This is a genomic window from Kitasatospora sp. NPDC053057 (assembly GCF_044546945.1).
Taxonomy (GTDB): Bacteria; Actinomycetota; Actinomycetes; order Streptomycetales; family Streptomycetaceae; genus Kitasatospora.
This window is the reverse complement of record NZ_JBITZP010000038.1, coordinates 1-56,467: the sequence shown is the minus strand read 5'-3', so window position 1 is coordinate 56,467 and position 56,467 is coordinate 1. Positions and strand designations below refer to the sequence as shown.

At 73.9% G+C, this 56,467-nt stretch carries 49 protein-coding genes (1 of these 49 cut by a window edge); 24 read left to right on the top strand and 25 right to left on the bottom strand.

Annotated features, from left to right (window positions below; all coding sequences use genetic code 11):
• From ACIG5E_RS30620 to mscL, 4 genes are all read right to left on the bottom strand, one after another.
• Positions 1-2,017, bottom strand: partial view of a right-handed parallel beta-helix repeat-containing protein gene (locus ACIG5E_RS30620; RefSeq protein ID WP_396538878.1) — the 5' portion only. Its footprint begins 464 nt before the window's first position; 2,017 of the gene's 2,481 nt are visible here — the first part of the coding sequence; it begins with the start codon at positions 2,015-2,017; its stop codon lies beyond the left edge, outside the window.
• Between the two features lie 275 nt (positions 2,018-2,292).
• Positions 2,293-3,168, bottom strand: coding sequence for an MOSC domain-containing protein (locus tag ACIG5E_RS30615; protein ID WP_396538876.1), 876 nt, complete (start codon positions 3,166-3,168; stop codon positions 2,293-2,295).
• Between the two features lie 248 nt (positions 3,169-3,416).
• The gene (locus ACIG5E_RS30610; protein WP_396538874.1) at positions 3,417-4,214 is read right to left on the bottom strand and encodes a DUF6643 family protein; all 798 of its coding nucleotides are present in this window, start codon (positions 4,212-4,214) and stop codon (positions 3,417-3,419) included.
• Positions 4,215-4,602: 388 nt separating this feature from the next.
• Positions 4,603-5,052, bottom strand: a complete 450-nt coding sequence (gene mscL, locus ACIG5E_RS30605; protein ID WP_396538872.1) for a large conductance mechanosensitive channel protein MscL — start codon at positions 5,050-5,052, stop codon at positions 4,603-4,605.
• Between the two features lie 443 nt (positions 5,053-5,495).
• Between mscL and ACIG5E_RS30600 the strand changes: the two genes are divergently transcribed.
• From ACIG5E_RS30600 to ACIG5E_RS30590, 3 genes are all read left to right on the top strand, one after another.
• Positions 5,496-6,698: a glycosyltransferase family 4 protein gene (locus tag ACIG5E_RS30600; RefSeq protein WP_396538870.1), complete on the top strand. Its 1,203-nt coding sequence runs from the start codon at positions 5,496-5,498 to the stop codon at positions 6,696-6,698.
• Between the two features lie 126 nt (positions 6,699-6,824).
• The gene (locus tag ACIG5E_RS30595) at positions 6,825-7,499 is read left to right on the top strand and encodes a thiol:disulfide interchange protein DsbA/DsbL (protein WP_396538868.1); all 675 of its coding nucleotides are present in this window, start codon (positions 6,825-6,827) and stop codon (positions 7,497-7,499) included.
• Between the two features lie 80 nt (positions 7,500-7,579).
• On the top strand, positions 7,580-8,455 hold the full coding sequence (locus tag ACIG5E_RS30590) for an alpha/beta fold hydrolase (protein WP_396538866.1): 876 nt from the start codon (positions 7,580-7,582) through the stop codon (positions 8,453-8,455).
• An 18-nt stretch (positions 8,456-8,473) separates the two neighbouring features.
• Here the strand turns inward: ACIG5E_RS30590 and ACIG5E_RS30585 are convergent, their stop codons facing one another.
• Positions 8,474-9,220, bottom strand: a complete 747-nt coding sequence (locus ACIG5E_RS30585; RefSeq protein ID WP_396538864.1) for an SAM-dependent methyltransferase — start codon at positions 9,218-9,220, stop codon at positions 8,474-8,476.
• Positions 9,221-9,312: 92 nt separating this feature from the next.
• The gene (locus ACIG5E_RS30580) at positions 9,313-10,461 is read right to left on the bottom strand and encodes a glycosyltransferase (protein WP_396538862.1); all 1,149 of its coding nucleotides are present in this window, start codon (positions 10,459-10,461) and stop codon (positions 9,313-9,315) included.
• Positions 10,462-10,518: 57 nt separating this feature from the next.
• Here ACIG5E_RS30580 and ACIG5E_RS30575 point away from each other — a divergent pair, with 57 nt between their 5' ends.
• Positions 10,519-11,289: a glutamate racemase gene (locus ACIG5E_RS30575; RefSeq protein WP_396538860.1), complete on the top strand. Its 771-nt coding sequence runs from the start codon at positions 10,519-10,521 to the stop codon at positions 11,287-11,289.
• Positions 11,290-11,590: 301 nt separating this feature from the next.
• On the opposite strand, the gene ACIG5E_RS30570 is transcribed toward ACIG5E_RS30575, so the two are convergent.
• Positions 11,591-12,745, bottom strand: a complete 1,155-nt coding sequence (locus tag ACIG5E_RS30570; RefSeq protein ID WP_396538858.1) for a polysaccharide deacetylase family protein — start codon at positions 12,743-12,745, stop codon at positions 11,591-11,593.
• 400 nt (positions 12,746-13,145) lie between these two features.
• On the opposite strand from ACIG5E_RS30570, the gene ACIG5E_RS30565 reads away from it, so the two are divergent.
• Both ACIG5E_RS30565 and ACIG5E_RS30560 read left to right on the top strand, forming a co-directional pair.
• Positions 13,146-13,415, top strand: coding sequence for a hypothetical protein (locus ACIG5E_RS30565; protein WP_396538856.1), 270 nt, complete (start codon positions 13,146-13,148; stop codon positions 13,413-13,415).
• A gap of 211 nt (positions 13,416-13,626) precedes the next feature.
• Positions 13,627-14,115 carry an NUDIX hydrolase gene (locus ACIG5E_RS30560; protein WP_396538854.1) on the top strand — a complete coding sequence of 163 codons (489 nt, stop codon included), beginning with the start codon at positions 13,627-13,629 and terminating at the stop codon, positions 14,113-14,115.
• A gap of 12 nt (positions 14,116-14,127) precedes the next feature.
• Here the strand turns inward: ACIG5E_RS30560 and ACIG5E_RS30555 are convergent, their stop codons facing one another.
• Positions 14,128-14,673: a PTS-dependent dihydroxyacetone kinase phosphotransferase subunit DhaM gene (locus ACIG5E_RS30555; RefSeq protein ID WP_396538852.1), complete on the bottom strand. Its 546-nt coding sequence runs from the start codon at positions 14,671-14,673 to the stop codon at positions 14,128-14,130.
• Between the two features lie 451 nt (positions 14,674-15,124).
• Between ACIG5E_RS30555 and ACIG5E_RS30550 the strand changes: the two genes are divergently transcribed.
• From ACIG5E_RS30550 to ACIG5E_RS30535, 4 genes are all read left to right on the top strand, one after another.
• On the top strand, positions 15,125-15,358 hold the full coding sequence (locus tag ACIG5E_RS30550; protein WP_396538918.1) for a DUF397 domain-containing protein: 234 nt from the start codon (positions 15,125-15,127) through the stop codon (positions 15,356-15,358).
• Positions 15,359-16,167: 809 nt separating this feature from the next.
• A complete protein-coding gene (locus ACIG5E_RS30545) occupies positions 16,168-16,662 on the top strand; it encodes a hypothetical protein (RefSeq protein WP_030288620.1) in 495 nt (164 codons plus the stop codon).
• Between the two features lie 66 nt (positions 16,663-16,728).
• Positions 16,729-16,812 carry a putative leader peptide gene (locus ACIG5E_RS30540; protein ID WP_355211871.1) on the top strand — a complete coding sequence of 28 codons (84 nt, stop codon included), beginning with the start codon at positions 16,729-16,731 and terminating at the stop codon, positions 16,810-16,812.
• A 170-nt stretch (positions 16,813-16,982) separates the two neighbouring features.
• Positions 16,983-18,290 carry an acyl-CoA dehydrogenase family protein gene (locus ACIG5E_RS30535; RefSeq protein WP_396538850.1) on the top strand — a complete coding sequence of 436 codons (1,308 nt, stop codon included), beginning with the start codon at positions 16,983-16,985 and terminating at the stop codon, positions 18,288-18,290.
• 59 nt (positions 18,291-18,349) lie between these two features.
• Here the strand turns inward: ACIG5E_RS30535 and ACIG5E_RS30530 are convergent, their stop codons facing one another.
• Positions 18,350-19,564, bottom strand: coding sequence for a phosphotransferase (locus ACIG5E_RS30530; RefSeq protein WP_396538848.1), 1,215 nt, complete (start codon positions 19,562-19,564; stop codon positions 18,350-18,352).
• Between the two features lie 473 nt (positions 19,565-20,037).
• Here ACIG5E_RS30530 and ACIG5E_RS30525 point away from each other — a divergent pair, with 473 nt between their 5' ends.
• Positions 20,038-21,519, top strand: coding sequence for a hypothetical protein (locus ACIG5E_RS30525; protein ID WP_396538846.1), 1,482 nt, complete (start codon positions 20,038-20,040; stop codon positions 21,517-21,519).
• A gap of 89 nt (positions 21,520-21,608) precedes the next feature.
• Here ACIG5E_RS30525 and ACIG5E_RS30520 read toward each other — a convergent pair whose 3' ends face one another.
• Positions 21,609-22,133 (bottom strand): hypothetical protein, encoded by a 525-nt coding sequence (locus ACIG5E_RS30520; protein WP_396538844.1) that lies wholly within the window; start codon positions 22,131-22,133, stop codon positions 21,609-21,611.
• Positions 22,134-22,418: 285 nt separating this feature from the next.
• Between ACIG5E_RS30520 and ACIG5E_RS30515 the strand changes: the two genes are divergently transcribed.
• Positions 22,419-23,912: a HEAT repeat domain-containing protein gene (locus tag ACIG5E_RS30515; protein ID WP_396538842.1), complete on the top strand. Its 1,494-nt coding sequence runs from the start codon at positions 22,419-22,421 to the stop codon at positions 23,910-23,912.
• 173 nt (positions 23,913-24,085) lie between these two features.
• Here the strand turns inward: ACIG5E_RS30515 and ACIG5E_RS30510 are convergent, their stop codons facing one another.
• Together ACIG5E_RS30510 and ACIG5E_RS30505 are read right to left on the bottom strand one after the other, a co-directional pair.
• Positions 24,086-24,802, bottom strand: coding sequence for a class I SAM-dependent methyltransferase (locus ACIG5E_RS30510; protein WP_396538840.1), 717 nt, complete (start codon positions 24,800-24,802; stop codon positions 24,086-24,088).
• A 95-nt stretch (positions 24,803-24,897) separates the two neighbouring features.
• Positions 24,898-25,422: a PadR family transcriptional regulator gene (locus tag ACIG5E_RS30505; RefSeq protein WP_396538838.1), complete on the bottom strand. Its 525-nt coding sequence runs from the start codon at positions 25,420-25,422 to the stop codon at positions 24,898-24,900.
• Positions 25,423-25,533: 111 nt separating this feature from the next.
• On the opposite strand from ACIG5E_RS30505, the gene ACIG5E_RS30500 reads away from it, so the two are divergent.
• Together ACIG5E_RS30500 and ACIG5E_RS30495 are read left to right on the top strand one after the other, a co-directional pair.
• The gene (locus tag ACIG5E_RS30500) at positions 25,534-26,301 is read left to right on the top strand and encodes an alpha/beta fold hydrolase (RefSeq protein ID WP_396538836.1); all 768 of its coding nucleotides are present in this window, start codon (positions 25,534-25,536) and stop codon (positions 26,299-26,301) included.
• 44 nt (positions 26,302-26,345) lie between these two features.
• The gene (locus tag ACIG5E_RS30495; RefSeq protein WP_396538834.1) at positions 26,346-27,272 is read left to right on the top strand and encodes an aminoglycoside phosphotransferase family protein; all 927 of its coding nucleotides are present in this window, start codon (positions 26,346-26,348) and stop codon (positions 27,270-27,272) included.
• Between the two features lie 85 nt (positions 27,273-27,357).
• On the opposite strand, the gene ACIG5E_RS30490 is transcribed toward ACIG5E_RS30495, so the two are convergent.
• Positions 27,358-28,134: a LamB/YcsF family protein gene (locus tag ACIG5E_RS30490; protein WP_396538832.1), complete on the bottom strand. Its 777-nt coding sequence runs from the start codon at positions 28,132-28,134 to the stop codon at positions 27,358-27,360.
• Between the two features lie 142 nt (positions 28,135-28,276).
• On the bottom strand, positions 28,277-28,801 hold the full coding sequence (locus ACIG5E_RS30485; RefSeq protein ID WP_396538830.1) for a hypothetical protein: 525 nt from the start codon (positions 28,799-28,801) through the stop codon (positions 28,277-28,279).
• A 304-nt stretch (positions 28,802-29,105) separates the two neighbouring features.
• On the opposite strand from ACIG5E_RS30485, the gene ACIG5E_RS30480 reads away from it, so the two are divergent.
• The 4 genes from ACIG5E_RS30480 to ACIG5E_RS30465 all read left to right on the top strand — a co-directional run bounded on the left by ACIG5E_RS30480 (position 29,106) and on the right by ACIG5E_RS30465 (position 36,985).
• A complete protein-coding gene (locus ACIG5E_RS30480; RefSeq protein ID WP_396538828.1) occupies positions 29,106-30,650 on the top strand; it encodes a hypothetical protein in 1,545 nt (514 codons plus the stop codon).
• A 76-nt stretch (positions 30,651-30,726) separates the two neighbouring features.
• Positions 30,727-31,602: a hypothetical protein gene (locus tag ACIG5E_RS30475; protein WP_396538826.1), complete on the top strand. Its 876-nt coding sequence runs from the start codon at positions 30,727-30,729 to the stop codon at positions 31,600-31,602.
• Positions 31,603-31,644: 42 nt separating this feature from the next.
• A complete protein-coding gene (locus ACIG5E_RS30470; protein ID WP_396538824.1) occupies positions 31,645-36,210 on the top strand; it encodes a hypothetical protein in 4,566 nt (1,521 codons plus the stop codon).
• Between the two features lie 19 nt (positions 36,211-36,229).
• The gene (locus ACIG5E_RS30465; RefSeq protein WP_396538822.1) at positions 36,230-36,985 is read left to right on the top strand and encodes a metallophosphoesterase; all 756 of its coding nucleotides are present in this window, start codon (positions 36,230-36,232) and stop codon (positions 36,983-36,985) included.
• Between the two features lie 8 nt (positions 36,986-36,993).
• Here the strand turns inward: ACIG5E_RS30465 and ACIG5E_RS30460 are convergent, their stop codons facing one another.
• From ACIG5E_RS30460 to ACIG5E_RS30450, 3 genes are all read right to left on the bottom strand, one after another.
• Positions 36,994-37,908, bottom strand: a complete 915-nt coding sequence (locus tag ACIG5E_RS30460) for a hypothetical protein (protein WP_396538820.1) — start codon at positions 37,906-37,908, stop codon at positions 36,994-36,996.
• A gap of 68 nt (positions 37,909-37,976) precedes the next feature.
• A complete protein-coding gene (locus ACIG5E_RS30455; RefSeq protein ID WP_396538818.1) occupies positions 37,977-38,372 on the bottom strand; it encodes a hypothetical protein in 396 nt (131 codons plus the stop codon).
• A 158-nt stretch (positions 38,373-38,530) separates the two neighbouring features.
• Positions 38,531-39,226, bottom strand: a complete 696-nt coding sequence (locus ACIG5E_RS30450; protein WP_396538816.1) for a FadR/GntR family transcriptional regulator — start codon at positions 39,224-39,226, stop codon at positions 38,531-38,533.
• A 179-nt stretch (positions 39,227-39,405) separates the two neighbouring features.
• Between ACIG5E_RS30450 and ACIG5E_RS30445 the strand changes: the two genes are divergently transcribed.
• Together ACIG5E_RS30445 and ACIG5E_RS30440 are read left to right on the top strand one after the other, a co-directional pair.
• A complete protein-coding gene (locus ACIG5E_RS30445) occupies positions 39,406-39,960 on the top strand; it encodes a gluconokinase (RefSeq protein ID WP_396538814.1) in 555 nt (184 codons plus the stop codon).
• Complete coding sequence (locus ACIG5E_RS30440; protein WP_396538812.1) at positions 39,957-41,354, top strand: gluconate:H+ symporter; 1,398 nt, start codon at positions 39,957-39,959, stop codon at positions 41,352-41,354. Before ACIG5E_RS30445 ends, ACIG5E_RS30440 begins: the two co-directional genes overlap by 4 nt.
• A 70-nt stretch (positions 41,355-41,424) precedes the next feature.
• Here the strand turns inward: ACIG5E_RS30440 and ACIG5E_RS30435 are convergent, their stop codons facing one another.
• On the bottom strand, positions 41,425-42,048 hold the full coding sequence (locus tag ACIG5E_RS30435; RefSeq protein WP_396538810.1) for a TetR/AcrR family transcriptional regulator: 624 nt from the start codon (positions 42,046-42,048) through the stop codon (positions 41,425-41,427).
• Positions 42,049-42,199: 151 nt separating this feature from the next.
• Between ACIG5E_RS30435 and ACIG5E_RS30430 the strand changes: the two genes are divergently transcribed.
• On the top strand, positions 42,200-43,420 hold the full coding sequence (locus ACIG5E_RS30430) for an amidohydrolase family protein (RefSeq protein WP_396538808.1): 1,221 nt from the start codon (positions 42,200-42,202) through the stop codon (positions 43,418-43,420).
• A gap of 130 nt (positions 43,421-43,550) precedes the next feature.
• Here ACIG5E_RS30430 and ACIG5E_RS30425 read toward each other — a convergent pair whose 3' ends face one another.
• The 5 genes from ACIG5E_RS30425 to mmuM all read right to left on the bottom strand — a co-directional run bounded on the left by ACIG5E_RS30425 (position 43,551) and on the right by mmuM (position 49,832).
• Positions 43,551-45,146 carry an FAD-dependent oxidoreductase gene (locus ACIG5E_RS30425; protein ID WP_396538806.1) on the bottom strand — a complete coding sequence of 532 codons (1,596 nt, stop codon included), beginning with the start codon at positions 45,144-45,146 and terminating at the stop codon, positions 43,551-43,553.
• A 174-nt stretch (positions 45,147-45,320) separates the two neighbouring features.
• Positions 45,321-46,841: a glycerol kinase GlpK gene (gene glpK, locus ACIG5E_RS30420; RefSeq protein WP_279092764.1), complete on the bottom strand. Its 1,521-nt coding sequence runs from the start codon at positions 46,839-46,841 to the stop codon at positions 45,321-45,323.
• 126 nt (positions 46,842-46,967) lie between these two features.
• Positions 46,968-47,675: an MIP/aquaporin family protein gene (locus ACIG5E_RS30415; RefSeq protein ID WP_396538804.1), complete on the bottom strand. Its 708-nt coding sequence runs from the start codon at positions 47,673-47,675 to the stop codon at positions 46,968-46,970.
• Positions 47,676-47,975: 300 nt separating this feature from the next.
• Positions 47,976-48,740 carry an IclR family transcriptional regulator gene (locus ACIG5E_RS30410; RefSeq protein WP_396538802.1) on the bottom strand — a complete coding sequence of 255 codons (765 nt, stop codon included), beginning with the start codon at positions 48,738-48,740 and terminating at the stop codon, positions 47,976-47,978.
• Between the two features lie 147 nt (positions 48,741-48,887).
• Complete coding sequence (gene mmuM / locus ACIG5E_RS30405; RefSeq protein ID WP_396538800.1) at positions 48,888-49,832, bottom strand: homocysteine S-methyltransferase; 945 nt, start codon at positions 49,830-49,832, stop codon at positions 48,888-48,890.
• A 162-nt stretch (positions 49,833-49,994) separates the two neighbouring features.
• On the opposite strand from mmuM, the gene ACIG5E_RS30400 reads away from it, so the two are divergent.
• From ACIG5E_RS30400 to ACIG5E_RS30390, 3 genes are read left to right on the top strand one after another with little or no spacing between them, the layout of a single operon-like run.
• Positions 49,995-50,954 (top strand): NUDIX hydrolase, encoded by a 960-nt coding sequence (locus ACIG5E_RS30400; protein WP_396538798.1) that lies wholly within the window; start codon positions 49,995-49,997, stop codon positions 50,952-50,954.
• Positions 50,955-50,976: 22 nt separating this feature from the next.
• Complete coding sequence (locus ACIG5E_RS30395; protein ID WP_396538796.1) at positions 50,977-51,525, top strand: NUDIX domain-containing protein; 549 nt, start codon at positions 50,977-50,979, stop codon at positions 51,523-51,525.
• 45 nt (positions 51,526-51,570) lie between these two features.
• Positions 51,571-53,673, top strand: coding sequence for an acetoacetate--CoA ligase (locus ACIG5E_RS30390; RefSeq protein ID WP_396538794.1), 2,103 nt, complete (start codon positions 51,571-51,573; stop codon positions 53,671-53,673).
• A 75-nt stretch (positions 53,674-53,748) separates the two neighbouring features.
• Here the strand turns inward: ACIG5E_RS30390 and ptsP are convergent, their stop codons facing one another.
• The gene (gene ptsP / locus ACIG5E_RS30385) at positions 53,749-55,419 is read right to left on the bottom strand and encodes a phosphoenolpyruvate--protein phosphotransferase (protein ID WP_396538792.1); all 1,671 of its coding nucleotides are present in this window, start codon (positions 55,417-55,419) and stop codon (positions 53,749-53,751) included.
• A gap of 103 nt (positions 55,420-55,522) precedes the next feature.
• Positions 55,523-55,972, bottom strand: coding sequence for a PTS glucose transporter subunit IIA (locus ACIG5E_RS30380; protein WP_396538790.1), 450 nt, complete (start codon positions 55,970-55,972; stop codon positions 55,523-55,525).
• Positions 55,973-56,467 lie beyond the last annotated feature (495 nt).

The window sequence follows — 56,467 nt, the reverse complement described above, 5'->3', positions numbered from 1 at the left end:
CGTCGATGAAGAGCACCCCGCCGCGCGCCCGGTCGAAGGCGGCGGCGGTGCGGATCGCGGTGGACCCGATGTGCTCGCCGACCAGGTCGACCCGGGCCACCTCGACCAGGTGCCCGCGCTGGAGCACCCCGAGGGAGGCGAGGATCTCGCCGTAGAGCCGGGCGACGGTGGTCTTGCCGGTGCCCGGGGCGCCGGTGAAGACCAGGTGGCGGCGCAGCGAGGGTGCCTTGAGCCCGGCCTGGCGGCGGCGCCGGCCGACCGAGATCAGGTCGATCAGGGTGCGCACCTCCTGCTTCACCGTGGCCAGTCCGACCAGCGAGTCCAGCTCGGCGAGCGCCTCGTCGGCCGGCCGGCAGTTCGGGATCGGCCCGATCGCGGCGGTCGCGGCCGAAGCCGCCGAAGCCGCCGATGTCCCCGAGACAGCAGAGGCCGCCGAGGGCATCGACGCGGCGGTCAACGCGGGCGTGGCGGCGGCCAGTTGGGAGGCCCGAGGGTTCGGCAACTCCGGCAGTCCGGAGGTCTTCGCGCCCGCGGGGGCGGCCGGTGCCACGTCGTCCGAGGTGCACCCCTCGGCGACCGGTCCCGGTTCGGAGAATTCGAATCCGGCCCGCTCGTTCTGCTCCGCCCGGCACCGGATGAGCTGGGTGCGGCACCCGTCGATGATGTGGAAGCCGAAGCCCTTGCCGTGCGAGACCCGGCAGTCCTCGAAGGTGCCCCGCCCCTGCGCCGAGACGTACACCCCGGCGTCGGTGCTCGCCCGCACGGTGCATTCGCGCAGCACCGGGTCGGCGCCCTTGGTGACGATCACCCCGGTGGCGACGTCGGAGATCTCGCAGTCGGTGAGCAGCCCGCCGCTGCCGTGGTCGCGGAACCAGAGCCCGGTCCCGGCCTCCTGTACCCGGCAGGAGGCCAGCGTGACGGTGGCTCCGCCGCTGACCGAGACCGCCGAGCTGCGGATCCGGCTGAACGAGCAGCCCTGGGCGACGGCGGCGGAGTCGCGGTCGAGGACGAACAGCGCGTCCGGCAGGTCGTGCAGCGAGCAGTCGGTGAGGGTGACCTTGGCGCCGTCGCTGACCCACAGCGCCGGGTACTCGCCGGTGGAGCCGTGGATCTGGCAGGACTCGGCGACCGCCTCGGTGCCCTGGTCCCAGACCGACAGCGCCCCGCGTCCGAAGTCCCGCACGGTGCTGTGGACGAGGCTGAGCCTGGCGCGTCCGCGCAGGTCGGCGCCGTTCTCCGGCAGGTCGTGCACCCGGCAGCCGGTGAGCACCAGTTCGGCCTCGCCGTCCAGGGTCAGGCCGTTGCCGGTGACCCGGTGGATGTCGCAGTCGACCAGCCGTCCGCCCGCCTGCGCCTCGGCCTGCACGCCGCTGCCGCGGATCTCGTAGATCTCGCAGCCGGTGAGCTCGGCAGCGCTGTCCGGGTCGGAGAGCAGCACCCCGGCGCCGGAGGTGTGGTGCACCCGGCAGCGGTCCAGTGCGGCGGTCGCCCCGCCGAGGACGGCGAGCCCGGCCTGGCCGGCCGCGGCGACCTCGCAGTCCTCGAAGGCGGCGGCGGTTCCCTCGCCGCGCAGCCGCAGCCCGAGCCCGCCCGGGTTGGCGACCACGCAGCCGCGCAGGGTCGGCCGGGCACCGTCGCTGATCTCGATGCCGGTGGCGGAGCGGGTCTCGACCCGGCAGCCGCTGAACGCGGGCGTCGCCTGCGGTCCGGTGACCAGGACGGCCGGGGTGGAGCTGTCCCCGCCCTCGACCACCAGATCCTTCACGGTCGCGGCGGCGGTGACGGTGATCGCCACCCCGGAGGCCGGTTCGATCCGGACGGTGCCCGGGCCCTGGGCCGGGACGATCGTCACCGGCTTGTCCAGCAGGACGTTCTCCCGGAAGGTGCCCGGCCGGACGGTCACGGTGTCGCCCGGCTCGGCGGCCGCCAGGGCCTCCGCGAGCGTGTCGTACTCGCCCGCGCGGCGACGCCAGCGGGATGCGCTGTCCTGAGTGACCCGGACCCTGTGCTCAGCCATGACGGTCTGTCGTCCCCACCTTCGTCGTGCCGGCGATCAACGGGCCGTGGGCGCGGGGTGCGCGGGCCGTCCGCCCACCGTAGCGCGCCCCGGCGGTGGTCCGTCCGCCCGTCCCGGCCCGCCGGGACGGGTGATCCGGCGGCCCGTCGCCGCGCGGACACCGGGGGCGCCCACCGCGGCCACAGGTTCCGACCACTTGTTTCAACGAGCGCGCACAGCCGGAGTTCCGTACAAGGCGGGCCGCACGCGGAACTCCGGCCAGGGGCGGTGGTGGCTCAGCGCCCGTCGGCGGGCCAGTGTGCGCCGTCCTCCAGCACCTGGACGTCGTCGCCGAGGCGCAGCGTGCCCAGCACGTCGCCCTCGACGCCGGCCGGCCGCTCGGGGATCAGGTTCTGCCCGAACGCGGCCTTGCGCAACAGCTTGTGGTGCCGGGCCAGGGTGCGCAGCGGCTCGGGGCCGCGCCGCTCACCGCTCTCCTGGTCGGTGGTGGTGACCACGCAGCGGCCGCAGGGCTTGACCACCCTGAAGGTGAGCGCGCCGATCCGGATCCGGCGCCAGCCGTCCTCGGCCCAGGGCTCGGAGCCGCCGACCACCACGTTGGGGCGGAAGCGCTCCATCGGCAGGGTCTCGTGGCCGTCCGGGTGCTCGGCGGCGATCAGCTCGTTGAGCCGGTCCAGCGAGGCGGTGGTGGTGAGCAGCAGCGGGAAGCCGTCGGCCATCGAGACGGTCTCGCCGGGCTCGCCGTACTCCGGGTCGACGGGCCGGGCGCGCGGGTCGTCCAGGTGCACCAGGCGGTAGTCGCCGAGGTGTTCGGCGATCCACAGGTGCGCCTCCTTGGCGGCCTCGACGGCGCGGAAGCGGGTGCCCCAGACCTCGACCTCGGCGACCGGGTCCCCGGTGGTGACGGCGGGGGCGGCGACCTCGATCCGGGAGCCGTCGGGGGCGGTCAGCGCGAGTGCACCGTCGGGCAGCGGGCGGACCCGGATCTGCCCGAGCGCGGCGTTCTCGCGCTGGCTGACGAAGCGTCCGGTGGGATCGGCGAGCATCCAGCGGCGGTCTCCGGCCAGACCCCAGGGGTGGACCGCGGCGGTGTCGGGGCTCAGACGGTACATCGACTTGACGGGGTAGACATGGAGTCCGGTGAGGTGCATTCCCCCATCCTGCCAGCAGCGATGCGGCCGGACGCACGGCCCCGGGAGGCGCTTCGGCCGCTGCGGCCCCGGATGCGCTTCGAGCACCGGGGGCCCGTATGCGCACGGACCGCCCGGTACGCCGTGGGGGGCGTTCCGGGCGGTCCGTGGATGACCCGTTTCTCCGTTCGCCCGGCGTTCAGGGGTCGCCGGGTGGTGCTCAGGTGGTGCGGGTGCGGGCCGGTGGGGTCGGCCCTTGGTGGCAGTGCTCAGTAGCCCTGGCCCTGCGGCTGGTAGCCGCCCTGCTGGTAGCCGCCGGGCTCGGCGTACGGGCCCGGGCGCTGCGGCTGCATCGGGCGGACCGGTGCGACCGGCGCCATGGCCGGGCGCAGCTGGGCGCCGCCGAAGCCCTGGTCGCTGCCCTGGCCCTGGAAGCCGGGGCCGGCCGGGTTCGGACCGCCGAAGGACTGCTGGCCGCCGAAGCTCTGCGGACCGCCCTGCGGGAGGCCGCCGGGCTGGCCCTGGCCGAAACCGGCCGGTCCGCCGGTCGGCTGCGCGCCGAAGGTCTGCTGGCCGCCCTGGCCGATGAAGGTGTTCTGGCCGCCGAAGCTCTGGCCGCCGGTCGGCTGGTAGCCGCCGCTGGCGGTCTGGGCGAAGGCCGGGGCGGCGGGCTGCGGCCGCTGGTACGGCTGGGGGGCGCCGTAACCGGGGACGGGCGGCTGCGGGGCGGAGGCGTACGCCGGCGCGGACTGCGCTGGGATGTACGCCGTGGCCGGGCCGGCGGAGGGGCCGCTGCTCGGGCCGGGGCCCAGGGCGAGGCGGGCGGGCGGCAGCGCGGGGAGGTTGCTGCCGGCGCTCTCGTACCCGTTGCCGTACCGGTTCTCGTAGGACTGGCCGAGGCCGGATCCGTACCCGGAGGACAGGGCCGGCGGCAGGGCGGCCGGCACGTTGATGGGTGCGATCTGGGGGACGCCGCGCTCAGCCACGAGGCTGTCGTAGATCGGCGTGCCGGAGGAGAAGGACGGAGAGGGGTAGCCGACTCCGTCGTAGGAGCGGGGCGAGGTCATGGGGCATACGGTAAGCCCACAATGCGCCTGCTGAGGAGAGCGGGAGGGGGAGCAGTTCGAGTGTTTACACAGTCTTCGCTCGCACAAAGGTTTCGAAAGTAGGAAGAACGGACATAACGACGCCCAGTTCCGGACAACCCTGGCACCCCGTCAGTGATCGAACAGCGCCCGGACGCAGCGTCCGGAAGGCCGCGCGGTTACCGGCCGGTTGACGGCCGGGGCCCCATGGAGAAACTTTTGCGGATGGGGCGTGCGCCCGGCGCATTCGAGCCCCCGCCGACGGTGTGGCGGGGGCTCGTGAATGTTTCGGGCATAAATTTCCCGTCAGTGCCCAGAGCGGGCGATCCGGACGTCCTGCGAGAGCGTTCCGGAAGTCGCCTTCGGGGCGTCAGTGCGACTGCAGTGCCTGGGACTGCGCCGGCAGGCCGGGCCGGGCGGCGACCTCGGTGGTGCAGAACGAGCAGCGGGTCGCGGCGGCCGGGATCGCGCTCAGGCACTCCGGGCAGTCCACCTTGACGGCCGGCGCGGGCTTGGACCTCTCGAAGCGGTCCTGCAGCTTGCCGACCGGTACCACCACGGCGAAGTAAATGACCGCGCTGACCAGCACGAACCCGATCACGGCGTTGACGAAGAGGCCGTACGGGAACTTGGCGCCGCCCACCTCGAAGGTCTTCTGGGTGAAGTCGCCGACCGCACCGGTGGCGACCCCGACCAGCGGAGTGAGGAAGGCGCTGACGAACCCGGTGACGACGGCGGTGAAGGCCGCGCCGATCACGATGCCGACCGCGAGGTCCACCACGTTTCCGCGCAGCAGGAAGCTGCGGAATCCCTTGAACACCGGGTGACTCCAAATCCGAGCGGGGAAGGGGGAGACGGGGCAGTAGAAGGGGCGCCCCGGCCGGACATCCTGCCGAGCGGTCGGGGTCGAGGTCCAACCCGCGTTCACCCGATCCGCGTAACCGGCCGACGGTACGGGCGGGCCCCGGCGCCGGCCCGTACCCGACGCGCCCGGGTGGTGCGCGGGCCCTCCGCGTACCGGTCCATCGGCGTCGCGCGGCTCGTTCCCCACCCGATGGTGTGAGCCGGTACTCGACGCGGCGTACGAGGGGCGGAGGGCGGCACCGCGGAGCGGCGGGGGCGAGACGGGGCGCACGGCGGTCGCAACCGGCGCACGACGGCGGGTCTTCAGCGCACACCGGGTGTACGGGCGCGGGCACGCGGGCCACCGCCAGGTTGCGCGAAGGGGCTGTACCGGACGGAGCGCTGTGCCAAGGTCGGTCCATGCCCGACCATACGGCGGCCGACTCGGCCGGAGCCCGCCCGCGTGTCCTGCACCTGATCAGCGACGAACGCCGGGGCGGCGCCCAGAACTTCGCCCGTGACCTCCACCGGGAACTGCGCCGCCGGGGCCAGGCCTCCGCGCTGTGCGCCCTCGCCCCGCACCCGGCTGTGCCGTCCGCGCGGCCGGGTGCGGCCGCGTCGGGGGTGTGCACCGCGGGGACGGCCGTTCCGGGGACCTGCCGCGAGGGCTGTCCCGACACCGCCCGGCTGCGGGCCGCCGCCGTCCTCGGCCCCGGCCGCCTGCGCCCCAGCACCCTGCGGGCGCTGCGCTCCGCCGCCCGCGCCGCCGATGTCGTGCTCGCCCACGGCTCCGACACCCTGGCCACCTGCGCCCTCGCCCTGGCCGGCACCCGCACCCCCTTCGTCTACGTCTCCGTCGGCCACCCCCGCTACTGGACCGCCAACCGGCTGCGCAGACTGCGCGGCGGCGCCCTGATGCACCGCGCCGCCGCCGTCACCACGCTCACCGACGAGGCGCGCGAGGTGCTGGAGGAGCAGTTCGGGCTGCCCGAGGGCAAGGTCCGGGTGATCCCCAACTCCCGTGCGGCCGAAAGCTATCCGCCCGCCGACGGCCGGGCCGACCGGCGCGCAGCCCGGCACGCCCTGGGCCTGCCGGCGGACGTCCTGCTGGTCGCCTGGATCGGCGCGATATCCCCCGAGAAGCGGCTCGACCTCGCCCTCGACGTGCTCGACCGGCTGCCCGACGTCCGGATGGCCGTCGCCGGGGACGGGCCGCTGCTGGAGGCGCTGGCCCGGCACCCGGCCGCCGCCCGCGCCCACTTCCTCGGCCCGCTGCCCGACCCGGCGCCGCTCTACCGGGCCGCCGACGCGCTGTTGCTCACCAGCGACAGCGAGGGAGTGCCCGGCGCGCTGATCGAAGCGGCCCTGGCCGGGGTGCCGGCCGTGGCCACCGACGTCGGCTGGGTGCGCGAGGTGGTCCGGGACGGTGCCACCGGAGCGCTGGTCGCCCCGGGCGACCCGCTCGCGCTGGCCGAGGCGCTGGCCAAGGTGTTGGCCTGCAACCGTGCGGGCCTCGGCGCGGCCGCCCGGGCGCACGCGCTGGAGCACTTCGAGCTGGGCGCGGTGGTGGACGACTGGCAGCGGCTGGTCGCCGAGGTGTGGACGGCCGATCCCGCGAACTGACGGACGCCGCCCAGTACGCCGACGGCGTCTCCGATGCGGGCCCAGCTACGCCCGTCCGGGTGAATCCGGGCCCGCCGTTCCGCACCGACTCGTCGGTAACGGGCCGTCACCAGCAAACTGCCCGGTGTGAACTCGAAGTCGCTGCTGCGGTCCACCGCCCTGCTCGCCGTCGCCGCCGGGATCGCCGCATCCCCCGTCCAGGCCGGTGCGCTGTCCCATCAACCCCCGTCCGAGGGCGCCCAGTTCGTCAGGATCGACCGACCGCAACCGGTGCGTGAGAGTGCCCGCACCGAGGCCGTCGAGTTCTTCTGGTACGACTGCAGCCACTCTCAGGCGCTGGAGCAGCCGCTGCAGGCCTGGATCGAGAAGCACCGCGCCGACGTCGCGCTGCGCCGGGTCCCGGCGATCTGGCAGGGCAGCCCGGACGAGGGCGTGCAGCGTGCCCACGCGCGCCTGTACTACACGCTCGAGCGCCTCGGCCTGGTCGAGCGGCTGCAGACCAGCGCCTTCCGCTCGATCCACACCGACCGCGCCGACCTCACCACCGAGGCCGCCGCCACCGACTGGGCCGTGCGCCACGGCGTCGACGCCCTGCGCTTCGGCGCCGTCTACCGCTCCGCCGAGGTCGGGCAGTCGGTGGACGACGCGGCCGCCCAGTTCGTCCGCTACGGCATCAACGAGCTGCCGACCGTGGTCGTCCAGGGCGAGTACCGCACCTCCCCGACCAAGGCCGGCGGCGTGGAGGCGATGCCCGAGGTGCTGGACTACCTGGTGCAGCGGGAGCAGCTGCAGAAGCGCTGAACCACCACTGCGGGATGACGGCTGGTCAGCTCGCTCGAACACCCCTTGCCTAACCATTAAAATGCTGTTTAATGGTTAACATGAGCGAGCTGACGATCCCACACGTCCACCACCGCCACGTCGACCTCGACGGCCTGCGCGTCTTCTACCGCGAGACCGGCCCGGCAGACGCCCCCGTCCTCCTGCTGCTGCACGGCTTCCCCTCCGCCTCGCACCAGTACGCCCGGCTGCTCGACGCGCTCGGCACCCGCTACCGGCTGATAGCCCCCGACTACCCGGGCTTCGGCAACAGCGACAGCCCGGCGCCCGACGCCTTCCCGTACCGCTTCGACACCCTCGCCGACGTGATCGAGCGCTTCTGCCTCGCCCTCGGCCTGGACCGCTTCGCGCTGTACGTCTTCGACTTCGGCGCACCCGTCGGCCTGCGCCTGGCCACCCGCCGGCCGGAGTGGATCACCGGCCTGGTGGTCCAGAACGGCAACGCCTACGAGGAGGGACTCTCCGATCAGGCAAGGGAGTTCATCGCCCATCGGCGCGGCGTCCCCGGCGCCGAGGAGGCCGCCCGGTCGATCCTCACCCTGGACATCACCCGCAGCCAGTACGAGGGCGGCACCGGTGACCCCAGCCTGGTCGCCCCCGACGGCTGGACCCTCGACCAGCACTTCCTCGACCTGCCCGGCCGCAAGGACATCCAGGTCGAACTGGCCCTCGACTACTTCTCCAACGTCGAGCTCTACCCGGACTGGCAGGACTGGCTGCGCGCCAACCAGCCGCCCACGCTGGTGGTCTGGGGCCGGAACGACCCGTTCTTCACCGAGGCCGGCGCCCGTGCCTACCTGCGCGACCTGCCCGGGGCCGAACTGCACGTGTTCGACACCGGGCACTTCGCGCTGGAGGAGAAGCTGCCCGAAATCGCCCCGCTGATCGACGACTTCCTCGTGCGGACGCAGAAGTAGTCGCTGCTGACCGGGAGTTCAGTCGCGGCGCAGCAGGTAGGTGACGAACCCGAGCGTCCCCCGGTAGCCGTGCAGCCAGTCGGTGCGGTGGCGGTCCGCGGCATCGCGGGCGGCCGCCGCATCCGGGTGGTCCGGGTGGTCCAGCGCCCACCCGGCCAGCGAACCCGTCCAGGAGAACTCGTAGTCGTCCCACTCCCGCGCCGTGCTGACGTGCCCGTACACCGGCGTCCAGCCGTCCGCGAGCACCCGGTCGGTGGTGGTCGCCAGGTCCGCGAAGTCCTCCGGGACGGCTCCCAGGCCGTCCAGCGCGGCCCGGGACGGCTCGCGCTCCCAGAACCCCTCGCCGACCAGCAACCGGCCGCCCGGCGCGAGGAGTTCACGGGCCGCCGCGAGCGTGGGCAGCAGCCCGTCGAAGGCATGGGTGGCGCCCACGCACAGCACCAGGTCGAACGGCTCCCGGTCGGTGAACTCCCGGGCGTCCCGGTGGTGCAGGCCGATCCGGCGCTCCACACCGAGCGCGGTCGCCGCCTCCCGGGCCCGGGTCAGCGCAGCCGCGTCCACGTCCACCCCCACGGCCCGCCAGGCCGGCCGCGCGGCCAGCGCCCGCAGCAGCCAGGCACCCTCGCCGCAGCCGAGGTCCAGCGCCCGGCCGGTCTCCTGCCCGGCCAGCGCGCGGTCCAGCAGGCGGGCGACCGACCCGTCCGACAACGGCGCCGCGATCGGGTGGTGGGCGTGGGCGAGCCGGGAGATCCGCTGACGGTCCATCCGAGCAGTATGGATCCGACCGGCCCGGCGCGCCCGCGGTTTTCCCGTGCCCGCCGTGCCCGCCCGTGCCCGCCCGTACCGGCTCGTGCCGCTCACACCCGCGAGTACGTCCGGCCCTTCCAGGCCGCGCCCCGGCCGCGCCAGTGGCGCACCGCCGAGTCCACCGTCATCAGCAGGTACAGCGAGGCCGTGAACGGGAGCAGCAGCACGGCCGCGGCCGGCTGCCCGTAGTACCGGACCATCGGCAGGTAGGTGCCGGCCATCAGCGCCCAGGCCGCCCCGCCCGCCACCGCCACCGGCGGCACGCCCGCCACCAGCCCGGCCACCGTCGCCACCGGCGGCACCAGGTACACCAGCGCCAGCCCCAGCACCGTCCCGAGCAGCAGCAACGGCGAGTGCCGCAACTGGGCGTACGCGCTGCGCGACACCATCCGCCACAACTGCTCCAGCCGCGGGTACGGGCGGACGCTGTCCACCTCCCCGGCCAGCCCCAGCCAGGTGCGCCCGCCCGAGGACTTCACCGCCCGGGCCAGCGACACGTCGTCGATCACCGCCCCCCGGATCGCCGCCACCCCGCCCGCACGCTCCAGCGCCTCCCGCCGCACCAGCGAGCAGCCGCCCGCCGCGGCCGCCGTCCGGGAGCCGGGGCGGTTGCTCCGGCGGAAGGGGTACAGCTGGGCGAAGAAGTACACGAACGCCGGAACGATCAGCCGCTCCCAGCCGGTCTCCACCCGCAGCCGGGCCATCTGTGACACCAGGTCCAGCCCGTTGCCCTCGGCGGCGGCCACCAGCTCGGCCAGCGAATCCGGGCCGTGCGCGATGTCCGCGTCCGTCAGCAGCAGGTACTCGGCGTCCGGACCGGCCAGCTCCACCCCGTGCCGCAGCGCCCACAGCTTGCCGGTCCAGCCCGCCGGCAGCGGGGGAGGAGTGGTGACGGTCAGCTCCAGCCCGTCCATCGTCCGCAGCGCCGCGGCCAGCGCCCCGGTGCCGTCCGAACTGTGGTCGTCCACCAGGATCACCCGCGCCCGCCCCGGGTACTTCTGCGCCAGCAGCGTCGGCAGGCTCACCGGCAGCACCGCCGCCTCGTCCCGGGCCGGCACCACGATCACCGCCTGCGGCCACCGCACCGGCGGACGACGCGGCGGCAGCCGGACGTCGGTGCGCCAGAACAGACCGTGGCAGCACGCCAGCCAGAGCCAGACCAGCAGGGAGAACGCGGCGATCCACAGCAGGACGGTCACCCCGGCAGTCTGCCGCAGAACCGGCCGGGGCGGGTGGATCGACTAAAGTCTTGCCCTGTGAAGATCGCACTGATGGACTCCGGAATCGGCCTGCTGGCCGCCGCCGACGCCCTTCGGAAGCTGCGCCCGGACGTCGATCTGGTGCTCTCTTCCAACCCGGCCTCGATGCCATGGGGGCCGCGCACGCCCGAAGAGGTCACCGAACTGGCGCTCGGCTGCTGCCGGGCCGCGGCCGCCCTGGAGCCCGACGCCCTGGTGATCGCCTGCAACACGGCCTCGGTCCACGCGCTCGCCACCCTGCGCGCCGAACTCGAGCCCGGCCTGCCCGTCATCGGCACCGTCCCGGCGATCAAGCCCGCCGCCGCCCTCGGCGGCCGCGTCGCCATCTGGGCCACCCCGGCCACCACCGGCAGCGACTACCAGCGCGGGCTGATCCGCGACTTCGGCGGCACCGCGGACGTCACCGAGGTCGCGTGCCCCGGCCTCGCGGACGCCGTCGAACACGGCGACGACGACGCCATCACCGCAGCCATCGCCGACGCCGCCGCCCGCACCCCGCACGGCACCGACGTGATCGTCCTCGGCTGCACCCACTACGAACTCGTCGCCGACCGCATCCGCACCGCCGTCGCCCCCACCGCCTCCCCGGCCCTCGCCCTCCTCGGCTCCGCCGACGCCGTCGCCGCCCAGGCCCTCCGCCGCGTCGCCGACCCCACCCGCACCGGCACCGGCACCCTCACCGTCCTGCACGCCGGCCTCCCCGCCACCCTGCCCCTCACCGCCACCCTCTATCCCCAGGGCCTCACCCTCACCCCCATCACCGCCTGACCCACCCGCAGAGCGCCTCCGGCCCGGAAAGCCGACGGAGCCGCACGAGTATGCGCTGCCCCAACCAGCCCGGGCCGTGGGTACGGCATTTCCTGGGGAGGCCGCGGCGCTTCCGGCGCGGACTACGACGTAGGAAGTCGAACAGCCCGACTTCTCGCGCTCAAGGTGGCTGAATCGGGTGCCCCCGGCGGTGCCGTTGGGGCACGCCGCATGCCTGGACGGCAGTGCGCCGAAGAGCGGAAATGGCCTGAACGGGACGGCGCTGTGTGGGGAGTCGATCCCCACACAGCGCCGTCGGCCGTCAGGCGACTTCTTGGCGGCGCCAGCGGCGGTAGGCGGGTTCGAGGCCGGAGAGGATGGTGTCGAAGCGGCGGGTGCTGGTGGTGGAGTCGACCTGGAGGCGGCTGATCTGGAGGGGGTGGGCGGGGAGTCGGGGGCCGAGGCGGTGGTCGGAGAGGAAGCCGAGGCGGTAGCCGAGTTCCTGCAGAACGGTTTCGGCGCGGGGGTCGTGGCCGCCGTCGGGGTAGGCGAAGGCGATCGGGGGTTCGCCGAGCCAGTGGGTGAGGGCTTCGTGGGCGCCGGTGATCTCGGTGCGGACGGTGGCGTCGTCGCAGCGGCCGAGGCACGGGTGCCCCTGGGTGTGGTTGCCGATGGCGACGCCGCCGTCCCGCAGGGCGAGCAGGTCGGCGGGGGTGAGCTGTTCCTGGCGGGGTGGCCGGCGGTCGGCGCTGACCCGCAGTTCGTGCAGGCTTCGGCGCCGGTCCGGGTCGGGCATGGCCTTGAGCCGGGGGAGCAGCTGGGAGGGGTGGCCGCAGTCGAGTGAGCGGGCGCGGCCGCCGTGGCGGGCGAGGAAGTCGGCCTCGTGCCACCAGAAGGGGCGCTCGGTGCCGATGAGTTCGGAGATGACGAAGGCGGTGGCGGGGATGCCACGCGCGTCGAGGGCGGGCAGGGCGTGGGTGAGGACGCTCCGGTCGGCGTCGTCGAAGGTGACCAGGACACTGCGCGGCGGCAGCGGCCGCCGCTCGGTGACGGCCTGGAGGACGGCTTCCAGCGAGACCGGGGTGGCGAGTCGCCGCAGTCGGTCGAGCTGGGCGCCGAAGGAGCGGTGGTCGGTGACCCCGTGGTAGGCGAGGACGGCGAGTCGCTGGGCGGCCCGGGCCCGGAACAGCGGCTGTACGGGGGCGAACCGCAGCCATTCGCCCCGTGCGTCCTGCTGTTCCGTCTCGGTCTGCTTCGGCTCGACGTGCCCCGCGTCGACGTGCCCCGCGTCGGCGTGCCCCGGGCCACCGCGCCTCGTATCGAGGTGCCTCGCGTCGAGGAGCGCGGCGTCAAGACGCTTGGTGTCGAGGCGCTTGGCATCGAGGTGTGTGGTCTCGAAGCGCTTCACCTCGACGGCCGGTCGGGGTCGGCCGGCGCCGTGGTGGTCGGACGCGCAGCCGGTGGTTGGTGCCCGCATGCCGGGCACGGGCCTGGCGCGGGCCGTGGAGGTCGATGGGGTGGATTGGGTCTGCGGCAACGGTTCCCCCTTGGTCGCCGAGCGGCGTGGCGGTACCGCCGGAGGACGGAGCCCGGCCTCCGACTCCAGGGGGCGGCGGCTCCGCTCCCTGGGTATTCCGGTTCTCGGTGGGGGGTTCTCACCCGTCCCGCGAACGGCTCCTGGATCACTCGATGCCATTGAGACCGCTGCACCGGACGGATGGTTGTACCGGGGGGACGAGGATTTTTCGTGGACTGATTGTGGAGCACGCACACGCCTCCCCAGGCCGGGAACACCCAGGACGGGCGCTCGCGCAGGGTGCGCGGAGCTTCACTCCGTGCGGGCTGCCCGCCGGGCCCGCCCGGGGTACCTTGGGCTCATGTCAGATGCGGACCGTGATCCCTTCCACCCGCACGGTGCGACCCGGTGGGGCCGCGCGTGCAGTGGTGGAGCCCTGGTCACCCACCGGATTCCGCTGGCCGTGGCGGGTGTGGCCTGCCTCGTGCTGGGCATCGTCGTGGCCGTGATCGTTCCGGACAGTGACGGTCCGGCCTGGGCGATGGCGGTGGCCGGCTGCCTGGCGACGGGGGTGCTGCTGCTCGGCCGGATCGTCTTCGGGGTGTTCCGTCGACGGGGCGCCGCGCTTTGACGGCGTTCCGACAAATTCGACTGTCACTCCACCGGTCGTCCCGGTGCGATTGATCAACAGATCGAGCGAAATTGGTCAGAACGACCGAATTTCATCTCATCCGACAAACTCGCGCTCTCTTCTTTCACCATTTCCGGACAACGGCTTCATCCCCCTCTCTCGTGAATGCGTTCCCGAGGGAGCGGCCGGACGGCTCGATAGGCTGCGCCGCATGCCTATTCCCCCCTTCCTCCTCGAACTCCGCTCCCTCGTGGGCACCCGTCCGCTCTGGCTGAGCGCCGTCGCCGCCGTCGTCGTGGACGACCGGGAGCGGGTGCTGCTCGCCCGACGGGCCGACGACGGGCGGTGGGCCTCGGTCGGCGGCATCCTCGACCCCGGCGAGCAGCCGGCCGACGGCGTGGTGCGCGAGTGCCTGGAGGAGACCGGTGTGGTGGTCGTGCCCGAGCTGCTCGCCTCGACCACCGTCACCCAGCCGGTCACCTACCCGAACGGCGACGTGACGCAGTACCTGGTGCTGACCTTCCGCTGCCGGGCGGTCGGCGGCGAGGCCCGGGTGAACGACGACGAGTCGCTGGAGGTGGGCTGGTTCGCGCTGGACGAGCTGCCGCCGATGCTCGACTTCGAGCACGAGCGGTTGCGCCACGCGCTGGAGTGCAGCGGCCCGGCGGTCTTCGCCTGGGACGGCAGGGAGTACCCGTAGAGCCCGCCGGTTTCAGCCCTTCTGCTGTCGGTAGGCCTCCTCCGCCGCGTCCAGCACGGCCGCCAGGTCCCCGCCCGCCGTGGCGGTCGCCGTGGCGGCCACCGCGCCCTCCACGAACGGCGCGTTCGCGAAGCGGACCGGGAACGGCAGGCCGTGCTCGTCGGCGTCGGACAGCAGGGCCCGCACGGTGGTGACGGCGCCGCCGAGGTCCGCGAGCACCACCACGCCGTGGCCCTGGTCGACCCGCCGGGTGGCGGCGGCCACCAGCACCGCGCTGATGCCCGGTCCGTCGGACGGGTCGCCGCCCGTCGCGGCGACCGGCGCGGGGGAGTCGGATCCGGTCAGAGTGAGTGCCAGGGAGCGTACGGCGGTGGCCAGTTCCTGGCTGTGCGAGACCAGGACGATCCCGACCCGGCCGTGCACGGCGGTCCGGGCCGGGGTGGGCCGGGGCAGCGGGGTGGGCGAGGGTGGGGTGCGGGGCGCCGGCGGGTGGGCCGAGGGGGCGTCGGAGATGGGGATGACGTCGGCGCGGGTGCGGGTGCCGTCCCGGCGGCTCATCGGCTGCTCCCTAGGGCGGGGTCGTGGGCGGATCGTGGGCAGGTCGTGAACGGCTCGGGAGCGGGTCCCGAGCGGGTCGTGGGCGGGCCGTCGGTGTACGGGACGGTCCGAGCGGCGCGGCGCCGGCTCGGGGCCCCGAGCCGGACCGCCGAGCGGCCCGTGCGGCGGCGCCGACCGACCCGTACCGGACCGCCGACCGGCCCCTGCCCGGCGGGCGGGTCCGTACGCGTCCTGGCAGCACTCTGGCAGCTGCCCGGGGCCCCCGCCGGTCGGGACACGCCCCACCGCGCCCCGAGCGCTCCTCCACCGGCCCTCCTCCCCGCCGGGCGGAGTCCTCGTCAACCCGCTGACCGGGGCCGGGGGGTGTGGCTAGGCTGATCGTGGAACGCCGTCGGGAGGAGATCGGTCAGTGGCAGTGAACAGCGGTACGGACACCAGCGTGAACGCCGGTGTGGTCGGGGCGGAGCCGGAGCTCGCGCCGAGCGGGAAGCCGAAGGTGGACTTCACCGGGGCCGAGTGGCTGTGCAGCAGCCAGGGCGTCGGGGACGTCCAGATCGCGTTCGTGGACGGGTACATCGGGATGCGGGACGGCCGTCAGGAGGACGGGCCGGTCCTGGTCTTCACCCCGGCCGAGTGGCGGGCCTTCGTGCTCGGTGCCCGGGACGGCGAGTTCGACCTCACCTGAGCGAACCCCACCCGAGCCACCAGCGCCGTCCGGGCGCACCCGCGGAGCGGTCCGAGCTGCAGGAACACGTGCAGCGTCCGGGGCCGCTCCGCGGGTGGTTCCGGAGGGTTCCGCGGCGGGCCCGGACGCTGATTCCGGTACCGAACATCACAACTGATGATCTTTTGAGCGTGCCCCGTCAGAATTTCTGTTGACTGTTAGACAAACGCAGCTCAGAGTATGAGCACAGGCAGACGCCGTGCCCACCGCCCCCACGCGGCCAGACACGGCGCCTGCTGTGCGGCCCGGCAGCACTGCCAGGCCATTCCTCCCAGTCATCCCCTGCGCACCGGGGTGCGTCGGCCGGTCCCGGCCCACGAGGGGCCGGCAGTCGCCGGGAGGCTGGCGCCGAGGCCGAGAGCGACTCGGACCACGGCACCTTTTGCTCGGGACCCGCACGCCCCCACGCGGCGGCGTCCCGAGCAGATCCACGGGAGCGACGGGCCGGGGCCCCGCGGATCTGGCTCTTGTTGCACGGAACTGCAGTGGAACTGTTGGCTTGTGTGTTCGTGCTGTGTGTGTTGACGAAGCTGGGTGCTCGGCAGTTCGGCACGACAAGTGCACAGTGAGGGAAACGCGTGTAGGGCCGCGTTGCGACATGCCGTCCCCCCGGAGGGTGAAACCCAGAACGGCTGTCGTGCTGAACCGAACGTAGCCCGGACGGTTGCTCAGAGTCAACATTGGTCTCTGAGCGTCGACCTCCCGCCCGTTCCCCGTCGGTGTCCCACCCGCCTCGCGAGTGCGGTGTGCCGGACACGTACGATGTTCCCATGTCTTTTCTCCGCCGTCGCTCCGGACAGCCCGCCGGCCCGGACTTCGACGTGCTCGCGATGGACCCGGGCGACTGGCCCGGCGACTTCGGTGCGGCCATGATGACCGGCCCGGACGGCTCCTGCCAGGGGATTTTCCTGCGCTACGACCTGTTCGGCGGCAGAGGCCCGGCGATGTTCATCGGCAACCTCCCCGAGGGCTCGCCCGCCCGGGAGACCGGCGACGAGGTGCCCTTCGAGGTGCGGCAGCTGCTCGCGGCGCTGGAGAACGACGAGCCGGTCGAGTTCGTCTCGGCCGAGGACTTCCCGGTCATGCTCGGGGACGACCTGCTGATCGTGAAGAAGGTCAAGGTCAGCGAGGAGCGCGTGTTCTGCGCCCAGTTCGGCCGCAGCGACGGCGTGCTGGTCACCATCGCGTCCTGGGACCGACCGATTTCGGACGACCTGTATCAGCTGCTGAAGCCGCTTCCGGCCGACATGTTCCAGCAGGGCTGACCGGGCCCCGCCCGGGGCTCGAACACTGCTTGACGGTATCGATCACCGGTTCGTACAGTCGCGGACATGCCGTGCCGTCTCCCGCTGTTGACCCGCCGCAGGCATCTGGACCTGCGCCGGACCGCCAGCGCGGTCTGTCCGGGCCGCTGAGGGGGGATTCCGCCCCCGTGGCGGCGGGCGGCCGACCGGACCGGGTCGGCGCCGATATCCCGGGGGCGGGTCGCGTGCCGGCCTCCGGGGCCGCCGGCCGGTTCCGCGCGCCCGCCCGGCGTGCCGCCCGCACTCGCTGAGCCACGCTGCCGCCCGGAGGCACCAGCCCCATGACGACCATCGCCGCCAACGATCGTTCGCCGAACGATCGTCCCCGATCCGAATCAGCGGATTCCGGCCACCCCACGCCGCCCACGCGCCCGACGGCCCCCGCCAGACCCACGACACCCACCGGACCCACGGCACCCGCGCCCGCGTCCGCGCCCGACCGCTCGGCGGTCGAGACCGCCCTGGCCGGCCTGCCCCGGGTGGTCGACCTGCTCGCCGCCCGCGCCGAGGAGCACGACCGCGACGCCACCTTCCCGTACCAGGGCATCGAGGCCGTCCACGAGGCCGGACTGCTCACCCTGACCGTCTCCCCGCGGTACGGCGGACCGGGCGGCACGCTCGCCGACACCGTCCGGGTGCTGGCCCAACTCGGCCGCGGGGACGCCTCGGTGGCCGTGGTCACCGCCTTCACCCTGCTCCAGCACGCCGAGCAGGCCCGCCGCCCGGGCTGGCCGACGGCCGGCTACCGGCGGCTGCTCACCGAGTCCCGCCGCGGGCCCGCGCTGGTCAACACGCTCCGGGCGGAGCCCGGCGGCCGGCCGGACGCGCTGCCCGGGACGGTGGCCCGGCGGGACGACGAAGGCTGGCTGCTGACCGGCCGGAAGACGTACTGCACCGGCGCCGAGGCGCTGGCCTGGATGGCCGTCACCGCGCGGACCGACGAACCCGAGCCCAGGATCGGGACGTTCCTCGTCCGCGGCGAGAGCGAGGGGCTGGAGATCGACCCGACCTGGGACCAGCTCGGCCTGCGGGCCAGCGCCAGCCACGACGTCGTGCTCGACGGGGTGCGGGTTCCGGTCGAACTCGCGCTCGGCCTGCGCACACCCGGCCGGGAGGACGGCGCGGAGGCCGAACTCGCCCGCGCCTGGCAGGATCTGGCGCTCGCCGCGGTGGCGATCGGGATCGCCCGGGCCGCCGAGGCCTGGCTGGTCCGCTTCCTGAACCAGCGCACTCCGGCCAACCTGACCGAACCGCTCGGCACCCTGCCGCGCTACCGCTGCGCCCTCGGCGAGATCGAGGCCCAGCTGATCGGCGCCGAGGAACTGGTCCACGGCCTGGCCTCCCGGGTGGACCGGGGCGAGCCGGACGCCGTGGCCCGGACCGGGCCGGCTCAACTGCTGGCCACCCGGGCCGCCACGACGGCCGTCCAGCAGGCCGTCGCGCTCACCGGCAACCCGGGGCTGAGCCGGCGTCACCCGCTGGAGCGGTACCTGCGGGACGTGCTCAGCAGCCGGGTGCACCTGGCGCCGGAGGAGGCCGTTCTGGACGCCGCCGGCCGGGCCGCCCTGGAACGCGGCGCCCGGCCGTAACGGCCCGTGGTTCAACTGCCCTTCAACGGTCTTTCAACGGCTCCCGTGGGCCCGGCGGTTCAGCGGGTGCCGACCGCGGCCCGGACCGCGCGGCGGGCCAGCGCGGCGTCGTCGTAGAGCCGGCGGATCATGATCCGCTGCTCCTCGCCGGCGCCCGGCACGTCGTACAGCCGGATCTCCCGCATCAGCACCAGCACCAGGTTCACCAGGAACGCGTCCCGGGCCAGCGTGCCGCCGCTCTGGGCGAGTTGGCTGATCTGGCGGCGGGCCGCGGTGTCGCCGGAGAGCACGCTCCACAGCACCGCCAGGTCGTAGCCCGGCAGGTACCAGCCGGCCTGCTCCCAGTCGACCAGCACCGGACCGGACGGTGCCAGCAGCATGTTGCTGAGCAGGGCGTCACCGTGGCACAGCTGCAGCGGGGTGTGGCCCAGGCCGTGCAGCAGGCCGCGCAGGTCGCCGGCGTCCCGGTCGGTGAGCTGGCCCACCGAGTGGTAGCGGGCGATCTCCATCTGGTAGTCCAGGCGCGGCTGGAAGACGTCGCTCGGCGGCCGCCAGAGGTTCAGCGTCCGGACGGCGCCGAGCAGCGCCCGCACCTCGCCCGGCGTGGGCGCGTTGACCGGGTGGCGTTCCCGGGCGGCCGGCCGCCCGGGAACGCGCTCCATGACGAGCACGCACCGGTCGTGGTCGGCCGCGACCAGCCGGGGCAGCCGCACCGGCGGGCGGTGCCGGACGAACGCCCGGTAGACCGCGACCTCGTGGTGGAAGTCGGCCACCAGCTGCTCGAAGTACTCACTCCGCACCGCCTGCGGCGCCAGGCACTTGGCGACCACCGGAGCCCGCCCGATGGTGCCCGCCACCAGGATGTGGCGGCTGCCCTCGCGCAGGACCTGGCGCGGGGTGAACGCGGGACATATCCGCGCGATGCTGCCCAGCGCGGCGCGCACCGCCGGGGTCTGCAGCGCCGACGGATCGATCCGCTCCGGTCCGAGCGGCGGCTGCCCGGGCCGCCGGGCCCGCAGCACCTGGCCGTCGGCCTGGCGGGCGAGCGGGAGGCGGTGGCCGACCGGCGGGGCGGCCTCGGGGCCGCGCAGCCCCAGCGCCGTACGGCCGGCCGGGACCCGGGCGTCCGTGGACCGGCCCTCGGTGCCGCGCGGAGCCACCGGTCGGCTCGTCGGGGGCACCTGCTTGGGCCCGGGACGGCCGTTGGCTGCGGTGGGGGGGCGCAGCGTGGTGCGGGTCGCGGTCGGCGTGGGGGTCGTCGCTGAGGAGTACATGGGCTGGGGGTGGTCCCTTCCGGTCCGTCGGCGGGTGCGCCCCGGGGGGCGCGGGAGGGCCGCTGCCGGGTGCTTCCTGGCACGGCGGCGGCCCTGCTGCGGTCGGTGGGTGGAGCGCGGGCGCCGGGCACGGACGCGGGGTCGGGAACCCCTGTTCGACAGTGCTCCGGCCGTCCGCACCCTGGGGAATGCGGTCGGCCGGACTGCCGTGGCCGTGCCCGGCGCCCCCGCGCCACCCGGCCGCGCCACCCCCTCGGGTGAGGACCGGGAGCGCCCCGTGCCACGGTCGGGGGACTGCCCCGGCCCTGGTGGGACGCCGCCCGACCCGAGGGGCGAGGTGGCGCACCCCTACAACACACCCGTCGGGCACTGGCTTAGTAGTCTGGCGGGCCCTGGCGAACGGTGGCGAATGCTCGCCTGGCACTTGCCGGAGCCTCTAGCCTCGGAGGTGCCGAGGAACCTGGGGGCTTCATTTGAGCAGGGAACCCAACACCCGACTCGCCGATCTGTTCGTCCTGACCGGATGGTCCAAGGGCGAGTTGGCGCGGCTGGTCAACCGTCGGGGTGCCGCGCTGGGGCAGCAGCAGCTGTCCACCGACACGTCGAGGGTACGGCGGTGGATCGAGCAGGGGGAGATCCCGCGCGATCCGGTGCCGAGGGTGCTGGCAGCCGTGTTCACGGAGCGGCTCGGCCGTGTCGTCACCACTGAGGACCTCGGTCTGGAACGACACCGGCCCACCAGGTCCGGAGCGGAGCCCTCCGCAGCAGTGCCATGGTCGCCGGATCGAACAGCCGCGGTCCTCACCGAGTTCACGGGAATGGACCTCATGCTGAACCGACGTGGATTGGTGGGCGCCGGAGCCGCGCTCACGACCGGGGCGGTCATCGCCGACTCGCTGAAGGGCTGGCTGGGCGGGGACGCGGTCGCGTACGCGGCCTCGGTGCCCGGGCCCCGCCAGGTGGTCACCGGGGGCGGCGCGCGCCCGGTGGTGGACGTGTACGACGCGGGCCCGGTCGGGCTCGACGAGGTGGAGTCGCTGGAGCGCTCGGTGCAGGTGTTCCGGGCCTGGGACGCGGCCCGCGGCGGCGGGCTCCAGCGCAAGGCGGTGGTCGGTCAACTCAACGAGGTGGGCGGCCTGTTGACCCACCGCCACGCACCGGCGGTGGAGCAGCGGTTGTGGCTGGTCGCGGCCAACCTGGCGGTGCTGGCCGGCTGGATGTCGCACGACGTGGGCCTGGAGCCCACCGCTCAGCGGTACTTCATGATCGCGGCCGAGGCGGCCAAGGAGGCCGGCGACCGGCCGCGGGCCGGCGAGGCGATCTCCCGGGCCGCCCGGCAGATGGTGCACCTGGGCCGGGCCGACGACGCGATCGACCTGATGTCGGCGGCCAAGGCGGGCGGCGGTCTGCTGCGGCCCAGAACCCGCGCGATGTTCAACACCGTCGAGGCCTGGGCGCACGCCTCGATCGGGCACTCCCAGGACACCTACCGGCTGCTCGGCGAGGCGGAGGACCTGTTCACCGAGGAGTCGCCGGAGCCGGCGCCGTCCTGGATGCAGGTCTTCGACGAGGCCGAACTGCGCGGCATGCAGGGGCTGGTGCTGCGCACCCTGGCCGAGCACGACCCGGCGGCGGCCCCCCGGGCCCGGCGGCAGGCGGAGCGGGTGATCACCCTGCGGGAGGGCACTGGGCAGCTGCGCTCGGCGCTGTTCGACCGGATCACGCTGGCCTCGGTGCACTGGATCACCGGGGAGCCGGACGCGGCGGCGTTCCAGGCCAAGATGGTGATGAACCTGATCGGCCAGAACTCCTCGCACCGGACCTGGGACCGGCTGCGCGAGATGTACCGGCTGACCGCGCGGTACCGGGGGCTGCCGGTGGTGGACGAGCTGCGGGCGGAGCTCGGCCGGGAGCTGCGGGCGGCGGACGCCAAGAACCGGCCGCGGTCGTCGTGAGACGGGGCGGCCGGCGGGGCCGGGTCGGGAAGGGCTGAGGTTCGGACCGAGGTTCGGGCCGGGGCTCGCGCTCGCGCTCGGGCGACGGCTCAGGCCGACGGGGCCGGCCGGAGCAGCATGCGCAGTGCGGTGACGGTGCCGTCCGCCCCGAGCACGGGCTCGCCCGCGCACTCGACGCTGTCGTGCCGTCCGCCGGGGCGGCGGATCCGCAGGGTGCCGGCGGCCGGACGGCCGTGCACCAGGGCGTCGGTCATCATCCGGCGCAGCAGCGGCCGGTCCGCCTCGGGGAGGCGGTCGGGCAGCCGGTCGAGGCTGAGCGGGCCGTGGCCCGGGTCGCAGCCGAGGAGGAGGTAGGCCTCCGCGTTCCAGCGGACGCCGTCGGTCAGCAGGTCCCACTCGGCCGAGCCGATGATCGGCTTGCCGTCGGCATCGCGGCGGCCGGGGCGGCCGCCGCTGTCGAGGGAGGGACCGGACGGCCCCTGCGCCGTGCCGTCCACTCTGCCCTCCGTTCCGCTGTCGGAGCCGTCGTCGGCGGTGCCGTCCGCGTCGCCCGCCGGGGCGCCGTCCACCGTGGCGGTGTCCGGCGGGCGGGCGGCGCCTAAGGGCATGCTCATGACGGGTCCATCGCTCGGTGTGGCCCCCGTGTGACTCCTCGGGGTGGTGAGAAGACTGTCGCACAGCGTCCACGCCGGTGTGGGCGATTTGGACAGAACGCAGGCAAAATTCCCCTGGCATATGCCACTGTGGCAGCGGCCTTCGTCGCCCTGTGTGCGGAAGGGGGTCCGAGGCGGTAACCTTCGGTGATTCCGGCGCCCGGGCGCCCACCGCAGTACCGACCAGAGACCCCCGGCGACGGAAATCCCGTTGCCACTACGACCGCCGCAACGGATGCTGACCTCATGTTCGAGCCAGTGATAGCACCTAGTGCCAGCCTCCTAGGCCTCCTGCAGCGAGGCCGCGGTGACGGGCAGCTCCACGCGCTGGCCGCCGACCGTGCCGAGGCCATCGCCGCGCTGGAGGAGTGCGTCACCAGGGATCCGCGGGCCGACTGGCAGGTCGAGAGCCGCTCCCTCTACTACGCCCGCCTCTACATGGAGCTGGAGGCCTCCCTCGACGGCATCGAGGACCACCTCCACTCCGCCGAGGACCTCGTCAGCGACGACGAGAGCCGCACCGGCCTCGCTCTTTCCGTCCTGGGCCACCTCGCCGCGTACGGCCGGCGCGACGCGCTGCTGGTGCTGCGCGAGTACGCCGCCACCGGCGCCAACTGGGCCTGGGCCCTGGACGAGCTCGCCCTGCGCGACGACGACCGGGGCCTGCTGCTGCTCGGCACCGCCGTGCTGGACCGCTTCGCACCGGGCCCCGAGGGTGACGCCGAGCTGCGCGAGTTCATCCGCAACGCCTACGAGCAGAGGCCCTGGCGCCTCTGGGCGGCCTACCACCCGAGAGTGGCCGCGGCCAGCGAGCAGTCACCCTTCGACCTCTGGCAGCGCCAGCTCAACCGCAGCGGCGTCACCCCCGGCTGGTCCACCGCCGACGTGCTGGCCTGGGCCGACCAGGGGCAGCTGGGCGACCTCGGCGCCGGCGCCTTCCTGGGCCACCCCGAGCCGGTGCGCGTCGACGAGGACCCGTCCGGGCCCGACGCCGTGGACCGCCGCGCCGCCGCGGCTGCCCGCTGTCTGACCGCCGTCGTCCGGCCCGAGGACCGCCCCGTCCTGCTGGAGGCCGCCCGCGGCGGCCTGCCCGGCGCCCGGCGGGCCGCCCTGCGCTACCTGGTCGACCAGCGCGACCCGGCCGCCCTCGAACTGATCGAGGCCGCCGCAGCTGACGTGGACGACCGGGTCGTCCGGGCAGCTCTGGAATTGCTCGGCCGGATGCGCGGCCCCGAGGTGCTGGCCCAGGCCCGCCGCTGGGCGGCCAGCGGCGGGGCCGACAGCGCGCTCGGCGAGACCGCCGTCCGCCTGCTCGCCGACGCCGGGGAACCGGCCGACGCGCCGCTGGTGGTCGCCGGACTGCGCCGCTGGATCTCCGTGCGCGGGGTCAGCGGTACCGGCCTGGGATCGCTGGTCGACGGTGCGGGGCGGCTGGCCGCCGCCGACGCCGTCCCGGTCCTGCGCCACATCTACGGGGAGGCCGCCTCCTCCGAACTGCGCGGTCGCGCCGCCCGGGCGCTCGCCGTGACCGATGTGCACTTCCCCGAGGGGCCCGCCGTCGAGTGCCTCTGGGACTGCGAGGAGTCCACGCGCGAGCTCGCCGCGCGCCACGTCGCCACCACGGGCGACGCGCGTGTGCTGGAGCGGCTGCGAAGGCTCGCCGCCGACCCGGCCGAAGAGGCCGAGGTCCACGCCGCCGTACGCGGCCGATTGACCGCCGCCCGCGAGTTCGGGCGCTAGGTAGGTCCTCAACGTTCAGTGGGCCGGGACACCGCGAAGGTGTCCCGGCCCACTGCTTTTCGGAGGCCGCGAGGCCGCTGGTGGAACGCCGTTCTACTTGGTGCTACTTGATCGAACCCGCGCCCGGGGCCAGCACGCCGCCCGCCACCTTTGCGTCCCGGCCCGGGCCGGGACTAGCCCGCGGGCCGGGCCCGGACCCAGGTGCGGTCCTCCGTCAGATACGCCTCGACCCGCAGGCCGGCGTCCGTCAGGGCCTGCTCGAAGACCTCCGTGCTGAGCGGACGGGACAGGAAGGTCTGGGTCCAGGTGCCGTCCGGGAACACGTACTCCGCGTGGACGGAGTTCACCCCGGAACCGACCGGTGTCGCGGAGAGGATCCGGGCCACCCCGTCCGTTCCGGCGATCCGGCTCTCCCGCGGCACGTTGCGGTGCCAGTCCTCGCCCTCGCGCTGCACCAGCACGCAGCCGTCCTCCGCGACGTGGCGGCGGCAGGTCTCCAACAGGCCCTGGCGGACGGAGGGATCGCCGGCGTGCACCAGGAAGGAGGCCAGCAGGACGACGTCGAAGCGCTCGCCGAGGTCCAGCCGCTCGATCGGGCTGCGCACCGTGCGGACGCCCGCGCGCACCCGGGCCAGCATCTCGGCGGACTCGTCCACGGCCGTGACGGCGAAGCCGCGCTCGACCAGCGGGTGGGTCATCCGGCCGACGCCGCAGCCCAGTTCGAGGATCCGGGCGCCGGGCGGCACCGCGGCCTGGATCACGTCCGGGGCGTCGCCCACCGGGAGGCGGGTCCACACCTCGACCGCGCAGCCGTCCGGCGTGATCGCGCCGGCGCCCGTGCCGTCGTAACCCTGGCGTCGCTCGTTGCTCATGTGCGTGTCGTTGCCCATGGGTGTCATCGGAACACGGGTGGGGTGGGGAGGGAAGGGCGGTCCGGCGCCTTTCGGTCAGTTCGGCCGATTCGCCTCGCCGGTCCGTCTGTTCGTCAGTTCGTCAGTTCGCGGAGGGCGGCGCGCAGCCAGGAGAGTTCGGCCTCGGTCGTGGCGCGGGCGGTCAGCAGCAGGCCGCGCCGGAACGGGTCGGCGAACTCCTCGGCGGTGCGCGGGCGGTCGCCCTCGTAGAAGAAGCTGGCCGGCTCGGACAGGAAGGCGACCCGGCGGCGCAACACGGCGGCCTGGGCGGCCGGGTCGTCGAGGTGGCGCAGGAAGGAGACCAGGGCGGTCCAGCGGTTCCCGTCGCTGATGTCGAGCGGCTCGGGCTCGCGCAGCCGGTCGAGCAGCGCGGTGCGACCGGCCTCGGTCAGGTGCAGGGTGTGCCGGGGTGCGGCGGCGCTGCCGGGCTCGGTCTCGCGGACCAGCAGGCCATCGGCCTCCAGGCGCTTGATCGCGGGGTAGAGCGAGCCGTCGCTGATCGGGCGGACGTGGCCGGTGAGCCCGGCGAGGTGGCGGCGCAGTTCGTAGCCGTGCAGCGGCCGGTCGTACAGGAATCCGAGGATCGCGAGCTTCAGCATGGGGCCACTCTCTCAGATCCGTGTCTCGATGCGTGGGTATATCGCTTTCGGGATACATCGACTTCGAGGTATGGTCTCGGCAGTTCCCGACCGACACAGGAGTGTGTGCGCATGCGCGAAGCCCCCGTCACCCCGAACGGCGACCGGATCCGCTGGGTCGAGCTGCCCGGTGCCGAGCCCGCCCGGCTCTACCTGCACGGGCTCGGCGCCAGCTCGCCCGTCTACTTCGCGGCTGCCGCCGCCCCCCCGCTGCTCACTGGGCGCCGCTCGCTGCTGCTCGACCTGCTCGGCTTCGGGATCAGCGACCGGCCCGCGGACTTCTCCTACACCCTGGAGGCGCACGCCGACGCGGTCGCGGCGGCGGTCGCGGCCGCCGGGCTGGACCGGGTCGAGGTGGTCGGCCACAGCATGGGCGGCGCGATCGCGATCGTCCTGGCGCACCGGCACCCCGGACTGGTCTCGCGACTGCTCCTGGTCGACGCCAATCTGGACCCGATCGAGCCCGGCCGCCGACGGATCGGAAGCAGCGGGATCGCGAGCTACACCGAGGCGGAGTTCCTGGTCGACGGACGGGAGGAAGTCGCCGAGCGGGTCGGCCCGTTCTGGTGGTCCACCATGCGGCTGGCCGGGCCCGAGGGCCTGTACCGCAGCGCCGTGCACCTCGCCCGGGGGAGCGAGCCGACCATGCGCGAGCTGCTGCTCGGACTCGACCTCCCACGCACCTTCCTCCACCCGGAGGCGGAGGAACCGGCGGGCGCTGACGCCCTGCGCGCGGCGGGGGTGCGGGTGGTGGAGGTGCCGGACTGCGGGCACAACATCATGCTCGACAATCCGGACGGCTTCGCGGTGGCGGCCGCGCAGGCGCTGGGCGTCGGCTGAGCCCGAACTAGGCTGAACGGGACCGCCGCAGAGGAGTCCGTACGATGCCCATCCTCGTCCCACCCGCACTGGCCGAGTCGCTGGCCGAGTTCCTCGGCGCGGACGGACGCACCTGGGCTGCCCGACTCCCGGCCCTGGCAGGCGAGTTGCTCGAACGCTGGGAGCTGCGCCCGGACGGGCCGGTGGCGCACGGTGTGGTCGGGCTGGTGCTGCCCGTCCGGCGCGCCGACGGCACGCCCGCGGCGCTCAAGCTCCAGCCGGTGGACGAGGAGACGGCGGGAGAACCGGTCGCCCTGCGCGCCTGGGACGGGCACGGTGCCGTCCGGCTGCTCGACCACGAATCCGGCTCCGGCTCCATGCTGTTGGAGCGCCTGGACCCGGCACGCTCACTGCTCGAACTGCCCGACGACCGCGAGGCGCTACACGTACTCGCGGGGCTGCTAGGTGAACTGACGCAGCATCAGGCACCTATCGGGCTGCGGACCTTGGCCGAGACCGCAGACCGTCTGCTGCTGAGGGCCCCGGCCGCGGCCGCCGCCCTCGGCGACCCGGCCGAACGGCGGCTGCTCGCCGACTGCACGGCCGCCCTCCTGGCGGTCTGCGCCGAGCCGGGCGACCGGCTGCTGCACTGGGACCTGCACTACGGCAACGTCCTCGCCCCGCCGCCGGGCAGCGACCGGGCGCCCTGGCTGGCCATCGACCCCAAGCCGCTGGCCGGGCACCCCGGCTTCGAGCTGCTGCCCGCGCTGCGCAACCGGTGGGCGGACGTGTCGGCCGCCGGGGACCCGGCCCGAGCGCTGCGGTGGCGCTTCGAGCTGCTGGTCGAGGTGCTGGAGCTGGACCGCGAGGTGGCGGCGGCCTGGACGCTCGCCCGGGTGCTGCAGAACGCGGTCTGGGCCGTGGAGGAGGGGGAGGGCGCGTTCGATCCGGCTCAACGGGTCATCGCGGAGCTGCTGTTGGGCCGGAGCTGAGCGCGTTCCGTCCAGGGTCCGCGCATCGGTGCCCCCGTCGCGTCCGCCCCCCGTCGCGTCCGCTCGCCGTCACGTCCGTCCGCCGTCAGGTGAACGCCTCGACCCGGACCCCGGCCGAGGCGAGGGCGCCGCGGATCCGCCAGGCGAGCTGCGCGGCGCCCGGGGTGTCGCCGTGGACGCACAGCGAGCGCGCCTCGACGGCGATGCGGTCGCCGCCGACGGCTTCCACCGTGCCGTCCCGGGCGATGCCGACGGCACGGGTGATCACCGACTCGGGGTCGTGCACCACCGCGTCGGGCTCGCGGCGCGGGACGAGGGTGCCGGCCCAGGTGTAGGCGCGGTCGGCGAAGGCCTCGGTGACGACGGGCAATCCGACCCCCTCGGCGACGGAGAGCAGCCGGGAGCCGGGCAGTCCGAGGACGGGCAGCGGCCCGTCGCAGATCGCCCCGGCGCGGAGCACGCCGGCCACCACGGCCTCGGCCTGCTCGGAGTCGGCGACCACCCGGTTGTAGAGGGCGCCGTGCGGTTTGACGTAGGAGACCCGGGAGCCGGCGGCGCGGGCGAAGACCTGGAGGGCGCCGATCTGGTAGGCGATCTCGTCGGCCAGTTCCTCCGGGGGGACGTCCATCGCGCGGCGGCCGAAGCCGGCCAGGTCGCGGTAGGAGACCTGGGCGCCGATCCGGACGCCGCGTTCGGCGGCGAGTGCGCAGACCCGGCGCATCGTCGACGGGTCCCCGGCGTGGTAGCCGCAGGCGACGTTGGCGCTGGTCACGACGGACAGCAGCGCCTCGTCGTCGGTCAGGCTCCAGCGCCCGAACCCCTCGCCGAGGTCCGCATTGAGATCGATCACCGCATCGGCCACGCCCGTCCGCCTTCCAGCAACTGTTGAGCCAGATGGTAGGGCCTGGCGATGAAGCCCGGTGACCGTGACCCGGAGGCCCGGAAGGCCCTCCGGCGCGCGGCCTCCGTGCACGCGCCCCGGGGCGGCGCCGAGGGCCGTCGACTCAGTGCGCAGCCAGGCGTTGCTGGAAGGAACGTTCCAGCGGACGCAGTGCCCGGAGCACGATCAGCAGCGGAATGACGCCGAAGACACCGAACGACATGTCGATGAATCGCCATGCCAGCGGGATCCCCCGCAACGGTCCGCAGATCAGCGCCAGCGGGATCACCGCGCCGCAGGCGAGCACCGCCCAGCGGATCACCCAGATGTTGCGGACCGGGTCCTTGAGCGGCCCCCAGAAGGCGGCGCCGATCACCAGGTGGGCGAAGGCCAGCCAGTCGGTGCCGTACGCCAGGAACGGATAGCGGTCGTTGGTCTCGGCGACGCCGGTGTGCACCCGTTCGAACCAGGCGAGCACGGCCGGGAAGTGGTCGGTCAGCGGCGCGGCCGGGCCGGAGGCGAAGTCGACCAGCCAGCCGGTCTCGGTCTCCAGCGGGAAGGCGGTCAGGCCGCTCAGCACCAGGCAGACCAGGAAGGCCCGGAGCCACCGCCGGACCCGCCGCAGGATGACCGCAGGGTCGCCGTCCATCTCGCACACCTCCATGTCGAGCGTGCCCCTGCCGGGCACGCCGAATAGCAGGCGGAGTCTTGTCCCACCTGCGCGGAGCCGACTGTAGACCCATCTTTTGAACATGTTCAACATTCTCCCACCGGCCCGCTGGTGGTGGACCCTGCCGCCCTCACCGTTTTGTCGAATGCCGGTTCGGGAATGGCGGAAACCCGTCGAAACCACGTTCTGAATCCACCCCCGACACGCCACCCGGCCGGCCAGCCGGCCCGTCCGCAAGGTCCGTTTCGGTCGATGTCGGTGCGAACCTCTAATCTTGTCCACCGTGACCGCCATCGCTGACCCGCCCACCGAGCCCGGCCTCCGGCCGGCCGCCGGCGCCGCCGTGCCCGCACCGCGGCCCGCGCCCGGCCCCGCCGCCGACGAGGGCCTGGCCCGCCGGCTCAAGGCGCTGGCCTGCACCGCCCCGCTGCACGACCTGGACAACCGCAAGGTCAACCTGGCCGGCGAGTACGGCGGCTACGCGATGGCCGAGGTCGGTCTCGCCGCGATCGACCTGGTCACCCTGAACATGGACTTCGACACCGGGGCCGACCGCGACATAGTGCTCGCCCGGATGCTGCCCCGGGTCGCCGCCCAGGCCCCGCACCGGCACGCCCCCGAGCACGAGCGGGTCGCCCGCTGGGTGCTGGAGTCGCTGATCAACGTCGGCAGCGTGGACCGCGGCTTCCGTGCCGTCTACGGCACCTTCGGCGTGGACGGCGAGTACATCCGCCGCGACTACGACTTCAAGCTGATCGAGGAGGTCCCCGGCCCCGACGGCGGCGTCTACCTGCGCACCACCGACGAGGCGGTCAACGTCCTGGTCGGCGCGCTCGACACCGACGTCACCTCGGCCCAGATCGCCGCCGAGGTCAAGCTGGAGGTGCTGATCCGCCGCGGCCGCCTGGCCGACGCCCAGCTGGCCGCCGAGCAGGCCCGCTACCGCACCGTCCAGTACGCCGAGACGCTGCGCCGCGCCCTCGACGCCACCCGCCGCAACGTCCGCGCGGTCGACTGGATGAAGGCGGTCCCGGACCTCATCGACGAGGCCCTGGACCACATCGCCGACCGCTACCGGCACGAGAACGCGATTCTCACCAACATCCGCAAGGCCCGCGACGAGGCCGAGGACCCGGAGCACAAGCGCCGCGCCGCCGAGCTGGTCGACATCGTCAAGGACTGCATCCGCCGCCACACCCAGCTGCAGACCCGCCTGCTGGAGGCCGGCCCGCTGTTCCGCGCCGAGCAGGACCGGCAGGCCTTCGCCACCCCCGGCGCCCGCAGCGGCATCGACCTGTACGGGCAGCTGCTCGCCCCCGTGCTGCAGCTGCCGATAGAGCAGGCCGTCCGCCCCACCGGCGCCTTCTTCGCCCGCGGCGCCGGACTGCGCACGCCCGTCTCGGTCCGGGTCGCCGACCTGGTCGACCTGCTGCTCACCCCGCCGGTCGAGCGCGAGCACCTCGGCGCCGAACTGCCCGACCCGGACCTGGTCGCCACCCCGGACGACAGCCGCTTCTCCGAGGCCCAGCTCGAATCCGCCCTGGAACTGCTCGACCTGCCCCCGGACGCCCCCCGCCGGCTCTCCGGCCTGCTCGCCGACGCCCGCAAGCGGGACCCGGAACTCCCGTACCTGGTCGCCCTGCTGGCCGTGCACGCGGCCAGCCCGCCGGTCGGCACCGCCTACCGCCAGGGCGAGGAGCGGCTGCTGTTCGCCGTGGACGACGGCACCCCGCTGCGCGACCGGGAGTTCGGCGGCGCCGACCTGATCGTCGGCAGCGCCCTGCTCGACGCGGTCGGCATGGCCGCCGACCGCAAGGACGCCGGCTGACCAGCCGGGCAGTGACTTTACAAGCACCCACGTTGACGAACCGTAACCACCGCGCCACCCCCGAGGAGCACCGCCCGTGACGACCCACCACGACACGTCCTGGGCGGCCGAGAGCGAACCCGCGGCCCCCGCGCCGATCACCCCGGCCGACGTCGCCGACGCCGCCCGGCTGGTCTCCTTCGGCCTCCAGGCCAAGCTGCTCCCCGCCCGCGACGCCGAGTACGCCGAACTCGTCCGCCGCCACCGCGAGGACCCGCCGTTCGCCCGCCTCGCCGACGCCATCGCCACCGGCATGGGCCTGGTCGTCCTGGAGGTCTCGCCGCGGGCCGGGATGGCCGTCGCCGCCGCCGAGGACTCGCTGTTCGCCGTCCGGATGGGCGACTACTCGCGCCGCGCCGCCTCCGAGTCCACCGACCGCTTCCTGCACGGCCTGGCCCACCTCGCCGTCGCCGCAATGGCCTTCCCCCGCCCCGAGGACCTCGCCGACGACGGCTACCTCGGCCGGATCACCGTCAACGGCGTCGACTCCTTCGTCCGCCAGGCCTGCCGCCGCCTCGAGGAGCAGGCCGACGCCGACGGCGCCAACACCGACCCGGCCTCCGACGCCCCCGGCCTGGAGGCCGCCTGGCGGGTCTGGGCCCGGCGCACCGCCACCGGCGCCACCAAGGACGCCCGCCGGCTCTCCGGCTCCACCATCGGCATCGTCGCCAAGGCCGTCATGTTCCTGGTCGACTCCGGCTTCCTGCAGAAGGTCTCCGACGACTCCGGCGGCACCTACCGCACCACCGCCCGCTACCAGCTCCAGGTCCGCGACCTGGCCGGCAGCGCCGCGATGGCCGAACTGCTCGACCTCGGCATCGTCCCGGTCTCCGACGGCACCGCCAGCCTGCTGCCGCCGGACACCAGCGACGAGCTGGTCGCCGACGCCGGCCTGCCGTTCCACTCGCTCTGATCGCTCTGACAACCCCATAAGACGCACGGAGAACCGCCGCACATGTACGAGCTCAACCGGGTCCGCCTCTACTCGATCGGACCGGCCGGCGCCCGCTACGCCGACACGGTGCTCGACCTGCGCGGCGTCGGCGAGCCTGTCGCCGACCCGGCCCCGCAGCAGATCGGCCTGTTCGGCGAGGAAGCCGACGGCCCGGTCCGCCGCCCCGCCCCGGCCGGCGTGCTCTTCCTGGAGAACGGCGGCGGCAAGTCCGTCCTGCTCAAGCTGATCTTCTCGGTGATGCTCCCCGGCCACCGCAACACCCTCGGCGGCGCCAGCTCCGGCGTGCTGCGCAAGTTCCTGCTCGCCGACGACTGCGGACACGTCGCCCTGGAGTGGCAGCACACCGTCACCGGCGAGCTGATCGTGGTCGGCAAGGTCAGCGAATGGCGCGGCCGCCAAGTCTCCTCCGACCCGCGCAAGTTCGCCGAGACCTGGTACTCCTTCCGCCCCGGCCCCGGCCTCACCCTCGACTCGCTGCCGGTCGCCGAACGGGTCAGCCTGGCCGGCGACCAGAAGGCCCGCGGCCGCCGACGCACCATGAAGGGCTTCCGCGACGCCCTCACCGAGGCCGGCAAGGCCCACCCCCACCTCGACCTGGTCTTCGAGGACGGCCACGACCGCTGGACCGAACACCTCGGCGAACTCGGCCTCGACCCCGAACTCTTCCGCTACCAGCGCGAGATGAACGCCGACGAGGGCGAGGCGGCCGGCCTCTTCGCGGTCAAGCAGGACAAGGACTTCACCGACCTGCTGCTGCGCGCCGTCACCGACACCCGGGACACCGACGGCCTGGCCGACCTGGTGCACGGCTTCGCCGCCAAGCTCGGCCTGCGCGCCGAACTCACCGCCGAGCGCGACTTCACCGCCGGCTCGCTCGACCTGCTGGAACGCATCGTCGAGGCCACCACCGCCCGCGAGACCGTCCGCGAGGCCCACCGCACCGCCGAGCGCCGCGCCCGCCGCCTCGCCCACGCCCTCACCTCCCGTGCCGCCGCCGAACGCGACCGCGCCCAGGACCTCGCCATCGAGGTCGCCGCCGCCGCGAGCGCCGTCACCGCCGCCGAGTCCGACCGCACCCGGCACAGCCTGATCGCCGACGAACTCACCCACCGGCACGCCACGTTGAGCCTCGCCGCGGCCACCGCCGAGGCCGCCGCGCTGCGCCGCGAACTCATCGACGCCCGCACCCTGCACTCCGCCTGGCAGGCCGCCGAGGCCGTGCTGCGCCAGCGCGCCGCCGCCGACCGGGTCGCCCGGGTCGCCGCCGCCATCCGCGAGGCCGAGCTGGACGCCGCCCCCGCGCTCGCCGCCCGCGCCCGCGCCGCCACCGCGCTCGCCCGCGCCCTGGAGGCCGCCGCCGCGGCCGCCGAAGCCCGCGCCGACACCGAGGAGCAGCGCGCGAGCGAGCTCCAGGAGGACGGCGGCAAGGCCCAGTCCGCCGCCACCGAGGCCGCCACCGCCGCCCAGAAGGCCCGCAGCGAGGCCGAACACCTGCGCCAGCGCCTCGCCGAGGTCGAGCAGGAGACCGAGGCCGCGGTCGAGGCCGGCTTCATCGACGCCGACGGCGACGTCGACCCGGCCCGGGCCGCGCTGCACGCCGCCGACGTCGAAAAAGCCGCCGCGGCGGCCCTCGTCCAGGCCCGTACCGCCGCCGAGGCCTGCGCCGCCCGGCTGCGCGAGGCCTCCGCCGCCACCTCCCGCGCCGAACTCGCCGCCGAACGGGCCGGCGACGCCCGCAAGGCCGCCGCGCAGTCGCTGGCCGCCGAGCAGCGCACCGCCGCCCTGCTCGCCACCGAGCAGCGCCTCGCCGACCTGCTCTCCCTCACCCCCTACCAGGAAGACGCCGAGGAGGACGCCGGCTTCCTCACCCCCACCGTGCTCGACCGCAACGCCGAGTACCTGCGCGAACTCCTCGACGAGGCCATCGCCACCGCCGAACGCACCCTGTTCGACCTCCGGACGGCCGCCGCCGACGACTCCCGCATCCTCGCCGCGCTCGGCGACGGCGGCCTGCTGCCGCCCGGCCCCGACGTGCTGGCCACCGTCGAGTACCTCGCCGAGCACGGCATCCCCGCCCTGCCCGGCTGGCGCTACCTCGCGCAGTCCGTCGACCCGGCCGACCACGAGGCGATCCTCGCCGCCCGCCCCGAACTGGTCGACGGCGTGGTCGTCACCGACCCGTCCTCGCTGGAGCGCGCCCGCGAGGCCCTGCAGGCCGCCGCCCTGCTGCCGCGCTCCACCGTGGCCGTCGGCGCCGCCGCCTCGCTGATCGCCCCGATCACCGACGAGCCGGCCTTCTTCCTGGTGCCGCCGAACCCGGCCATGCACGACGAGTCCGCCGCCGACGGCGAGCGCCGCGAACTGCGCGCCCGCGCCGCCGCCCGCGAGGAGCACATCCGCGAACTCGCCGGCCGCCTCGGCGCCGACCGCGCCCTCGCCGCCCGCCTCGCCTCCTGGCACGCCAGCTGCCCGCCCGGCACCCTCGCCGAACTCGCCGCCGCCGCCGAGGCCGCCCGCGAGCACGCCGAGCAGGCCGCCGCGGCCCTGGCCACCCTGCGCGCCGACCACGACGAGGCCGAGACCGACCACGCGGCCGCCGCCTCCGCCCACGAGGAGCACCGCGAGGCCGCCCAGCGCGCCCGCCGCCGCGCCGACGCCCTCTCCGGCCTCGCCTTCCGGCTGCGCGAGCGCGCCAACTGGGCCCGCCGCCAGCGCGAACTCGCCGAGGACGCGGCCGAGTGCGACCGCCGCCAGGCCGTCTGCGCCGAACGCGCCCGCACCTGCGACGAGGACCGCCGCGCCGCCCAGCGCGCCGCCGACGACGCCCGCCGCACGGTGCGCGCCCTGCGCGCCGAACGCGCCGAGATCCCCGCCGCCGAGCAGGCCGACGAACCCGCCGAGCAGACCGCCCCCGCCGCGCTGCCCGCACTGCGCGAGGCCTACCGGGCCGCCTCCCAGCTGTACGAGAAGGTCGGCGTCGGCGCCGACCTGCGCGCCGAACAGGCCCGCGCCGAGGGCGACGAGGCCGCCGCCGCGGCCGAACTCGACCGCCTCACCAACAAGGTCCGCACCCGCGCCGAGGAACTCCTCGGCAGCCCCGACGGCGCCGACGGTCCGGCCCGCCAGGCCGCCGCCGCCCGCGCCGAGGAGCTGGTCGCCACCATCGAGGCCCGCTCGGCCGCCGCCAGCGAGCAGCTCGGCCGCCTGCGCGGCGAGGCCGAGCGCTCCGCCCCCGCCGACGGCGAGGCGCACACCGAACTGCCCGAGGAACTCGTCCCCACCGACCCCGAACACGCCCAGACCCTGCTGCGCACCGCCAGCAGCCGGCTCGCCGAGTGCCGGGAGGCCGTGGACGCCGCCCGCACCGCGCACGCCGACCTCCAGCGCACCTTCGACACCGCCCAGGCCGCCGCCGCCGACTTCGACGAGCTGGCCGGCCAGCTGCGCGACGGCCTGCGCGAGCAGCAGGAGGACGAGGGCCAGCCGGTCGAGCCCTACCTGGGCTCGCTGCCCGAGGCCCGCAACGCCTCCACCGACGCCCGCCGCGGCCTGCGGACGGCCGCCGGCGAGCTGTCCTCCGCCGAACTCGCCGTCCGTGACGCCTCGGACGCGCTGGTCCGGCACGCCAACACCGCCCGCTACGAGGCCGTCCGCACCCCCGCCCGCCAGCAGATCCGCGAACTGCCCGCCTCCGCCCTGCCCGAGCACGCCGCCGCCTGGGCCGCCGCCTTCGCGCCCCGGCTGCGGGTGCTCACCGACGAGCTCGCCCAACTGGAGCGCAACCGCGGCTCGATCGTCGACCGGCTGCGCGGCCTGGTCGAGTCCTCGCTCACCACCCTGCGCGCCGCCCAGCGGCTGTCCCGGCTGCCCGAGGGCCTGGGGGAGTGGTCCGGCCAGGAGTTCCTGCGGATCCGCTTCGAGGACCCGGACCACGCCACCCTGGTCGAACGCCTCGGCGAGGTCATCGACGAGGCCACCCGCGCCGCCGTCCGGAAGAACAGCGACCTGCGCCGAGACGGCATGTCCCTGCTGCTGCGCGGCGTCGCCGCCGCGATCGGCCCCAAGGGCGTCAGCGTCGAGATCCTCAAGCCGGACGCGGTGCTGCGCGCTGAGCGGGTCGGCGTCGGCCAGATGTCCGACGTCTTCTCCGGCGGCCAGCTGCTCACTGCCGCCATCGCGCTCTACTGCACGATGGCCGCGCTGCGCGCCAACGACCGCGGCCAGTCCCAACTGCGCCACGCGGGCACGCTGTTCCTCGACAACCCGATCGGCCGCGCCAACGCCACCTACCTGCTGGAGCTCCAGCGCGCCGTGGCGGACGCGCTCGGCGTCCAGCTCATCTACACCACCGGCCTGTTCGACACCACCGCGCTCGCCGAGTTCCCGCTGGTGATCCGGCTGCGCAACGACGCCGACCTGCGGGCCGGCCTCAAGTACATCTCGGTGGAGGAGCACCTGCGCCCCGGCCTGCCCGCCCCGCAGGACCCGGACGGCCCGACCATCCACGGCGAGATCACCGCCACCCGGATGTTCAAGCGCCCCGCGGAGGTTCCCGCCCAGCCGTGAACTGACTAGCGTGATCACCATGCTGACGATCGCGCACCTCAGTGACATCCACCTCGGCCAGGTCCACCGCCGGGACGCGGGCAAGCGGGCCCGGCGGCGGGCCGAGCAGGTGATGGCGTACCTCGACGCGCTGCCCGGCCCGCTCGACGCGGTGCTGGTCACCGGCGACCTCGCCGACCACGGCCTGCCCGAGGAGTACCGGCAGGTCGCCGAGGTGCTGAGCTCGCGGCACCCGGTGCTCATCTGCCCCGGCAACCACGACAGCCGGGCGCCGTACCGGCAGGTGCTGCTCGGCGAGGAGCCCGCGACGGACCCGGTCAACCGGCTGCACCGGCTGGCCGGCGCCGACGTGCTGATGCTCGACTCCTCGATACCCGAGCAGCACGACGGCCTGCTGGACGATGCCACCCTGGACTGGCTGGACACCCAACTGGCCTCGGGCCGCCAGGAGTTGCCCGCCCTGGTGGCCTTCCACCACCCACCCGTCGAGCTGCACATCCCGTTCGTCGACGGGATCCGCCAGTTCGGCGAGGAGCGGCTGGCGCAGGTGCTGCGCCGCCACCCCCGGGTGGCGGCGCTGCTCTGCGGCCACTCCCACACCTCCGCCGCGACCACCTTCGCCGGCCTGCCGGTGCTGGTCGCGCCCGGGGTGGTGTCCACCATCACGCTGCCCTGCGAGGGGGGAAAGGGCATCGTCTTCGACCACCCGCCGATGCTCGCCTTCCACGTCCTGGACGGCGGCCGGCTCACCACCCACTACCGGGTGGTTCCCTAGGACGCTCCCTAGCGCCCCGCCAACCGCCGCATGACGGACATCAGTTCCTCGGGCGCAACGATGGAGAAGGAGTGCTCGGCGTCGTCGATCCGGGTCAGGTTGGTCACCGAGCCCTTGCGCCACCAGTAGAGCCGGGGCGACAGCGGCCCCGGGTTCTCCTGGTGGATGCGCAGGGCCATCGCCGCCAGGTCGTTGACGGCCCCCGCGACCTGCGGCTCGGCCAGCGGGTGGAAGAGCAGGTGGCCCCGGCTGGGCACGGCGAACAGGGCGCCTTCCTCGGGGAGTTCGCGCCCGGTCACCGCGCGGGCCAGGTCGTCCAGCACCAGGGCCTTGCTGGCGACGAACATCGAGTCGCCGTGCACGGCGTACAGGGTCGAGCCCTCGGTGGGGCCCTGGAGGACGTCGTACTCGACGGGGTCGGCGATCAGGTTCGCCCGCCCGGCGGCCCGCAGTCGTTCCAGCCCGATATGGGCGACGAACTTGTCGTCCAGCGTACGGACGGTCTCCGGCAGGTCCAGCGAGAGCGCCTCCATCAGGCCGGTGGCGACCGGCCGGAGGTAGCTGAACCCGTGCATCATCCCGGCCGGGATCGCGTCGTCGGCGATCAGCCGTAGGTAGGCGCAGCGGAGGACGTCGTCGGCGTCGCCCGGGGTCGTCCCGGCGGCGCCGGCGAGGGAGCGGAAGTGCCGCTCGACGAGCCCGGGCCAGTCGCTCTGATCGGCGCGACGGCAGAACTCGGCGAGGTTGTACAGGTTGCTGGTGCCCTCGGCCTGCTGGAGGGTCTGCCCGGACACCGTCACCTGCACACCGCGGTCGGCGTGGTGGCGGCGCACCAACTCGCGCAGGTAATCGGCCTGGTCGACCGTCAGGGCGGTGAGATCGGGGTCGTACTGGGTCTGCCTCTTGGAACGGAAGAACTTCATGCGCTCGACTCTAGGGGAGCGCGCCGACGTTCGACCGGCCGCCCGGGTGGCCCTGGGAAGGTGTGCGGCTAGCGCGTCGGCACCCCGCGCCGGGGCTGCCCGGGCCCGTACGACTGGCGCTGCTGGTACGGCTGTTGCGGTGCGCCGCCGGGCCGGGGGAGCGGCCGGGCGGCCAGCGGCTCGGGGGCGGCCCGGCTGCCCGCCATCGGGTACGCGGAGTTGGGCCCGCGCATCCGCTGGGCGGCGACCTGGCGGGAGATCAGGATCTCCAGCAGGCACCACATCGTGCCGAACACCCCGAGCCCCATCGCCAGCAGAGCGGGCGTCATCAGCCAACTGCCCGCGTACGAGGCCAGGGTCGCGACCACCACGCCCACCAGCGTGAAGGCCAGGCAGAGCACCGCCCGGACTGCGGCGGAGCGCACCTCGTCGGGCAGGCGGCGACGGCGGCGTGGCAGGGACATCGGGCGACCCCCAGGCGCGAATCCGGTGGCGGACATGGAACGGGCGCACGCGAAACGCGCCCCCTTGCCTCACTCTGCCCCGCCCAACCCGGACTACGCGTCCGAATCCACCGAACTGCCGCCAAACCAGTGTCATCCGGGCAGGCGGCGGCAGGAGCTCAGCCCAACTGCAGGTTGAGCTCCTCCAGGGCGCCCGTGACGATCGTCCGCATCGCCTGCTCCGCGTGGACGGCGTCGCCCCCGCAGATCGCGTCGGCGACCTCCCGGTGCAGCCTGATCGCGTACGGTTCCGGCTGATGGGGCATCAGATGGTACTCGGTCCGGCCGGTGAGCACCGCCCCCACGGTGTCCCCGAGGTGGGCGAACATCTCGTTCCCGGAGGCGCGCAGCACCAGCGCGTGGAAGGCGATGTCGTGCCCGAGGAAGGTGGTGAGGTCGGCTTCCCGTGCGGAGACCGTCAACTCCACGGCCAGCAAGCTGAGTTCGCGCCGGTCATCGTCGGTGGCGTGGGTGGCGGCGAGCGCGGCCGCGGCCGGTTCGACGGCCACCCGCAGCGAGCCGAGCGAGCGTAGCTGGGCGGGCCGGTCGGCGCCGGCCAGGCGCCAGCGGATCACCATCGGGTCGAAGACGTCCCAGAGCGACTTCGGCTGGACGGTGATCCCGACCCGCCGCCGGGACGCCACCAGGCGCATCCCCTCCAGGACGCGCACCGCCTCCCGGACGACCGTCCGGGACACCCCGAACCGCTGCTCCAGCTCCTCCCCGCGCAGCACCGCGCCCTCGGGGATCTCCCCCGACGCGATCGCCGGACCGAGCTCGTCAAGCACCCGACCGGGCAGCCCCTGGATCTCCATCCGCCCAGCGTAGACGCCACCCGCCCGAACCCCCATGTCGCCCTCCGTCCTACCCCACCCACCCCGCCCGCGCTCAGCTCCCCGGGGGGAAGTAAAAGTATGACGATTTGGTTTCCCCCACTTGAATACGTCATATCTTTGAAGCGATAGTGGCGGCCTGCAACGAAGGAGCACCACCCATGGCTCTCAACGTCGAGAACCGCGCCCTCCCGGACGCCCCCCTCACCGTCGTGGTGATGGGCGTCTCCGGTGTCGGCAAGACCACCCTGGCCCGCCTCCTGGCCGACCGCCTCGATCTCCCCTTCGCGGAGGCGGACGAGTTCCACCCGCCGGCCAACATCGCCAAGATGTCCGCCGGCATCCCGCTGGACGACCAGGACCGTGAGCCCTGGCTGCGCGCCATCGGCGCCTGGCTCAAGGCGCGCACCGAGGCCGGCACCGGGGGCGTGGTCACCTGCTCGGCGCTGAAGCACGGCTACCGCGACATCCTGCGCGCGGACGCCCCGGATGCCTTCTTCCTGCACCTCAGCGGTGGCCACGAGCTGGTCGGGGACCGGCTCTCCCACCGCACCGGCCACTTCATGCCGACGTCGTTGCTCGACTCCCAGTACGCCACCTTGGAGCCCCTGGGTGCGGACGAGAACGGCGCCGTGCTGGACGTGGGTCCGTCCCCCGAAGAACTCGTCGAGATGGCCGTGGCGCTGCTGCGGCCCGTCAATGGAGACCTCGCGTGAGTATTGCCTCCACCCTCGTGCTGGCGGCCGCCCCACCGGCCCTGCCGCACACCGGCAGCAACACCCAGCTGCTGATCGCGGTGCTGCTCAGCATCGGTGTGATCATCCTGCTGATCACCCGGCTGAAGCTGCACCCCTTCCTCGCCCTCACGCTCGGCTCCGGACTGCTGGCCGTCGTCGCGGGCGCCCCCTTCGACAAGCTGCTGAACAGCTTCTCCGCCGGCTTCGGCGCCACCGTCACCAGCGTCGGCCTGCTGATCGGCCTGGGCGCGATGCTCGGCAAGCTGCTCGCCGACTCCGGCGGCGCCAACATCATCGCGGACACCGTGCTGTCCCGGACCGGCAGCAAGGCGCTGCCCTGGGCGATGGCGTTGATCGCCGCCCTGCTCGGCCTGCCGCTGTTCTTCGAGGTCGGCGTCGTCCTGCTGATCCCGATCGTGCTGCTGGTCGCCCGGCGCGGCAACGTCCCGCTGATGCGGGTCGGCATCCCGGCGCTGGCTGGCCTGTCGGTGCTGCACGGCCTGGTCCCCCCGCATCCGGGCCCGCTGGTCGCGATCGACGCGCTGAAGGCCGACCTCGGCATCACCCTGGCGCTGGGCCTGCTGGTCGCCGTCCCGACCCTGATCATCGCCGGTCCGCTGTTCTCTCGGGTGGCCGAGCGCTGGGTGGGCCCGCTGGAGATCCCGACCGCCGTCACCCCCGAGGAGACGGTCGAGCGCGAGCGCACGCCGTCCTTCGGCGCGGTCCTGGCGACGATCCTGCTGCCGGTCGTGCTGATGCTCGGCAAGGCCCTGGCGGACGTCGTGATCGACGACCCGAAGGCGATGGTCCAGCGGGTGCTCGACTTCGTCGGCTCCCCGCTGATCGCCCTGCTCGCCGCGACCCTGCTCGGCATGCTGACCCTCGGCAAGGCGGCCGGCTTCGACAAGGCGCGGATCTCCGACACCGTCGGCAAGGCGCTCGGCCCGATCGCGGGCATCGTGTTCATCGTCGGCGCGGGCGGCGGCTTCAAGCAGACCCTGATCGACGTGGGCGTCGGCGACATGGTCAGCCACTGGTCCAGCCAGTGGCACATCTCGGCGCTGCTGCTGGGCTGGCTGATCGCGGTGCTGATCCGCCTGGCCACCGGCTCGGCGACGGTCGCCACCATCACCGCGGCCGGCATCGTCTCCCCGCTCGCGGCGAACATGTCCTCGACCCACTCGGCCCTGCTGGTGCTCGCGGTCGGCGCCGGTTCGCTGTTCCTCTCGCACGTCAACGACGCCGGCTTCTGGCTGGTGAAGGAGTACTTCGGGATGAGCGTCGGGCAGACGCTGAAGTCCTGGTCGGTGATGGAGACGATCATCTCGGTCGTCGCCATAGCGCTGATCCTGCCGCTGAGCGTGCTCGTCTAGCGCGCCCCGCGCGCACCACCGCCGAGGGGCGGCACCCGGACCGTACGGGTGCCGCCCCTCGGCGTTCGCGTCAGTGCCCCAGCAGGCCCGACAGCACCGCCGTCGTCGCCGCCATCAGCTCCTCGGCCACCGCGCCGCCGGCGGCCGTACGGGCCAGCAGCCCCTCGCGCGCCGCCAGGATCACCGCCGCGGCCTGACGGGCGTCCGCCCCCGCGGGCACCAGCTCGGGCAGGGCCCGCTCCAGGACGTCCGCCGCCGCCCGCGCCAGCGTTCGGTCGTGCGCGGCGACCTGCTCGGCCAGTGCCGCGGACCGGGCCGCGACCAGCCGGAACTCCAGGAACAGCAGGATCCACCCGCTCTCCGCTGGCTCGACCCGCAGCAGCGCCTCGACCAGCAGCCGGGCCCGCTCCCGCGGCGCCAGCGCCTCGCAGGCGGCGGCGAGCCGCTCCAGCTCGGCCATCCGCTCGGCGGCCCGGTCGTCGAAGAGTGCCAGCAGCAGGTCCTCCTTGCTGCCGAAGTTCGAGTAGAAGGCCCCGCGGGTGTACCCGGCGGCGGCGCAGACGTCCTCGATGCTCGTCCGGGCGAAGCCGACGGTCAGGAACAGCTCGCTCGCCGCGGCGAGCAGCCGGGCCCGGGTGTGGACGCGGCGGCGGGGCGGCCGGGGCGCGGCGGGATCGGTGGGGGGTGGGTTCACAGCAGCACGATACATGGTGTATTCAGTACGAGCCGTATTCAATACGGTCCGTACTGAACCGGAGGGGACCTGGCATGAGAGCGCGAAGCGAACGAATCAGCAAGAGGCGCGCATGGGCGAATGCCCCCGTCGAGCGCAGCGAGGTGGGCGCATGAACCGACTGCTGATCACCAACGCCCACCTGCTCCACCCCGAGGACGGCACCCGCACCGACCCGGGCTGGCTGGAGGCCGCCGACGGCCGGATCACCGCCACCGGCACCGGCCGCCCGCCCGCCGCCGGCGACGGGGTCCGGGTCGTCGACGCGCAGGGCGGCACCGTCCTGCCCGGCCTGATCGACGCCCACGTCCACCTGCTGGTCACCTCGCTCGACCTGCGCGACGTGGCCGACTGGACGCCCGGCTACGCCACCGTCCGAGCCCTCGCCGAGGCCGAGCGTATGCTGCGCCGCGGCTTCACCACCGTCCGCGACGTCGGCGGCGCCGACCACGGCATGGCCCGCGCCCTGGCCGAGGGCCTGGTGCCCGGCCCCCGCCTGCTGCACGGCGGCAAGGCGCTCTCCCAGACCGGCGGCCACGGCGACCTGCGCCCGCTCGGCGACGACTCGCTGCCCTGCTGCGAGGCCCGCCCCAACTTCGGACGGATCGCCGACGGCGTGGACGCGGTGCGCGCCGCCGCCCGGGACGAGTTCCGCAAGGGCGCCCGGCACCTCAAGGTGCTGCTCTCCGGCGGCGTCGCCTCCCCGCACGACGAGATCGCCGCCGTCCAGTACAGCGAGGAGGAGATCCGGGCGGCCGTCGAGGAGGCGGAGAACCACAACCGCTACGTCACCGTGCACGCCTACCATCCGCGGGCGATCGACCGCGCCCTGCGGGCCGGCGTGCGCTGCGTCGAGCACGGGAACCTGCTGGACGACACGACGGTCGCGCTGCTGTTGGAGAAGGACGCCTTCCTGGTCCCCACCCTGGTCGCCTACGAGCAGACCGCCCGGCTCGGCGCCGCCTCGGGCCTGCCGCCGGCCTCCGTCGGCAAGCTCGCCGAGGTCCGCGACCGGGGCCTGGAGGCCCTGGAGCGCGCCCACCGCGCGGGCGTCAACCTGGTCTACGGCAGCGACCTGCTCGGCCCGCTGCATCCGGCCCAACTGGAGGAGTTCACCCTGCGCGCACAGGTCCAGCCGTCCGCCGACGTGCTCCGCTCGGCGACCACCACGGCGGCCCGGCTGCTCGGACTGGAGGGGGAGATCGGCACCCTCGCCCCGGGCGCGCACGCCGACCTGCTCGTCGTGGACGGCGACCCGCTGGCCGACCTCACCGTGCTGACCCGCCCGGAGAAGCACCTCAGGCACGTGGTCAAGGCCGGTACGCCGATCTGACGCAAACGGCGGGCGGGCGCCCGGGGAGATCCCCGAACGCCCGCCCGCCGTACGGCAGTTACTCGCGCTTACTTGTTCCCGCGCTTCGCGAGGCTGTGCCTACTTGTTCCCACGCTTCGCGAGGCTGTGCCTACTTGTTTCCACGCTTCGCGAGGAAGGCCTCGACCTCGTCCCGGATCTCCGGGGTGTCCAGCCCGCGCACCGTCATGGTGGTGCGGCGCCGCAGCACGTCGTCCGCCGTGTACGCCCACTCGCTGTCGGCCGCGTAGGCGACCTGTGCCCAGACGTCCGGGCCGTCCTCGTGGATCGGCCGGCCGAGCTCCGGGTTCTCGTCGATCAGGCGGGCGATCTCGAAGGAGAGCGTGCCGTAGTGGCTGGCCAGGTGCTTGGCCACCAGCGGCTCCATCCGCGAGCCCGGCTCGCGGTCGATCAGCAGGCGGTGCGCCACCGCGTTCGGCGCGCCGACGCCCGGCAGCGGGACGGTCGGGGCGATCGGGGACATGTCCTCGCCGAGGCTGGTGCCGGGCACGTGGGCCAGCTTCTCCAGCACGGTGCGGCCGATGTGCCGGTAGGTGGTCCACTTGCCGCCGGAGACCGACAGCATGCCGCCGCGGCCCTCGGTGACGACGGTCTCGCGCTTGGCGGCGGCGGTGTCGCCCGGGCCGCCGGGCAGCACGCGCAGACCGGCGAAGGAGTAGGTGATCAGGTCGCGGTCGAGGTGCTCGTCGCGGATCGCGTGCGCGGCCTCGCCCATGATCTGGTCGATGTCGGCGTCGGTGGCCCGGACGTCCTTCGGGTCGCCGGTGTACTCCTCGTCGGTGGTGCCGAGCAGGACGTGGTCCTCCCACGGGATGGCGAAGGAGACGCGGTACTTGTCGATCGGGATGGTCAGCGCGGCGCGCCACGGCGAGCGGCGCTTGACGACGACGTGGGCGCCCTTGGAGAGGCGGATCGACGGCGCGGCGCCGGCGTCCTCCATCTTGCGCAGGTGGTCAACCCACGGGCCGGTGGCGTTCAGCACCAGGCGGGCGTTGACGCCGAACTCGCTGCCGTCCAGGCGGTCGCGCAGCTCGGCACCGGTGACCCGGCCGCCGGTGAAGCGCAGGCCGGTGACCTCGGCGTGGTTGAGCACCACGGCGCCGGCGTCGACGGCGGCGCGCACGGTCATCACCGCGACGCGCGAGTCGTTCATCTGGTGGTCGCCGTAGACGGCCACCGAGCGCAGGCCCTCGGTGCGCAGCGCGGGCACCTGCTGGGCGGCGTGGGCGGCGGTGGAGACCCGGCCCATGCCGTCGCGGAAGGCGGACAGCGCCGAGTACAGGAACACGCCGGCGCCGAGCTTGGCCGCGCCGTGCGGGCCGCCCTTGTAGACCGGCACGAAGAAGGTCAGCGGGTTGACCAGGTGCGGGGCCACGTCGGTGGAGAGCGCGCGGCGCTCCTTGTGGTTCTCCGCGACCAGCTTGACCGCGCCGGTCTGCAGGTAGCGCAGACCGCCGTGGACCAGCTTGGACGAGGCGCTGGAGGTGGCACCGGCGAAGTCGCCGGCGTCGACCATGGCGACCTTCAGGCCGGCCTGGGACGCGGTCCAGGCGACGGCCGTGCCGAGGATGCCGCCCCCGATCACCAGCAGGTCGTAGGTGGCCTTGCCGAGCAGTTCACGGGTCTCGGCGCGGGAGGCGGTGCGGCCGGCGGTGCGCTCGGCGCCCAGGGTCGGGATGGTTGCCATGGTGGTTGTGTACGGCGCGCTGGTCGGGCGGCGCCGTTACTCCTCTCGTGTGCGGTGCGGCCCCTGCGGGAGAGGCCGGTCGGCCCGGTGCGGCGGGCCGGTTAAACGCGGTGACACCCGTTGCCGGAACAGCGGGCGGCCGGTCGGGGCACGGGGCCCCGACCGGCTTGTCGGTCAGTTGTTCTCTTCTTCCTCCACCCAGCCCATGGTGCGCTCCACGGCCTTGAGCCACTTCTTGTACTCGCGCTCCCGGGTGGCCTCGTCCATGCGCGGGGTCCACTCGGCGGCGCGGTGCCAGTTGGCCCGCAGGGTGTCGAGGTCGTTCCAGAAGCCGACGGCGAGTCCGGCCGCGTAGGCGGCGCCGAGGGCGGTGGTCTCGGCCACGTACGGGCGCTCGACCGGGGCGTCCAGGACGTCGGCGATGTTCTGCATGAGCAGGTTGTTGCTGGTCATGCCGCCGTCGACCTTGAGGGCGGTGAGCTCGACCCCGGAGTCCTTCTGCATGGCGTCGACGACCTCGCGGGTCTGCCAGGCGGTGGCCTCCAGGACGGCCCGGGCCAGGTGGCCCTTGGTGACGTACCGGGTCAGACCGGCGATCACACCGCGGGCGTCGGAGCGCCAGTACGGGGCGAACAGGCCGGAGAAGGCCGGGACGAAGTAGGCGCCGCCGTTGTCCTCGACGGTGTTGGCGAGGGTCTCGATCTCGGCGGCGGTGGAGATGATGCCGAGCTGGTCGCGCAGCCACTGGACGAGCGAGCCGGTGACGGCGATCGAGCCCTCCAGCGCGTACACCGGGGCCTGGTCGCCGATCCGGTAGCCGACCGTGGTCAGCAGGCCGTGGTACGAGTTGACGATCTTCTCGCCGGTGTTCAGCAGCAGGAAGGTGCCGGTGCCGTAGGTGGACTTGGCCTCGCCCTCGTCGAAGCAGGTCTGGCCGAACAGCGCGGCCTGCTGGTCGCCGAGCGCGGAGGCGACCGGGACGCCGGCCAGGTCGCCGACGGCCTCGCCGTACACCTCGGCGGAGGAACGGATCTCCGGCAGGACGGCCATCGGCACGCCCATCGACTCGGCGATGCTCTCGTCCCAGGCCAGCGTCTTCAGGTTCATCAGCATGGTGCGGCTGGCGTTGGTCACGTCGGTGACGTGCTTGCCGCCGTCGACACCACCGGTGAGGTTCCAGATCACCCAGGTGTCCATGGTGCCGAACAGGATGTCGCCGGCCTCGGCGCGCTCGCGCAGGCCCTCGACGTTGTCCAGCAGCCAGCGGATCTTCGGGCCGGCGAAGTAGCTGGCCAGCGGGAGGCCGGTCTCGCGGCGGAAGCGGTCCTGACCGACGTTGCGGCCCAGCTCGCGGCAGAGCGCCTCGGTGCGGGTGTCCTGCCACACCAGCGCGTTGTGCACCGGCTCACCGGTGTTCTTGTCCCACAGGACGGTGGTCTCGCGCTGGTTGGTGATGCCGATCGCGCGGATGTCGTCCTTGGTCAGGCCGGCCTTCTCCAGCGCGCCGCGGACGACCGACTGTACCCGGGTCCAGATCTCGGCGGCGTCGTGCTCGACGTAGCCGGGCTGGGGGAAGATCTGCCGGTGCTCCTGCTGGTCGACGGCGACGATCCGGCCGTCGGCGCCGAAGATGATGCAGCGGCTGGAGGTGGTGCCCTGGTCGATCGCGGCGATGTAGTTGCCAGTGGAGGTCATGTGGAGGGTCCTCGGCTCAAGTTCGGGGGTTACGGGGTGGGTGGGCCTGACACGGACGTTCGGTGGACGCCCGTCCGGTCAGTCCCCGTGCTCGGCGGGTTCGACTGTGCCCTTGCCGGGTGGCCTTTAGAAGAGGGCGTTGTAGACGCCGCCGGCCGCCAGGCCGCCCAGGATCGGGCCGACGACCGGGACCCAGGCGTAGGACCAGTCGGAGCCGCCCTTGTTCGGGATCGGCAGCAGCGAGTGCACGATGCGCGGGCCGAGGTCACGGGCCGGGTTGATGGCGTAGCCGGTCGGGCCACCGAGCGAGAGGCCGATGCTGACCACGACGATCGCGACGACCGCGGTGCCGCCGGCGCCGAGCTTCGGGCTGAGGGTGAGGATCGCCATGCAGAGCACGAAAGTGCCGATCACCTCGGTGATCACGTTCTGGATCGGGTTCCGGATCTCGGGCCCGGTCGAGAAGATGCCGAGGGTGGGCTCCTTGTTGGCCTGGAACTGGCCGAGGTAGGTGAGCCAGACCAGCGTGGCGCCGATCATCGCGCCGAGCAGCTGGGAGCCGATGTAGAGCGGCACCTGGCTCCAGTCGCCGCTCTTGACCGCGAGCGCGATGGTGACAGCCGGGTTGAGGTGGGCGCCGGACTTCGCGCCGGTCATGTAGGCCGCGACGAGGACCGCGAAGCCCCAGCCGAAGGTGATCGCCAGCCAACCGGCGTTCACGGCCTTCGACTTCTTGAGGGTCACGGCGGCGCAGACGCCACCGCCGAGGAGTATCAGGGCGGCGGTGCCGAGGGTTTCGCCGACGAAGACGTCGCCGTTGGAGAACGCGGACACAAAGACTCCCTTGTCATGGCCCGGAGGTGCGGGTGGGGGCAGGCGGCCGGTCGATCCCTGTGCGGGTGAGCGCGCTGGGGGAGTGATCTTCCCGGCCATCGTTCGACAATGTCGACCGTCATGCGGAAGCTTCCTCCCCAGGTCGGCCCCACGTCAAGGCAGGGTTACGCAGCTGTGACCCTTCCCTCGGCGGCTCCCTCGAAGTTACCCAGCGGAGCGCCCCGAATCAGGACAAAACGCTAAGGCGCGGACAGGCTCACCGCCCGTCCGCGCCTCAGCGTGACGAATCGACCGCTGTGCTCAGAACCGCCCGGCGCCCAGATCGCGGGAGATCGCCCGCGCCGCGCTGCGCACCGAGGCCACCAGCGAGGGCTTCACGAAGCCGTCCTCGCAGACCCGTTCCACCGGCCCGTTGATGCACACCGCACCCACCGGGTTGCGCCGGCGGTCCTGGATCAGCGCGGCGATCGAGGCCACGCCCTCCCAGGTCTCCTCGACCGAGTCCGCCCAGCCGCGCTCCCGGATCAGCGCGCACTCGGCGTCCAGGTCGGCCGCCTCGGTCAACGTCCGCAGGGTGTACGACTCGTACGGCCCGTCGCCCAACTCCCCGCGCGCGACCGGGTCGTAGGCCACCAGCACCTTGCCGATCGCGGTGCTGTGCAGCGGCTGCATCGAACCGACCTCCAGCACCTGCCGGGTGTCGTCCGGCCGGAAGACGTGGTGCACGACCAGCACGCCCTGCTGGTGCAGCACCCCCAGGTAGACGGTCTCGCCGGCCGCCCGGGCCAGGTCGTCCGCCCACACCAGCGCCCGCGCCCGCAGCTCGTGCACGTCCAGGTAGCTCTGCCCGAGCCGCAGCAGCTCGGCGCCCAGCTGGTACTTGCCGCTCTCCGGGTCCTGCTCGACGAACCCCTCCTGCTGCAGCGTGCGCAGGATGCCGTGCGCGGTGCCCTTGGCCAGGTCCAGGGCGGTCGCCACCTCGGAAAGGCCCAGGCGGCGCTCACCGCCGGCCAGCAGGCGCATGATCGCGGCGGCCCGGGAGAGCGACTGGATCGGGCCGGGCATGGGGTACCTCCGCGCTGACAGGCGGTCGACATTGTCGACCGCAGTGGTGACGGGACGAGTCTGCCAGGCGCTCGTCCGTCCGTGCACCTTCCCCCTCGGTAACCCGTACTCGGCCGGGTGTTAACCTTCCGCGCCCCTCAGCCGGCCCTACCCCTCCACCCCGCTGAGCACCCCGCGCCGCACGGCCACCTCGGCCGCCAGCGCGGCGATCCCGTCGGTACCGACCCGGCAGCAGCCGCCGACCAGCCGGGCACCGTCCGCCAGCCAGCCGCCCACCCGGGCCGAGCGGAAGGTCGGCTCCCCGCGCCAGTCCCGGCGGTCCGGGTCCCACCGCTCCCCGCTGTTCGGGTACACCACCACCGGCTTCCCGGTCACCTCGGCGGCCACCGCCACCGCCAGGTCCGCGTCCTTCGGCGTGCAGCAGTTGACGCCCACCGCCAGCACCTCGTCCACCTCCGCGGCCAGCGCGAACGCCTCCGCCAGCGGCTGGCCGGCCCTGGTCCGTCCGTGCGCCACGCTGTACGACAGCCAGGCCGGCACCCCCAGTCCGCGCACCAGCTCCAGCAGCGCCCGGGCCTCGTCCGCGTCCGGCACCGTCTCCAGCGCCAGCACGTCCGGCCGGGCCGCCGCCAGCACCTCCAGCCGCGGCCGGTGGAAGGCCACCAGCTCCGCGTGGCTCAGCCCGTACCGGCCCCGGTACTCCGAACCGTCCGCCAGCACCGCGCCGTACGGGCCCACCGAGGCCGCCACCCAGCGCCGCCGCCCGCCCGGTTCGGCCCGCACCGCCTCCCGGGCCAGCTCCACGCTGCTCGCCAGCAGCCGCGCGGCCGCCGCGTGCCCCACCCCGCGCCGGGCGAAGCCCTCGAAGCTCGCCTGGTAGCTCGCCGTGATGGCGACCTCGGCCCCGGCGGCGAAGTACGCCCGGTGCGCCGCGACCACCGCCTCCGGGTCGTCCGCGAGCAGCCGCGCCGACCACAGCGCGTCCGACAGGTCGTGCCCCGCGGCGGCCAGCTGGTTGGACATCCCGCCGTCCAGGACGAGCGGACCGGCCGCCAGAGCCGAGGCGAAGTCCGGCGGGGGAGCAGTGGGCATGGCGGCCTCCTCGGCGCGGTCGTTCCTGGTCACAGCCTAGAAGCCGGAGGCCCCCGCGGACCCGGAAAACCGTTTGCCGCCGGGGAACGAAGTCGTTACGTTGTGCTCATCCCGAGAACGACAGCACCAGGTGCCCCAGCGGGGCGCGGAGAGGAGCCCGCGATGGCAGCGGACGAACCGTCCCCCCAGCCCGCCGCCGGGCCCACGGCCGAGCAGGAATGGCTCGCCGCGTACGACCCGCGCGCCTACACCCCGATCGCCGTCACCGTCGACGTCGTGGCCCTGACGCTGCGGCACGGCCGCCTGCACGTGCTGCTGGTCGAACGCGGCGCCCCGCCCCACCAGGGCTGCTGGGCGCTGCCCGGCGGCTTCCTGCGGGCGGGGGAGGAGGGCCTGGACGAGGCCGCCGCCCGCGAGCTCGCCGAGGAGACGGGCCTGCAGGGCGCCTCCGAGACCGAGGCCGCACTCTGCCGCCTGCACCTCGAACAGCTCGGCACCTACGGCGCCCCCGAGCGGGACCCACGGATGCACGTCGTCTCCGTCGCCTACCTCGCCTTCGCCCCGGACCTGCCCGACCCGCAGGCCGGGACGGACGCGGCGGCCGCCGCCTGGCACCCGGTCGCCGACCTCGATCTGGCCCCGCGGTCCTCCGACCGCGCCCAAGCCACCGGTGTGCCCGCCGACACCCACGGGGGTGGCGTCGACGGGCACACCGGTCCCCGCCCGGGCACACCGCGGCCGATCCCGCTGGCCTTCGACCACGCCCGCATCGTCGCCGACGGCCTCGACCGGGTGCGCGCCAAGCTGGAGTACAGCCCGCTCGCCACCGCCTTCCTGCCCTACGACTTCACCATCCCCGACCTGCGCGCCGTCTACGAGGCCGTCTGGGACGAGAAGCTCCACCCCGGTAACTTCCACCGCAAGGTCCTCTCCGTCCCCGGCTTCGTCGAGAGCACCGGCTCCACCACCGAGCGCGGCGGCGCCCGCGGCGGCCCCCGAGCCCGCACCTACCACGCCGGCGACGCCCGCCTGCTCCACCCCGCCCTACTCCGCCCCGCCCGCGAGGAGCCCGCCGAGGCCGAGCCCGCCGGAACGGCCCCCACCGCCGACCGGGCCCACTGAGCGAGAGGGCTACCATCCGGCCATGACCACCGACGAAGCGATGCAAACGACCCACCGGCCGTTCTCCCACTGCCACTTCTGCGGCACCGCGTACCCGCCCGGCGCCGACGCCTGGCCGCGCACCTGCCCCGGCTGCGCCGAGATCAGCTACCGCAACCCGCTGCCCGTCGCGGTCACCGTCCTCCCCGTCACCCGGCCCGACGCCGACCCGGCCCTGGTCGTCATCCGCCGCACCATCGAACCCGGCTACGGCGAACTCGCCTTCCCCGGCGGCTACATGGACTACGGCGAGAGCTGGCAGCAGGCCTGCGTGCGCGAACTCGGCGAGGAGACCGGCATCCTGGCCGACGCCGCCGACGTCCGCCTGATCCACATGGCCTCCGACCCCAATGGCCGCTTCGTCATGCTCTGCGGACTCCTCCCCGCCCGCCCGCTCGCCGAGCTCCCGCCCTCGCGCCCCACCGACGAGACCGAGGGCTGGCTCCTCGCCACCGCCGACACCCCACTCGTCTGGGACTTCCACAACGACATCCTGCGCCGCTGGTTCGAGGGAGAGTTCAACCCCCGCTGACCAGCGGCACTCACGCCGGCCAACCCTGGCGCAGCGGGCGCTCACATGGCATGGTCTGCACCGACAGCCCAACCGGACGGGTTGGCCACGAGCTCGCCCGTCCCCACCAACGGCCGGGAGACCACCACCGTGAGCACCCCACCCCAGGACCAGCCGCTCTGGCGCCCCAACCCCGCTCGCGCCGCCGCCACCAGCCTGGTGGCCTTCCAGGCCTGGGCCGCCGAACACCACGGCGCCCCGGCCGCCCCGCTGGCCCCGGCCGCCGACGACCAGCAGGCCGCCCAGCGCTACGCCGACCTGCACGCCTGGTCCACCGCCGACCTCGACCGCTTCTGGACAGCAGTCACCCAGTGGTTCGACGTCCGCTTCACCGAGGCCCCCGAGGCCGTCCTCGCCGACCCGGCCATGCCCGGGGCCCGGTGGTTCCCCGGCGCCCGCCTCAACTACGCCGAGCACGCCCTGCGCGCCGCCGACGACCCCGCGAACGCCGACCGCCCGGCGATCCTCCACCTCGACGAGACCACCGAGCAGCCGGCCGCCCTCACCTGGTCCGAGCTCCGCCGCCAGGTCGGCTCGCTGGCCGCCGCCCTGCGCGCCCGCGGCATCGGCCCCGGTGACCGGGTCAGCGCCTACCTGCCCAACGTCCCGCAGGCCGCCGTCGCCCTCCTCGCCACCGCCGCCGTCGGCGCGGTCTGGACCAGCTGCGCCCCCGACTTCGGCGCCCGCAGCGTCCTCGACCGCCTCCAGCAGATCGAACCCGCCGTCCTGTTCGCCATCGACGGCTACCACTACGGCGGCAAGGACCACGACCGCACCGAGGTCGTCGCCGAGCTGCGCCGCGAACTCCCCAGCCTGCACACCGTCGTGCACGTCCCGCTGCTCGGCGCCCCCGCCCCCGAGGGCGCCCTCCAGTGGGACGACCTCGTCGCCGACGACGTGGAACCGGTCTTCGAGCCCGTCCCCTTCGACCACCCGCTCTGGGTCCTCTACTCCTCCGGCACCACCGGCCTGCCCAAGGCCATCGTCCAGAGCCAGGGCGGCATCCTGCTCGAACACCTCAAGCAGGCCGGCCTCCACTTCGACCTCGGCCCCCAGGACCGCTTCCTCTGGTACACCTCCACCGGCTGGATGATGTGGAACTTCCTGCTGGCCGGCCTCCTCGTCGGGGCCACGATCGTCACCTACGACGGCAGCCCCGGCCACCCGGACACCGGCGCCCTGTGGTCGGTCGCCGCCCGCACCCGCGCCACCGTCCTCGGGACCTCCGCCGCCTACGTCATCGCCAGCCGCAAGGCCGAGCTGCACCCCGGCCGCGACCTCGACCTCTCCGCCGTCCGCTGCATCGGCACCACCGGCTCCCCGCTCCCGCCCGACGGCTTCCGCTGGGTCTACGACGAGGTCAAGCAGGACGTCTGGCTCGCCTCGGTCAGCGGCGGCACCGACGTCTGCTCCTGCTTCGTCGGCGGCGTCCCCACCCTGCCGGTGTACCTCGGCGAGATCCAAGCCCCGTGCCTCGGCGCCGCCGTCGAGTCCTGGGACGTCCAGGGCCACCCGCACACCGACACCGTCGGCGAACTCGTCGTCACCAAGCCCATCCCGTCCATGCCCACCGGTTTCTGGAACGACCCCGAGGGCACCCGGTACCACGACAGCTACTTCGACACCTACCCGGGCATCTGGCGCCACGGCGACTGGATCACCGTCACCTCCCGCGGCACCGTCGTCATCCACGGCCGCTCCGACTCCACCCTCAACCGCCAGGGCGTCCGGATGGGCTCCTCGGACATCTACGAGGTGGTCGAGCGTCTCCCCGAGATCGCCGAATCCCTGGTCATCGGCCTGGAGGAGCCCGACGGCGGCTACTGGATGCCGCTATTCGTCGTCCTCGCCCCCGGCGCCGAACTCGACCAGGACGTCATCGGCCGCATCCGCACCTCGCTGCGCACCGAACTCTCCCCCCGCCACGTCCCCGACGAGGTGATCGCCGTCCGCGGCCTCCCGCACACCCTCACCGGCAAGCGCATCGAGGTCCCGGTCAAGCGCATCCTCTCCGGCACCCCGCTGGAGCAGGCCGTCAACCCCGGCTCCGTCGACAACCTCGACCACCTGCGCTTCTTCGAGCAGCTCCGGGTCGACCGCCAGGCCTGACCGGCGCCGAGCAACGCCGAAGGGGCGCCCCCAACCGAACCGGTGGGGGCGCCCCTTCCGCTACCTACTACGTCCCTACTCGCCGGAGAGCACCTGCTGCGCCGCGGCCCGCGCCTCCTCGGCACTGTCCGCGGCCCGGGCCGCCTCGGCCGCCCGACGGCACTGCGCCAGCGTGTACTTCGCCAGCATGCTCCGCACGTAGGGGATCGAGGCCGAGCCCATGGAGAGGCTGGTGACGCCCAGACCGGTCAGCACCACGGCCAGCAGCGGGTCCGAGGCCGCCTCACCGCAGACGCCGCAGCTCTTGCCGGCCGCCTTCGCCGCCTCGGCGGCCGAGGCGATCAGGTCCAGCAGCGCCGGCTGCCACGGGTCCTGCAGACGGGCCAGCGCACCGACCTGACGGTCGGCCGCGAAGGTGTACTGCGCCAGGTCGTTGGTCCCCAGCGACAGGAACTCGACCTCCTGCAGGATCGCCCGGGCCCGCAGCGCGGCCGACGGGATCTCCACCATGGCGCCGAACTTGGCGTCCAGCCCAGCCTTGCGGCACGCGGCCGCGAAGTCCCCGGCGTCCTTGCGGTCGGCCACCATCGGGGCCATCACCTCAAGGTGCACCGGCAGGCCCGCGGCGGCCTTGGCCAGCGCCTGCAGCTGGGTGCGCAGCACCTCGGGGTGCTCAAGCAGGGTGCGCAGACCGCGCACGCCCAGCGCCGGGTTCGGCTCGTCGGCCGGGGTCAGGAAGTCCAGCGGCTTGTCCGCGCCCGCGTCCAGCACCCGGACCACGACCCGGCCCTCCGGGAAGGCCTCCAGTACCTTGCGGTACGCCTCGACCTGCTTCTCCTCGCCGGGAGCCTGCGCCGAGTCGTCCAGGAACAGGAACTCGGTACGGAACAGGCCGACGCCCTCCGCACCGTTCTCCAGCGCGGCCGGCACGTCCGCCGGGCCGCCGACGTTGGCCAGCAGCGGCACCCGGTGCCCATCCGAGGTCTGCCCCGGACCGGAGGAGGCGGCCAGCGCGGCCTTGCGCTCGGCGGCGATCGCCCGCAGCTCCTCCTGCTTCTCCTGCGACGGCTCCAGCAGGACATCGCCCGAGCTGCCGTCCACGGCGACGACGGTGCCCTCGGCGACGTCCGTCGCCCCCGGCAGCGCGACGACGGCCGGCACGCCCAGCGCCCGCGCCAGGATGGCGCTGTGGCTGGTCGGCCCGCCCTCCTCGGTCACGAAGCCGAGCACCAGGGTCGGGTCCAGCAGCGCGGTGTCGGCCGGCGCCAGGTCCCGGGCGAACAGCACGTACGGCTCGTCGCTGTCCGGCACCCCCGGCATCGGCACGCCCAGCAGCCGGGCCACGATGCGGTTGCGCACGTCGTCCAGGTCGGCGACCCGCCCGGCCAGGTACTCCCCGGCGGAGGCCAGCAGCGCACGGTAGGCGGCGAAGGCGTCGTACACACCGCGCTCGGCACTGCTGCCGACGGCGATCCGGCGGGACACGTCGGCCATCAGCTCCGGGTCCTGCGCCATCAGCGCCTGGGCCTCCAGCACCGCCTGCGCCTCGCCGCCCGCCAGGTTGCCGCGCGCGATCAGGTCCGCGGCGACGGCCTCGACCGCCGCCTGGGCGCGCGCCTGCTCACGCGGGGCGTCCTCGGTCGGGATCCGGGTGGTCGGGGGCTCCAGGACCGCCGTGCCCATGTGCCGCACCTGGCCGATCGCGACTCCGTGGCTGACACCCACGCCGCGCAGTGTCTTCTCCATCTACCTGTATCTCCGCTGAGAGGAGCGGTCCCGCCGGGAACCGCTGAGTACCGGGTCGCCCCGTCAACTCCTGCGGGGCGGGTGTGCGTCGGTGGTCGGGAGGTCAGCTCCAGCTGAACAGCTTGTCGCCCGCCTGGACCTCGCCGTCCTCGTGGACGTCGACCAGCGAGTCGGGAGCGGCCTCCAGCGCCACGATCGGCGAGATCGGCGACTTGCCCGCAGCCTCGACGGCGGCCGGGTCCCACCGGATCACGGCCTGACCGCGGGTCACCGTGTCGCCCTTGCTGACGAGCAGCTCGAAGCCCTCGCCGTTCAGCTGAACGGTGTCGATCCCCAGGTGGGTCAGCACACCGTGCCCGTCGGCGTCCACCACGACGAAGGCGTGGGGGTGCATGGAGACCACGACGCCGTCCACCGGAGCGACCGCCTCGGTGGGCTCGCGAACCGGGTCGATCGCGGTGCCCGGGCCGACCATCGCGCCCGAGAACACCGGGTCCGGCACGCCGGCGAGCCCGACGACCTGGCCGGTCAGCGGCGACGTCACAGTGGTCATGGTTGTGCCTCCCAAGTGCGCAATACAGCGAGCGGCCGCGAGGTGCGGCACACGATCAACTGAAGCCTAAATCATGTCAACTTCGGACATCTGCTGACGTTCCCGGGCGAAGACCCACGCCCCCGCCCGCCTACCGATCGGCGTCACATCGACTCACGACTGGTCTAGTCCTCTTAGTCGATGCGCCGCACTCTACAGGCATCTTGGCGAATCAGGACCATTGCTGTATATGCTCGCGAGAGCAACAAATCATGCCGCCGCCCGGGTGACCCAGGGCGTGCCCCGATTCGCGCTGCGGCTGCCGACCCGCTATGGTGGGTCGAGTCGCCGCAAGTCGGCGGTTAACACCAGATTTCAGATGCGAAAAGCCCCGGTAAACGGAGCGGAAAACATCTGGTAGGCTGGAAACACGAAAGAACGAAGCGCCCGGAGGGCCCGCTGGAAGGCGGTCCGAAGGAAGCGTCCGTTCCTTGAGAACTCAACAGCGTGCCAAAA

Coding starts and splice junctions, on each gene's coding strand:
- ACIG5E_RS30615 (WP_396538876.1), bottom strand. CDS start 3,168: ATGCACCTCACCGGACTCCATGTCTACCCCGTCAAGTCGATGTACCGT.
- ACIG5E_RS30610 (WP_396538874.1), bottom strand. CDS start 4,214: ATGACCTCGCCCCGCTCCTACGACGGAGTCGGCTACCCCTCTCCGTCC.
- ACIG5E_RS30600 (WP_396538870.1), top strand. CDS start 5,496: ATGCCCGACCATACGGCGGCCGACTCGGCCGGAGCCCGCCCGCGTGTC.
- ACIG5E_RS30590 (WP_396538866.1), top strand. CDS start 7,580: ATGAGCGAGCTGACGATCCCACACGTCCACCACCGCCACGTCGACCTC.
- ACIG5E_RS30585 (WP_396538864.1), bottom strand. CDS start 9,220: ATGGACCGTCAGCGGATCTCCCGGCTCGCCCACGCCCACCACCCGATC.
- ACIG5E_RS30570 (WP_396538858.1), bottom strand. CDS start 12,745: ATGCGGGCACCAACCACCGGCTGCGCGTCCGACCACCACGGCGCCGGC.
- ACIG5E_RS30565 (WP_396538856.1), top strand. CDS start 13,146: ATGTCAGATGCGGACCGTGATCCCTTCCACCCGCACGGTGCGACCCGG.
- ACIG5E_RS30560 (WP_396538854.1), top strand. CDS start 13,627: ATGCCTATTCCCCCCTTCCTCCTCGAACTCCGCTCCCTCGTGGGCACC.
- ACIG5E_RS30555 (WP_396538852.1), bottom strand. CDS start 14,673: ATGAGCCGCCGGGACGGCACCCGCACCCGCGCCGACGTCATCCCCATC.
- ACIG5E_RS30545 (WP_030288620.1), top strand. CDS start 16,168: ATGTCTTTTCTCCGCCGTCGCTCCGGACAGCCCGCCGGCCCGGACTTC.
- ACIG5E_RS30540 (WP_355211871.1), top strand. CDS start 16,729: ATGCCGTGCCGTCTCCCGCTGTTGACCCGCCGCAGGCATCTGGACCTG.
- ACIG5E_RS30535 (WP_396538850.1), top strand. CDS start 16,983: ATGACGACCATCGCCGCCAACGATCGTTCGCCGAACGATCGTCCCCGA.
- ACIG5E_RS30530 (WP_396538848.1), bottom strand. CDS start 19,564: ATGTACTCCTCAGCGACGACCCCCACGCCGACCGCGACCCGCACCACG.
- ACIG5E_RS30520 (WP_396538844.1), bottom strand. CDS start 22,133: ATGAGCATGCCCTTAGGCGCCGCCCGCCCGCCGGACACCGCCACGGTG.
- ACIG5E_RS30515 (WP_396538842.1), top strand. CDS start 22,419: ATGTTCGAGCCAGTGATAGCACCTAGTGCCAGCCTCCTAGGCCTCCTG.
- ACIG5E_RS30510 (WP_396538840.1), bottom strand. CDS start 24,802: ATGGGCAACGACACGCACATGAGCAACGAGCGACGCCAGGGTTACGAC.
- ACIG5E_RS30505 (WP_396538838.1), bottom strand. CDS start 25,422: ATGCTGAAGCTCGCGATCCTCGGATTCCTGTACGACCGGCCGCTGCAC.
- ACIG5E_RS30500 (WP_396538836.1), top strand. CDS start 25,534: ATGCGCGAAGCCCCCGTCACCCCGAACGGCGACCGGATCCGCTGGGTC.
- ACIG5E_RS30495 (WP_396538834.1), top strand. CDS start 26,346: ATGCCCATCCTCGTCCCACCCGCACTGGCCGAGTCGCTGGCCGAGTTC.
- ACIG5E_RS30485 (WP_396538830.1), bottom strand. CDS start 28,801: ATGGACGGCGACCCTGCGGTCATCCTGCGGCGGGTCCGGCGGTGGCTC.
- ACIG5E_RS30470 (WP_396538824.1), top strand. CDS start 31,645: ATGTACGAGCTCAACCGGGTCCGCCTCTACTCGATCGGACCGGCCGGC.
- ACIG5E_RS30465 (WP_396538822.1), top strand. CDS start 36,230: ATGCTGACGATCGCGCACCTCAGTGACATCCACCTCGGCCAGGTCCAC.
- ACIG5E_RS30460 (WP_396538820.1), bottom strand. CDS start 37,908: ATGAAGTTCTTCCGTTCCAAGAGGCAGACCCAGTACGACCCCGATCTC.
- ACIG5E_RS30455 (WP_396538818.1), bottom strand. CDS start 38,372: ATGTCCCTGCCACGCCGCCGTCGCCGCCTGCCCGACGAGGTGCGCTCC.
- ACIG5E_RS30450 (WP_396538816.1), bottom strand. CDS start 39,226: ATGGAGATCCAGGGGCTGCCCGGTCGGGTGCTTGACGAGCTCGGTCCG.
- ACIG5E_RS30445 (WP_396538814.1), top strand. CDS start 39,406: ATGGCTCTCAACGTCGAGAACCGCGCCCTCCCGGACGCCCCCCTCACC.
- ACIG5E_RS30430 (WP_396538808.1), top strand. CDS start 42,200: ATGAACCGACTGCTGATCACCAACGCCCACCTGCTCCACCCCGAGGAC.
- ACIG5E_RS30425 (WP_396538806.1), bottom strand. CDS start 45,146: ATGGCAACCATCCCGACCCTGGGCGCCGAGCGCACCGCCGGCCGCACC.
- glpK (WP_279092764.1), bottom strand. CDS start 46,841: ATGACCTCCACTGGCAACTACATCGCCGCGATCGACCAGGGCACCACC.
- ACIG5E_RS30410 (WP_396538802.1), bottom strand. CDS start 48,740: ATGCCCGGCCCGATCCAGTCGCTCTCCCGGGCCGCCGCGATCATGCGC.
- mmuM (WP_396538800.1), bottom strand. CDS start 49,832: ATGCCCACTGCTCCCCCGCCGGACTTCGCCTCGGCTCTGGCGGCCGGT.
- ACIG5E_RS30400 (WP_396538798.1), top strand. CDS start 49,995: ATGGCAGCGGACGAACCGTCCCCCCAGCCCGCCGCCGGGCCCACGGCC.
- ACIG5E_RS30395 (WP_396538796.1), top strand. CDS start 50,977: ATGACCACCGACGAAGCGATGCAAACGACCCACCGGCCGTTCTCCCAC.
- ACIG5E_RS30390 (WP_396538794.1), top strand. CDS start 51,571: ATGGCATGGTCTGCACCGACAGCCCAACCGGACGGGTTGGCCACGAGC.
- ptsP (WP_396538792.1), bottom strand. CDS start 55,419: ATGGAGAAGACACTGCGCGGCGTGGGTGTCAGCCACGGAGTCGCGATC.
- ACIG5E_RS30380 (WP_396538790.1), bottom strand. CDS start 55,972: ATGACCACTGTGACGTCGCCGCTGACCGGCCAGGTCGTCGGGCTCGCC.